This is a genomic window from Acinetobacter proteolyticus (genome assembly GCF_000367945.1).
In the GTDB taxonomy this organism is placed as follows: Bacteria; Pseudomonadota; Gammaproteobacteria; order Pseudomonadales; family Moraxellaceae; genus Acinetobacter; species Acinetobacter proteolyticus.
The window spans coordinates 2,185,090-2,242,760 of record NZ_KB849179.1 but is presented as its reverse complement, the minus strand read 5'-3'; the positions used below and the strand labels follow the sequence as shown (position 1 = coordinate 2,242,760).

Below are 57,671 nucleotides of genomic sequence, written 5' to 3'. Positions count from 1 at the left end.
GGTGTTTATCAAGTTACCCAGAAAAAAGGTGAGCGCTGGAGTGCTGCACGTGGTTATTTGTTTCCTTATATTGGAAAACGACCCAATCTGCATGTGATCACCCAAGCCAAAGTTTCACGCATTGTGATTGAAAATGGCCGTTCAGTAGGTGTTGAGTATAAGCATAAAGGTCAGAGCACAGTCGTTAAAGCCAAGAAGGAAGTGTTGCTATCTGCGGGAGCTTTCCAGTCACCGCATATCTTGATGCTTTCTGGTATTGGTCCACGTCAGGAACTGGAAAAGCACGGCATTCCAGTGCTTAAAGAGCTTGCGGGAGTGGGTGAAAACTTACATGACCACCCAGATTTTATCTTTGCCTATAAAACTAAACTGATGGATGGCACTTTTGGGGTTTCAATGGGGGGCAGCCTGGATCTGTTTAAACAGATTGGTCTGTACCGTAAAGAGCGTCGTGGTCTGCTCACGACGAACTATGCCGAGTGTGGTGGTTTCTTAAAGAGCCGTCCTGAATTGGATAAACCAAATTTGCAATTACACTTTGTGATCGCCGTGGTAGATAACCATGCACGTACCATGCATATGGGACACGGGATTTCATGTCACGTCTGTTTGTTGAATCCACGTGCACGTGGTTCAGTCAAACTCAGTGGTAAAAATGTGGATGATCCATTGCTGATCGACTTTAAATTCCTTGAGGATGAGCAAGATCTTCAGGATATGGTTGATGGTTATAAAGTCACGCAAAAGTTGATGCAGGCACCTGCTTTACAAGACAAAATCAAAGAAGATATGTTCACAGCGAGTGTAAAAACCGATGACGAAATCCGTGAAGTTTTACGGCAACGTGTCGATACGGTGTATCACCCAGTCGGCAGTTGTAAAATGGGTGTGGATGAGATGGCCGTGGTCGATCCTGAGCTGAAAGTGTATGGTGTTGAAGGTTTGCGCGTGGTTGATGCCTCAATTATGCCAACTGTGGTCAATGGTAATACCAATGCACCGACCATTATGATTGCTGAAAAAGCGGTGGACTTAATTCGTCAAACGTGGAAGTAAACTGAAACGATCAGTAATTGGAGCTAAGCTAGCAATGTCTTAGCTCTTTTCATTTTCAGCGTTGTTGCGTGGCGTTTCCAGCATACGTGGAAAGGTGAAGTTATAATTTTCCAGTGCATAGCGAAACAATTGAGCAGGGCGCTTGCCAACAATTTTTTGCTGCCCTGTTTCTTCAACGGCACCTGCTTCCTGCATACGCCGTCTAAATGATTTTTTTTCTAATGTATGACCTAAAATAATTTCATAAATGGTTTGTAATTCGGTCAGGGTAAAAAACTCAGGCATGAGACTGGCGGGTAGAGCGGTGTAACGGGTTTTATTGCCAAGGCGATCATAAGCGAGTTGGAGTAGCTGTTGATGATCAAAGGCTAAATCCAGCTGTAATGCCTGATCGATTGGAAGCCATTGACTATGCTCGGTGGTGTGACTTGCTTGAATTTCAAATTTGTCAAAATCAATCAGGGCAAAATATAAAGCGGTAATCGACCAGCCGCGTGGATCACGATGTTGATTGCCAATGGTTTCGACTTGTTCTAGGTAAGGGGAATGAATCCCTGTTTTTTCAAGCAGTTTACGGTGCGCCGTTGCCATTAAATCTGGATCGGTTTTTAAATTGACAAAGCCACCCGGTAGCGCCCATTTGCCTTTTTCGGGAAAGTTGGAGCGTTGAATCATTAAGACTTGTAATTGACCTTTTGCCACAGAAAAAATTGCCATATCGACTGTAAACAGAGGCGTGTCATAGTCTGTTTTTTGATAGTGGGCAAGGTATTCCTGTTCGGAAGTATAGGTCATTTGGCGTTGTCTCATGGATGAGTGAATCAAGTATAAAGGTTTTTTATAGATTTGAATGAGCTGATGGTACATCCTGAGCGAAGTTCGAAGTAACACTTTGAACTTCGTGCAAGACAGTTAAAGAGGCAGCATCCATGCCGTCTATCAATGTAGCGTAGATGAATTTCAAATTTGAAATGAGTGATCTTGATATCGCTTTAGACCAATCTCTCCCGAATTTGATCAAGTGAGCATTCTCTTAGCAATTGACCATTTTCAAATACCGTTTGCAGTGCGCCCATCTTCTCCTGCTCAAAGCTTTGTTGATCAAATAACTCAAAACCATTCTCAGTCTGTTCAACCCGTAATAGACCTTTGGCTGATTTTTTTACACCTGAATCTGTTACAGGGTCTTTAAACAGTTCACGACCGACGCCATTGACCTGCCCCCAAGTGGCTTTTACAGCAAAACCAAAGCTATCGCGAGTCAAATAGTTATAGGTATAGCTGCCAATTCCAAAAACCAGATTATTGGAAGCAAAGCCTTTGGCTTCCAAACCTTTTAAGATATTTTGGGCACGTTCTAGGGTAATCGAGTCACCATAGATTAAGCCAACCCGCTCATTCAGTACTTTATAGCCTTGCGCTGTTTCGGTACCGCCAAAAATTTCCCATAAACATTGCACCGCACCTTTATAAGCGGGACTATCTCGCTCTGCATCAGGATCGCCACAGATAATTTTCACGGGATCACCTGAGTCGGGGCGAAACACCACTTTGGCGAGTCCGAGAGCATTTGGTTGGCGTTTTAAAATTTCTGCTTTTAGTTCCACACTAAACTCGGTAATCACACGCCAGAAATCCCAAGTATCTGAAACGATACTGACCACACCAGCAGGATAGAGTTCACAGATCAAACGTCTAAAGGTCTCGATTTCACTTTCTTCACTGCCCATACACATCACACTGTGTTCTGTGGCTGGTACTGAAACGCCCACGACACCAGTTGCATTGTAATATTCTTCTGCATAATCAATGGAAGCAACTGAATCGGTACCGATAAAACTGGTTAAGTGACCCACACCTGATTGGGCTGCATCATAGATCCCACTCATCCCGCGGCTACTAAAATCATGGCTTTGAACCGCAACAAAATCTAAAGGCGCACCTGTTTTTTCTGCATATTGAGTTAACAAGCGTTTGTATTCATAGGCAATGCTGGCGGTGGTACAGCTTTTCCATAGCTCGGCACTGAGCACAGTTTCAATATAGTTGGTTAACCAAAAGAAATTCGGATCAGTATTGATAATGGTCAATACAGGCACTTTGATATTGACTCGGCTACCTTCTGGCAAGGCTTTAATTTTTAATGGTAAATAGCCGAGGTCGTGCAAGGCTTCGATGTGCTCGACCGGCACCGCACCTTCACCTAAAGCGTTGTCCATACGGCGTTTATAGGCTGCCACCACTTTGGCTTTAGCTTGATTGAAGAAGCCCTCATTCCAAGTTTCAATCAGAAAATGTTTAATAAAGCCTTGCAGACCAAAGAACACAATCTTGTCATCAAAGTCAGGCAGCATTTTGGCTAAACGTGATGAACGCGGGGTAAAGTTGGCATAGACGTATTCAGTTCCCACTGGATACTGACGACGGTGATCTGCTTTATAGAAATCAATTGCATTGAGTGGGTTAATTTTAATACTCATTTTTATCGGCCTCTTGCTTTAAATCTTAATTTTGAAAATTGATGATGTTGAGTTTGCTTGCTTCTGCTTGTGGCAGGCTATTGCTGGTAAAGACCTGATCGACCAAGCCATCAAATACCGAGAGACCTTTGCTAAAAATGCCATGCGTGACATACAAAATAATGTTTTGGCAGTTTAGGCTGCGTAATTGTTTGGCAATCCCAATAAAGGTGGCACCACCATCGCAAATATCATCGGTAATCACGGCTGTTTTTCCTGTCAAATCAGAGCTATCCACCGCCGTTGTGCTAATTTTTCCAGTGCTTGGATCGCGTTTCTTTTCACAGTGAATCACTTCAATGGCCTGTTGGCGTTGCGGATTAATACCGTTTGCAATCGCTTGGGTGCGTTGTGTTGCACCTGCATCAGGGCAGATCAATACCGTATTGTCGGCGCTTAAAATCTGCATCAATGCAGGGCTTTGCTGGATAATCTCAATCGGTTCGATATTGATCACCGTTTGGAAGCTGGTATTTTTGCGTAACAACTCAAGGGTCACTGGGCTATGACAATCCCACACCACAATTTTCTGACGCTGTCCTGCAAATTTTTCACTATTGCTATTCAATAACTTGGTCATTAAATCCAGTGAGAAGGCCTGACCTTGTGCACAGATACGGTCTTGACGTGCATAGGGAAAATAAGGGATTTCTACGGAAAGGTGAGTGCCTTGTTCAAGTAACACATTTTCCAGTAATAGATAATCCATCACATCTGCGCTGTTCTGTAGAGAGGCTTTGATCTGAGTGTCAGCTGTTAATTGGTTTAATAACTCAGGTTGTAGTTGAATATGACGTTCACCACCTGAAAACTGCAAAAACTCGATGGGAACATTCGCTTGAGCTGTCATAAGTTGAATCGCCATTTTTAACTTCTCTTTTATAGTGGCTTAAAGCCAGTAAATATATATTGGCATAAGGACACTATTAAATGCAAGGTTTATATTTGATCGTTTTAATAAAAATAGGGAAGTTATTTAGAAAAATAGATACATCTATTTGAAGTTAAAAGAGAATATTTTTTAAACTTTTTTTAATCATTGGGACCATTCTCAAATGGATCAGCTGCTGACTTTATTGCTGCGATATATTGATGTTTAGGTCATAGTTTTTGACAATTATCCTTGTCAGGATTGAGTCATGTATTGTTTGCTTGGTGCAGCAACGGATCGACGTGCTGAAGGTGAACAATGGGAATAAAACAAAAAGGAAAGCATTCGATGAAATCTCTGATTTGCCATAACGCTGAATTAAAACTGGAAGACAGCCTTCAATTGGTTCCTGCAAAGGGGCAAGTCTTACTTGAAGTGGTACGTTGCGGTATCTGTGGTTCTGATTTGCACATGCAACATCACTGCGATCACATGCATGATTTGGCAGCGCGAGTCGGCTTTAATGGGGTAGCAAAGTCCTCGGATAAACTGGTGTTTGGTCATGAGTTCTGTGGCAAAGTCTTGGACTACGGCCCAAAAACACGGCGTAAATTGAAAGCCGATACTTTGGTTTGTGCCATGCCCTTGTTAAATGTCGATCCGCAAGGTTATATGCCGACCGGACTGTCACCGAGTGCTTCAGGTGGTTATGCAGAACAGGTCTTGGTGCAATCCAGTCTGATGTTTGAAGTGCCGAATGGTCTAGATGCAGACAGTGCCGCACTGACTGAGCCGATGGCGGTTGCCTTACATGCGGTGCGTCGTAGTCGAATCAAAAAAAATGAGCCGGCAATTGTGATTGGCTGTGGTCCCGTTGGTTTGGGTGTGATTATTATGCTCAAGGCAGCAGGCGTCAAAACCGTGGTTGCCAGTGACTTCTCACCGAACCGTCGTCGCTTAGCCGAGCAGTGTGGCGCAGATATCTTGATTGATCCTAAACAGCAATCGCCATTTAGCAGTTGGAAAGAGCTTGGCTTATTAGGTAATGTCTCTGAAGCGATTAATATGGGGATGGGGATTTTTGACAAGGTTCAGACTTACTCATTACCTTGGGTGAATGCCATGCGTGTCGGGGATAAACTTGGGTTATTGCCAAAACGTCCGGTGATTTTTGAGTGCGTGGGTGTGGCTGGGATTATGCAGCAGATCTTGGAAGGTGCACCGCTGTTCTCACGTATTGTCGGAGTGGGGGTCTGTATGCAAAGCGACAAGATTGAACCTGCCTTGGCGATTAATAAGGAATTGGAAATCCAGTATGTATTGGGTTATACACCGCTTGAGTTCCGTGACACGCTACATATGATTGCAGAAGGCAAAGTGGATTGTTCGCCATTGATTACAGGTGTTGTCGGTTTGGAAGGGGTGAGTAATGCCTTTGAGGCGTTGCGTGATCCAGAGCAACATGCCAAGATTCTGATTGATCCAAAACGTGCAGGTTCAACGATTGAACTGATCAAGCCTTAATATCCAAGATCCTAAAAAGCCGCTTTCAATCAAGCGGCTTTTTTATGTCAGATGATGCCATCTGGCTTGGGTTAGAAACTTTTAGTCAATGACAGGGTCACAGTTGAATCAATCGGATTGGAGACTTTGGCGTTGGGATTGCCATTGCTGTATTGCTGATAAAAACCGTCTTTATCCCATGCTTTGCTATAGGTCAAGCTGCTGGAAAGATTGTAGGGTAGTTCTTTGTTGACGGCAAAACTGGCATCTTGAAAGCTGGCTGCAGAAAAGTTTTTAATGCGTTGATTACCATAATGCGCATCGACCGACCAACCTTGCGTAATCGGTTGGTGCCAATTAACATCCAAATACCCCGAACCACGTGAATGCTTATTGTTACCGACGCCTAAGGTATCCGAATTATTGCCGAAATAATCTTGGGTATAGGTAATCGCATATTTAACGCTAAGCGGCCCATAGCTAATCTCAGGGATAATTTCCCCATAATCAAAACGGGTATTGCCGGTATCCGCAGTGGTTTTTGCCCCTGGATAATAGTAATAGGCAACTTTGGTGCCGACAGTTAAATCGCCAAAACTGCGGCTATAGCCGGTATACACATCCCATTCGACCGAGGCATCCCGAATAAAATGATCACTCACCGTGGATGCCCAAGTCCCTGCATAAAAACCACTGGCATGGTTGTAATCCAGTCCACCTTGTAAGGCTGGTTTGCCCCAAGTTTGTTGAAAACCGCGAGAAACGTATTGGCTAGCCGCAGTGATATTGGCAGAGTAGGGTGAGGTGGTTTCAGTGGCGTGGGTGCTTTGAAAATAAAAAGCTAAAGGTGCAATTAAAAATAAGGTTTTTTTCATCATTTCTCCCTGAATGAAGTGAAACCCGAAGTCAAGCTTCGGGTATCCCCTAAAGGAATTTCTTGCTTATTGTATTGGACGTAATGGCGCTTGACGTACAGGTGCTGTACCCGCTTTGTAATAAGCCGCTTCAGAACGAGAGAGTTTTTGACCACGGATTTTGTCGGCAATTTTTTCTGCGATCATAATCGTGGTGGCATTCAAGTTACCTGTAATGATCAATGGCATGATGGACGCATCGACCACACGCAAGCCTTGTACGCCGTGAACGCGACCTTGACCATCGACTACAGCCATCTCATCTTCGCCCATCTTACAACTGCATGATGGGTGAAATGCTGTTTCGGCATGGCTGCGGACGAATTCATCCAGTTCTGCATCGGTCTGGATATGTTTACCCGGACTGATTTCTTCACCACGATACGGATCAAGTGCAGGTTGCGCCATGATTTCACGGGTGATACGAATCGCATCACGGAATTCACGCCAGTCTTGTTCTGTTGACATGTAGTTGAACAGAATACTTGGATGCTCAAACGGATCTTTTGATTTCAGCTTAATGCGACCACGTGACGGTGAGCGCATTGAACCGACATGCGCTTGGAAGCCATGCTCTTTTACTGCATTACTACCGTTGTAGTTAATCGCAACAGGCAAGAAGTGATATTGGATATTCGGCCAGTCAAACTCTTCCGAGCTACGAATAAAACCACCCGCTTCGAACTGGTTGCTTGCACCCACACCTGTGCCATTGAATAACCATTCAGCACCGATTGCAGGCTGGTTATACCATTGCAGTGCAGGGTAGAGTGATACAGGCTGTTTACATTGGTATTGTAAATACATTTCCAGATGGTCTTGCAGGTTCTCACCCACACCCGGTAAGTCATGTACAACATCAATATCCATCGATTTCAGGAAGTTGCTTTCACCCACACCTGAGCGTTGCAGGATTTGTGGCGATGCAATTGCACCTGCACAGAGCAAGACTTCACGTTTCGCTTGTGCCTGTTTCATATTGGCTTTGTCTGCGCCAATAATATATTCCACACCCACCGCCTGTTTTTGATTAAACAAGATTTTATTGGTGGTGGCATGGGTGATGATGGTTAAATTCGGACGACCTTTGGCTAGATCCAGATAACCACGGGCAGTACTTGAGCGACGACCTTTTGGGGTCACAGTACGGTCCATTGGACCAAAGCCTTCTTGTTGATAACCATTTAAGTCATCGGTACGTGGATAACCTGCCTGTACGCCTGCTTCAACCATGGCATGGAACAAGACATTGTTGCCATTTTTAGGGGTTGCGACGGATACAGGACCTTGGTCACCGTGGTAGTCATTACCACCGATATCACGGGTTTCGGCTTTTTTGTAATACGGCAAGCAATCTGCATAGGTCCAGTCTTCCAGACCTTTCATGGTTGCCCACTGATCCAGATCCATGGCATTACCACGGATATAACACATGCCATTAATCAATGAAGAACCACCTAAGCCCTTACCACGACCACATTCCATACGGCGATTGTTCATGTGGGGTTCAGGATCGGTTTCATAGGCCCAGTTATAGCGACGACCTTGTAAAGGAAAGGCCAAAGCGGCTGGCATTTGAGTACGGAAATCTAAACGGTAGTCTGGGCCACCGGCTTCCAATAATAAAACAGTCACGTCTTTGTCTTCAGTCAGACGTGTTGCGAGTACATTTCCGGCAGATCCTGCGCCAATGATAATGTAGTCATATGCTTGAGTATTCATCGTTATCCCTTTTCTATTCTTGAGGATGCCGATGCAATCATGGGATTGCTCGGCATTGAGGATTAATTTTGAGGGTGAAAGCTGAGGGCATTAGAAAATGCTGTGATACTCACCTAACTCAACTTGAACGGATTTGATACGGGTGTAATGACCCAAAGTGGTTAAGCCATTTTCACGGCCAACACCAGATTGCTTGTAGCCACCCACTGGCATTTCCGCAGGCGATTCGCCCCAGGTATTGATCCAGCAGATACCTGCTTCAAGTTGATGAATCATGCGATGCGCTTTGCTGATGTCTTGGGTCACCACACCTGCGGCTAAGCCAAAGGTGGTGTCATTGGCACGACGGATCACTTCTTCCTCAGTTTCATAGCTGAGAATACTCATCACTGGGCCAAAGATTTCTTCTTGCACAATCGCCATATCATCTTGGCAGTGGCTGAATACCGTCGGGAGAACATAAGCTCCTTTGGCTAAGTCACCTTCTGTGGCACGACCACCACCAATCAATAGTTTTGCACCTTGCTGTTTGCCTGACTCAATGAAAGACAATACTTTTTCCATATGTGGGAAACTGGTGAGAGGACCGAAATTGGTTTGCTCAGCCATCGGATCACCGATACGAATCCGTTTGACCCGTTCTACAACCGCTGCTTCAAAATCAGCCAGCATGGCTTTTGGTACAAATACGCGGGTACCGTTGGTACACACTTGACCAGAACTAAAGAAGTTGGCCATCACTGCGATATCCGCAGCACGGTCAAGGTTGGCATCATCACAAATAATCAGCGGTGATTTACCACCCAGCTCCATGGTGACTTCTTTCAAGGTTGAACCCGCAGCACTGGCCATCACTTTTTTGCCAGTTTCGACACCACCGGTGAACGAGATTTTTTCAATCACAGGATGTTCGGTTAACCATTGACCGATGTCACGACCCGCACCTTGCACCACGTTAAACACGCCGTCTGGTACGCCCGCCTCAGTATAGATTTCAGCCAGTTTAAATGCAGTCAGTGGGGTAGTTTCGCTTGGTTTGAAAATCATGGCATTACCTGCTGCTAGGGCAGGCGCAGATTTCCACATTGCGATTTGGATTGGATAGTTCCAGGCACCGATACCAGCCACCACACCAAGTGGTTCACGACGGGTATAGAAGAAGCTGGATTCACGCAGTGGCACTTGCTCGCCTTGAATCGCGGTTGCAAGACCTGCATAGTATTCAAGTACATCGGCACCGGTCACGATATCGACGGTTGAGGTTTCGCTGTAGGCCTTACCGGTATCGAGAGTTTCGAGTTGGGCAAGTTCATCATTACGTTCACGTAGGATATCAACCGCACGGCGCAGGATGCGTGAACGCTCCATCGCGGTCATGGCAGCCCAGACTTTCTGGCCTTGTTGTGCGCTTTGAACAGCCGCTTCAATGTCTTGTTGTGAGGCTTGTTGAAGTGTTGCGATCACTTCACCATTGGCAGGGTTAATGCTGTTAAATGTTTGACCACTGGTTGCTGCGACATAACGTCCGTGGATATATAACTGGTGAACTTGTGCATCACTCATTCTGTTTCTCCTGCAAAGGTTTGTTCGCAAATTGCAATTGCGTTTTTACATAATCGTAAGCAATGGAACGTGCCAACTGGCTGTCAAACTCATCATGACTGCTTAAACTGCCACGTAACCATAATCCGTCAATCAAAGCCGCCAATCCGCGAGCGGCAATGCTGGCCTGTTGTTTATCATCCACCAACATGAGGAAATAATGTTTCAGGTTGGAGTACAGGCGTTGATCATTAATTCGTTGTAAACGTCCAAGTTCGGGAAGGTGCATACTTGCCGACCAGAAGTCTAACCAGACTCGCATGGCTTGTTTGTTGACCTGACTGATATCGAAGTTGGAATCAATAATGGCTTTGATCTGGCTTTCTGGATGCGCATCTGCTTCGGTTTTGTATTGGTCAGTTTTTTGACGCAAAACGTTGAGCATTTCTTGCATACAGGTATTGATTAAGCCCTGTTTGTCACCAAAATAGTGACTCACGATACCGGTCGATAGTTCGGCCTTTTTTGCAATCTGTGCAATGGTGGTATTGGATAACCCCACTTCAGAAATTACATAAAATGCGGCGTTAATAATCTCTTCACGTCGCACATGCTCTGGTTTTACTCTACGCTTTGTCATGCTTATCCATTTAAAGCCCTGCCAAGGTGCTTTTTATTCAACATTTCTCGATGTAGAGCATCATAACATTTTTTTATCATACTTTTTATTGATTGAACGTTCAATCAATAAAAAGTATAATCTGTAAAAATCAATGAATTTTTGATTGAAAAGATCAGCGTTAAAGTAATAAATCAAAGATTCTTATGGATAAGAAGCTAAGTGTTAAATCGCACTTATCACATTATTTTTTAAGAAAAAAGCACCAATTGCAAGGAGCAAGAACATGGTGTCAAACAGTCATGAAGGGTCCCCATCTGAACCTATACGTTTAAATTTGTTTGTTTTTTGGAGCTCCGCAGTCAGTATCGGCATTTTTGGCCTATTGTTTGTGTTGTTTCCACAGCGCAGCCAGTTCTGGTTAACCTATATACAAGGGCAGGCCAATCAATTGTTTGGTTGGTACTACATGCTGGTGATTGTGGTTTGTTTAGGTTTTGTTGCTTGGCTGGCTTTTTCACGGGTTGGGCAGATTCCTTTAGGCAAAGATGACGATAAACCTGAGTTTGGCTATCTGGCTTGGGTCTCGATGCTGTTTTCAGCAGGGATCGGGATTGCACTGTTGTATTACGGTGTAGCTGAACCCGTTGACCATTTTATTCGACCACCAGAAGGTCAGGGCGGCACCATACAAGCTGCACGTGATGCCATGATGTATAGCTTTTTACATTGGGGCATTCATGGTTGGGTGTTGTATGCCTTGTTGGGTGTGACACTCGGTTATTTTGCCTTCCGTCGAGATTTACCGTTGGCCTTGCGTTCTGCACTGTATCCGATCTTTGGCGAACGGATTCATGGCTTGATCGGTGACTTTGTCGATGGTTTCGGGATTTTAGCCACAGTCATTTCTCTGGTCACTAATTTGGGCATTGGAGCCTTGGTACTGGTCTCAGGTTTGCATTATCTTCTTCCAGAAATTCCAAACAATCAAACCACGCTGATTACGGTGGTATTGCTGATGATGTCAGTGGCGACCATCACCACTGTGGTCGGGATTGAAAAAGGTCTGGCGTGGTTGTCGCGTATTAATCTACGTTTACTCTATGCTTTATTGCTATTCGTGTTCCTGACAGGTCCAACCAATCATTTGCTCAATGGATTAGTACAGAACGTGGGCGATTATCTGGATCATTTTCTGGCAAAAAGCTTTGATATGTACCTCTACAATGCCAAAGCAGGTGAGTGGTTAGGTTCATGGACAGTGTTCTATTGGGCATGGTGGATTGCATGGGCGCCATTCGTGGGTATGTTCATTGCGCGTATTTCTAAAGGCCGTACCATTCGCGAAGTGGTGTTGGGTGTCTGCCTGATTCCACTTGGTTTTACGCTGGCTTGGATCTCGATTTTTGGCAACACCGCAATCTATTTTATTCTGGAACAGAAGCAAAAAATCCTCGGTGACTTGGTGCTGACTGACCCTGCTTTGTCCTTATTTAAGCTTCTCGAATTTTTACCGTTCAATCCCTATATTGCTGGGATTGTTGTTGTGATTTGTTTCGTATTGTTTTTGACCCCTGTGGGTTCTGGTACACTCATGATCGCAAATCTGTCCTCGAAAGGGGGTAGCAATGAAAGTGATTCGCCGATTTGGTTAAGAATTTTCTGGTCTGTGGTGATTACCATCGTCAGTATTGGTCTACTGTTGGCAGGGAGTTTCCACTCCATGCAAAGTGCCGTAGTGCTGTGTGGTTTACCATTCTCCGTTATTATTTTGCTGTATATGTTTGGCCTCGCCAAAGCACTAAAACAGGATCAGTTTCGTCCTACACCGCCGCAAGTGATAACGCAGGACACTCAGTCATCACAAGCTATAACTGAAAAATCAGAAACATTGTAATTCGGGTAAATGACTTTTATTTTTCATTTTTTATTCAGACATGTCTTTTCATTGAATCAAAGGTGGAAAGACGTCGATGAATATTTTCTTTTTGTTCTCTAACTCCCTGAGGATTGTATGGCAACAGATAATCCAAGAGCGGTTGATGATTCTACATTAGCGAATAAAGACCATTTAAATCGTGTGGTCTTTTATGTTTCAGCTCTACTTATTTTAACATTTGCACTGGTTACGATTTTTTTTAATGACTTTGCCAACCACTTACTCAATGTGGTGCTGGCTTGGGTCAGTGATAAATTTAGCTGGTATTACTTGCTGGCAGCAACGCTGTATTTGATCTTCGTGATCTTTATTGCCTGCTCGCGTTATGGTGATATCAAACTGGGTCCGAAGCACTCCAAACCTGAGTTTAGCCTGTTGAGTTGGTCGGCCATGCTGTTTGCAGCAGGGATCGGCACGGACTTAATGTTCTTCTCGGTGGCAGAGCCGCTGTCTCATTATATGAATCCTCCTGTGGGCGAAGGCCAGACCTATGAAGCGGCCCGTCAGGGCATGGTTTGGACCCTGTTCCACTATGGTTTAACTGGTTGGGGCATGTATGCACTGGTCGGGATGGCCTTGGGTTATTTTAGTTATCGCTATAACCTACCTCTGACCATTCGTTCTGCTTTATATCCAATCTTTGGTAATAAAATTGATGGGCCGATTGGGCATACCGTCGACACAGCCGCAGTCATTGGTACGATCTTTGGTATCGCGACCACCTGTGGTATTGCGGTGGTGCAGATCAATTATGGTTTGCATGTGCTGTTTGATGTACCTGAAAACCTATGGATTCAGATCGCACTGATTGGTCTTGCTGTGATCGTGACCATTATTTCGGTGACGGCAGGGGTCAATAAAGGCATTAAGGTTTTATCCGAAATCAATATTTATGCCGCGATTGGCTTGATGTTGTTCGTCCTGTTCCTCGGCAATACCGAATTCTTGCTCAATGCCTTGGTGCAAAACTTTGGTGACTATATCAGTCGTTTCCCGAGTTTGGCCTTGGAAAGCTTTGCCTTTGACCGACCAAAAGACTGGATGAACAGTTGGACCTTGTTCTTCTGGGCATGGTGGGTCGCATGGTCGCCCTTTGTAGGGCTATTCTTGGCACGTATTTCGCGTGGTCGTACCATTCGTGAATTTGTCTGCGGCACCTTGATCATTCCTTTATTGTTCACGATTACGTGGTTGTCTATTTTCGGAAATAGTGCTTTATATAACGTGATTTTTGAAGGCAATACGGCACTGGCACAAACCGTTCTGACTGATCCTGCACATGGTTTTTATGACTTGTTGGCGCAATATCCGGGCTTTGCCTTTATTGCAGGTATCGCCACCATTACCGGTCTATTGTTTTATGTGACGTCTGCCGATTCAGGCGCGCTGGTACTGGGTAACTTTACCACCAAGTTTTCTAATGTCGATAATGATGCACCACGTTGGCTCCGAATCTTCTGGGCAACTGCGATTGGCTTGCTTACCGTGGCGATGCTGATGGCCAATGGGATTACCGCACTGCAAAGTGCCACCGTAATCATGGGCTTGCCGTTTAGTTTTGTGATGCTGTTGGTGATGGCGGGCTTATATAAATCCTTACGCTTAGAGGACTATCGTAAAGCCAGTCGTAGCCTGAATGCTGCACCTGTGGTTGGAAACGTCGACATCTTAAACTGGAAACAGCGTCTGTCGCGTGTAATGCATCATCCAGGCAGTAGTGAAACTCAGCGCATGCTCGATAGCGTGTGTAAACCTGCAGTGCAAACCGTGGCGGATGAGTTGGTGAAGCGTGGCATGAATGTCGAAGTGACGCAGGGCGAAGTCGAAGAAAGCGAAAGCCTGTATCATCTTGATCTCACCATTTACATTGAAGAAGAACATAACTTCGTGTACCAGATCTGGCCAGTACGTTATATTGCGCCGACCTTCAGTGAGCGTGGTAAACGCGGCAAGCAGTTCTATTACCGTCTGGAAACCTTCTTGTATGAAGGCTCTCAGGACAATGACTTAGTTGGATATACCAAAGAACAGGTGATTAATGACATCTTGGATAAGTACGAACGTCATATGACTTTCTTGCATATCAATCGCATTAGTCCTGGCAACCGTCCTTTGTATCCCGATTCACAAGACTAATTGTTGCAACAAAAAAACCTCACGTCATGTGAGGTTTTTTTTATGGATTGACTTATAAAGCGCCGTGTTGCTGCCATGTTTCACCCGTTTCATAAGGGGCATAGTGGCTTTTCAGTTCGTGCAAGGATTGAGTCTGATAGATCGCAAAAATGATCATAATTAAAAACAGGCTGATCAGCTTAATGGCACGTTTATTTTTATATTCGCCTGAATAGAGATAGAAAATACAATAGAAGGCAATCATCAGATAGGTACAAAACAGCGAGTTAAACACTAGATAGACCAGCAATACGGCAGTGATGGCCAAGGCAATTCGATTTTTTAAGATATTTGGACGCAAGCTGAGTACGTTCAGGATCAATAGACCCAAAGAGGTCCAGAACAGATAGGCATGACCGCCAATCACCACAATATAGGTCGATTGCAGCCACAGCAGGACCAGCCATACAAAGACGGAAAAAATAATAAATTTAGAGAGGCCTGAAGACGTGGGCAAAGTGTGTTTCATATGATGTTGGTTTTTTAAATAGCGGTTTGTTGGGGGGTTAAAAACGAAACTTCAATAAATCTTTGGTTTTGATCTTGGTCAGTAGTACACAGAACAAAGACAGTGAACCACCAATCAACATTGCTGGCACCACGCTGAAAAAGCGTGTCATCACACTGGACTGCAATGCGCCCAGCTCATTACTAGACGTCACAAAGATGCCATTAATGGCAGCGACACGTCCAAGCATGTCTTTGGGTGGAATCAATTGCAGTATGGTTTGACGAATTATTATGTTGATGCTGTCACATGCCCCCATAATAATGAGAACTGCGATGGAAAAATAGAGGTGTCTGGTAACAGCAAATAACAAGGTACACAGACCAAAGCCAGTGACTGCAATCAGCATCATCTGCCACGGTCTGGATTTGGGTGGATAACGCACCAAGATTAGCATCATGATCAAGCCACCAAATGCAGGCGCGGCGCGTAATAGACCAAAACCATCGGCACCGACATGCAAAATATCTTGGGCAAAAATGGGCAGCAGTGCGATGATGCCACCAAAGAAAACAGAGCCGAGATCGAGAAACATGGCCCAAAAAATAATTTTGGTTTTAAAAATAAATTGCAGTGCTTGTTTTAGACTTTGAGTCACTGACTCCGTTTGGATTTGCGGGAAATCGCGTTGCTGCAAGCGCCACAATGCCATACTGCCAGCAAGAAAAAGCGCCACAATCACGGCAAAGGTAATATCCAAATTGAGATGAGCCAACAGAAAACCGCCAACTACGGGTGCAAGTATGCCGCAAGCTTGCCAGCACATACTGGTCCATGTCGCTGCATTGGTATACAGATGCTCGGGTACAACAAAAGGACGTAAGGAGTTAAAGCAGGGGCTGTAAATACCGCGAATACAGCCAAATAAAAACAGAATACTGAAGGTCGCAATCAGCAGGACATTGGCACTGAACATCTGGGTGTTATACAGATCAAAGCAGATCCATAAGCCAACCGACAGGGGAATGGCTAGGCTAAAACTGATTTGTAAAATACGCTGCCGATTAAAGCGGTCAGCAATATAACCGCCCCATAAAGACAGGGCGAGGAAAGGCAAGAAATCCATGATCCCGACCAAGCCGAGAATGAGCGGATTCTTGGTGATTTGATAGAGATGAAAGGCCACCAGTACTTCTTGAATCAGCACCGCAAAAGTCAGGCAGCATTGATTGAGGGTCAATAACTTAAAGTCACGACTGGCAAATGCAGCAAAAGCAGAATGAGGTACAGCAGAAGACATAAGGCGTAGATTTAAAACATACAAATAAAGAAAAAGGGAAGAGCTGAAACTCCTCCCTTTTTGATGTGCTTAGCGTTACTTATTGAGCAACAGCTTCAGCTTTTTCAACTTTCTTGGCAGGAACCAAGTTTGCTGGAGTCGTATAGTTCAAGCCTAAAGTTGAACTTGAGTACTGACGGATTTGATCTAACAACGCTGGATCGGTTGAAAGGTCTTTACCATAAGAACGCACGATTTCATGCAACTTGCCATTCCATTCACCTTTGGTCTGCTCAGGGAAGGCTTTTTCAAGCAAGTTGAGCATGATGTAAGGTGAAGTAGACGCACCCGGAGAAGCACCTAACAATGCCGTTACAGACTTGTCCTTAGATGCAAAGATTTCTGTACCGAATTGCAATTTTGCAGGTTTACCCGGCTCTTTTTTGATGATCTGAACGCGTTGACCACCTTGTTGTAAATGCCAGTCTTTTGGATCAGCTTCAGGGTAGTATTTTTTCAACTCATTGAAACGATCTGCATCAGACATTAACACTTGGCTGACCAGATACTGAACAAGATCAGCATTTTGTAAACCAATAGCAGCCATTGGCAACACGTTGTTTTTGTTGGTCGATGCAAGCAAATCAAGTTGTGAACCGTTTTTCAGGAACTTGTTTGAATACGTTGCGAATGGGCCAAACAACACATATTTTTTACCGTCGATATAACGGGTATCGATATGTGGCACAGACATCGGAGGCGCACCAAGATCAGCACGACCATAGACTTTCGCTGTGTGTTTTGCTGTTACTGCTGGGTTGTCCGTTACAAGGAACTCACCGCCCACAGGGAAGCCAGCATATTGTTGTGCTTCTGGTAAGCCAGTCATTTGCAATAATTTAATTGCAGCACCGCCTGCACCAATAAACACAAAACGTGTTTTGACATGATCGACTTTGCCAGATTTCAAATCTTTGAAAGCCACAGACCAGGTGTTGTCGTCATTCTTGCTGATACCCGTCACTTCAGTTGAAGTGCTGAGTTTGAAGTTTGGACTCTTTTCAAGGTTGCCAATCAACTGGGTCGTGATTGCACCGTAGTTCACGTCAGAACCAACGTCCATACGAGTTGCAGCCACTTTTTGTTGAGGGTCGCGACCGTCCATGACTAAAGGCGCCCACTTCTGAATTTCAGCAGGGTCTTCACTCAATTTCATGCCCGCGAATAACGGATTTTGAACCATGGCAGCATAACGCTTTTCCATGAAGTTCACGTTATCGCCCCACACAAATGCAATGTGCGGTACTGGATTAATGAAAGTGTTTGGTGTTTGTAATACACCTTGTTTCACTTGGTATGCCCAGAACTGCTTGGCAATTTCAAACTGGCCAGCCACGTTCACAGCTTTAGAAACGTCCATTTTACCGTCTTTTTCTTCGGTATAGTTCATTTCCATAAAGCCTGAGTGACCTGTACCCGCATTGTTAAAGCCGTTTGAACTTTCTTGTGCAACTGCATCAAGACGTTCATACATGCGGATGTTCCAGTCAGGTTGTAATTCGTTGAGGTAAGTACCCAACGTGGCACTCATGATTCCACCACCGATCAGTACGACATCGACAGTAGGTTCATTGTTGGTGGTTTTAATTGCCTTAGACGCAACTGGTCTAAAAAGAAAGGCAATTGCAATAATAATTAGTACCACGATCAGTACTAATAAATATTTCCAAAATTTTTTCATTCAATTTACCTTAAAAATTAAATGACGCTCTATATGACAAAGCATATAGAGAGAAAGAATTTAAATGATGATACAGGCGCAATAAAGGCACATCAGTATGGCAAGGGATCGCCTTCGCACTGATGATAAAGAAGTTAGTTCATGAATTTTACTTTAATTTAGACGGTATTTTGGTTGAACTAATGTTTCAAAATGTACAAATCAAGCCAACTTTGATGATTTATTGTGTGAAAGTTGTAGAAAGTTCTAGTAAATCTTGGACTTATGGTTTAGAGAGATGAGTCACATTTTAACCGAATTAATGCATAAAAAATCAGTTTTGCTAAAAAATCAAACTGCGACAAGCGTTTAACTTGCTGCTAGCCGAATAGATGCAGCAATCAAATCCACCATCTCGCTCTGACATTGAGGTTGTGACTGCAGGATGGATTCAAGCTAGAAATCCCAATTGATTTTCGGTCTAGTCTTAGGGAATGGGGCAGAAAAATAAACCGTCATGAATGACGGTTTATTTTTTATTGGCGTATTTAAATTTACCACTTATGACTATAAGACACTTTCAGGGTGATGCCATTGGCGAGCAAATGACTGGTATTGTTGCTGTTTCTCATCAGTTGGCTATATAGCGGGTAATATTGTTTGTTAAACATATTTTCGATACCAATGGTCACGCTGTCTTTCTTGTTCAGCGCAAAGCTACTGAGTAAATCAGCGGTGGTATAAGATTTGACATCATAACGTCCAAAGCTATTTACACCATTGAGACGGTAGTCTTCTGCACCAAAATAAGTGGCTTGAATGCGGTTGGTCCACGTATCGGTTGGACTATAAGAAATATAGCCTGTGACTTTTAGCGGTGGGATACGATAACCGGTCATATCTTGCTCGGTATGGGTATTTTGAGGGGTTTCGCGTCCTTTCATCCACGTTACACTTCCACCAGCACCCCAAATTTTATCATCTTCAAGATAATCAAGTGTTGCTTCAACACCGGTCACTTTTTCCTTGGTTCGGGTAAGCACCAGTCCATTATTAAAGGATTGCACACCGCCCAAATCAGAAGTGGAGTGGAACACCGCTAAACTAGAACTAAAATTATTAAAATGACCATTCCAGCCCAGTTCATAATTATCCACTTTTACTGGTTCTAAGAAGGAAGAGCCTAAATCAAAACCTGCCCCAGCATTACGGATGATGACACCGACATCGGGGAGTTGGAAGCCTTGATTAAATGAGGCATAAATCGAGTGTTGGTCGTTTGCTGCAAAAGTTAGATTGGCATTGTAAAGCCACGCGTCTGCTTTGACTTTACCACCTTGAACCGTATAAGGATTGGCTTTGCCGAGTTGAGACAAGGGAATAAAGCTGTCAATTTTGGCATAACTGTCTTCATAACGTGTGCCGACTTCTGCTGACCATTGGTCATTGAAACGGTGCTTCAATTGCGCAAATCCACCGATACTTTGCGTGGTGAGCTCAGGTAAATAAATCAGTTTGCCATTTTTGACAAATTCCAGACCACCTGATTGGTCATAAATTTGCGGGTCGAAGGTATCTAAGGGCATTTCACTTTTTTCACGGCTGAAATCACCGCCCCAAACCAGTGAAGTGTCGCCTAAAAATTCAAGCGGTGTATTCACGGTTAAACGGCTGCCCAGCACATTATTTTCTTGATAGACCTGATCGACTTGCCCGCCACGGGTCGCGACTTTACGCGCATCAAAGGGTGCAAAGCGGGTAAAAAAGTCCCGATAATACAATTGCGCATCAACTTTATTACCGAAGAAATCTTGATGGCTATAGGTCAAATTGTAGATCTGATTTTCGTTTTTATTTTGGTCTTTTAACTTGAGCCCCTTGATTGCTTTCGCAGGGACAGTTCCTGCAGGCAGTTGCGCCACACTTGGATCGGAGGCATAGTCTGAGTCTTGTTCAGCATTATAATAATTTGCTGCAAACTGAAGATATTGATTGTCATCCAGATGATAGCCAAGTTTAGTCCCGATGCTATAGGCATCTGCATCAAACAGATCACCTTGACTTGGTTCAGGCGCAACCCGTCTGCCACGCGCATCGTATGGACTGCCAATCCGTTGATACCCAAAGTCTAAGGCATAGTCGAAGTTATTCAGGCTGCCAGAAAAATATTGATGGATGTCGCCACTTAAGGCATCGGAACGAAAATTGGTTAGGCCAGATTGCAGTCCAATCACTGTTTTCGCACTCGGTTCGCCGCCAGCCGCTTTGGTTGTAATCGAAATGGTTCCACCAGCTGCGCCACTGCCATAGATGGCATTACTGCCTCGGATCACTTCGATGCTGCTAATACTTTCGGGATCAATCGCAGAAAGACCTCTTGAGGTATCTCGGGTCAAATTCATGGGTACACCATCGACCAAGATCAACGCATTACGGCCACGTAAAGTTTGTCCATAATCAGTAATGGTACGACTTGAATCCGATAAGCCTGGAACGATTTTGGCGAGAACGGTCGCAATATTGCCAGAAGATGCATTTTTTAATAGCTCAATCTGTGTTTCATCGAGCTTGGTGACTTGTTTGGCTGAGGAAGACAATTCATCTGCACGAGAAGCGGTAATGCTAATGGTCGGAAGCACTTCCGAGGATTTATCTGGATTGGTCACCTCTGTTGGCGTTACTGCAAAAGATGAATTTGAAAATAAAATAAATCCACCAAAAGATAACAGGGGAATGAGCGGTCTGGCTGCTTTTTTTCGATTAAATACACGGTCTTTTTTCATCTTATGTCCCTTGATCTCAGCCTGAGATTGCTTTTAAATTGGCCTGAATTATAGTTGAGAATGATAGCTATTTACAGCCTGAACAATAAATAAATTCAGTTTGTTATGTGCAGTATTCTGCTTCGTCAGCGCTGTGATTTTGTATGGCTATTCAGTGGATTTTGACCATATTGCGTGTAGAGATGTATCTGATGGCATCGATCCATCTTAGCTCTCGATTCTCTTGGCATTGCCCATCCGAAAATGTGGCTTGCAGCGCTGATGCTGAATCATTTTCATCTCAGCAAATTTCTAAACATGAATTTCATTCATTTTAGACTTAGATTAAATCATTTTTATTCATCTCTTGATTACGGTATAAATCACTCTATACAGAAATTCAGATTTATCTCAGAAATTAGGGTGGCGGATTAAAATGAGTAGCGCATTTAATTTTACGATCAAGAGTATTCGTTTTGATGAGAACTATTACCCATCAGAAAATACCCGTATTACAACCAACTTTGCCAATTTGGCTCGTGGTCAAAGCCGCCAAGAAAATCTGCGTAATACCCTAAAAATGATCGACAATCGTTTCAATACCTTGGCGCATTGGGATAATCCAGAAGGGGATCGTTATGCGGTCGAGCTTGAGATTATTTCTGTTGAGATGAAGGTTGAAGCGGGCACTGATAGCAATGCATTGCCTTTGATTGAAATTTTAAAAACCAATATTGTCGATAAAAAAACCAATGAACGGATTGAAGGTATTGTGGGCAATAACTTCTCTTCTTATGTACGTGATTATGATTTCAGTGTGCTATTGCTTGAGCATAATAAAAACCAGTCTGGATTTAGCACACCAGAGAACTTCGGCGACTTACATGGCAACTTGTTTAAGAGCTTTATTGAGTCAGAGACTTACAAGGCAAACTTTAAAAAACCGCCTGTGATCTGCCTCAGTGTTTCCAGCAGCAAGGTCTATCAACGTACTGAAAACCAACATCCAGTATTGGGGACGGAATATCTGCAAGATGAATATTCATTAACGGATGAGTATTTCCAGAAAATGGGCTTAAAAGTGCGTTATTTCATGCCGCCAAATAGTGTTGCGCCGTTGGCCTTCTACTTCTCTGGTGATTTGTTGGCGGATTACAGCAATCTAGAATTGATCAGCACCATCAGCACCATGGAAAGCTTCCAGAAGATTTACCGTCCTGAAATTTACAATGCCAATTCAGTGGCAGGCAAATCGTATCAACCAAGTTTGAGCAACCAAGATTATTCACTGACGCGCATTGTATATGACCGAGAAGAACGTAGTCGTTTGGCGATTGAGCAAGGCAAATTTGTTGAAGAACAATTTATCAAACCTTATCAAAACATTCTGGAACAGTGGTCTGCCAGTTATACAGCACAAAGCAACTCGCAAAAAAGTTACGCGCACTAATTTATTGAAAATATAAGGTTATTGATGATGAAAAGATTATTACCAACGTCGACTGCGGGTAGCTTACCGAAACCGTCTTGGCTGGCAGAGCCTGAAAAGCTTTGGTCACCGTGGAAACTACAAGAGCAGGGTTTGATTGAAGGTAAACAGGATGCACTGCGTTTGTCTTTGCATGAACAGCAAGTGGCAGGGATTGATATTGTCAGTGATGGCGAGCAAACCCGTCAGCACTTTGTGACGACATTTATTGAGCATCTTACCGGTGTCGATTTTGAGAAACGTGAAACGGTGCGTATTCGTAATCGTTATGATGCCAGTGTTCCGACTGTAGTTGGTGCGGTATCGCGTCAAAAGCCTGTTTTTGTTGAAGATGCCAAGTTCTTACGTCAGCAAACCAATCAACCAATCAAATGGGCGTTGCCAGGCCCAATGACCATGATTGATACGCTGTATGATGCACATTATAAAAGTCGTGAAAAATTGGCGTGGGAATTTGCCAAAATCCTGAATGAAGAAGCCAAAGAGTTAGAAGCGGCGGGCGTGGATATTATCCAATTCGATGAACCTGCTTTTAACGTGTTCTTTGATGAAGTAAATGACTGGGGTGTGGCGACTTTAGAGCGTGCGCTTGAAGGTTTGAAATGTGAAACGGCGGTGCACATTTGCTATGGTTACGGCATCAAAGCCAATACCGACTGGAAAAAGACCCTTGGTTCAGAATGGCGTCAATATGAAGAGGCTTTTCCAAAGTTACAGCAATCAAAACTTGATATCATCTCACTGGAATGTCACAACTCGCGTGTGCCGATGGATCTGATTGAATTGATTCGCGGTAAAAAGGTGATGGTGGGTGCGATTGACGTGGCGAGCAATACGGTTGAAACGCCAGAAGAAGTAGCCGATACCTTACGTAAAGCACTTCAGTTTGTCGATGCAGATAAGCTCTATCCATCAACCAACTGTGGTATGGCACCTTTGGCGCGTGATGTTGCACGTGGCAAGCTGAATGCTTTAAGTGCAGGTGCGGAAATTATTCGTCAAGAACTGCAAGGCTAAAATGCACTGATGTTATGAGGTAGAAAGGGCGAGTATGTGCGCCCTTGATACCACCGCAAAGCTCGGGTTTAATTGAGGTATAAAGTGATGGTTGAAGCAACAGATTTTAGAGATGCAATGTCTTTACTCACCAGTGCGGTTAGTGTGATTACCACCACAGGCATGTCTGGTCGTTTTGGCTTTACTGCATCTGCTGTATGTAGCGTCACTGATACGCCTCCGACATTATTGGTGTGTATGAATCGGGCATCGAGTTCGCATGTGCATTTCGTTGACAATAAAATCTTAAGTGTGAATGTGTTAAGTGCAGATCATCAACATATTTCGAAAGCCTTTTCGTCTAAGTTAAGTCCAGAAGAACGTTTTAAACATGGTACTTGGTCAGCGTTGGAAACAGGTGCGCCGGTTTTGGATGATGCCTTGGTGAATTTCGATTGCGAGATTGATCAGATTCAGGAAGTGGGAACGCATACGATTTTTATTTGTCGTATTGTGGCAGTTCAACAAAGTGGGCATGATCAAAGTTTGGTATATTTTAATCGTGCTTATCACCAAGTGGGGCAAACTGAAGTCGCTTAAAGCAGGATGCTTTAAGCCGATTGGCTGATTATTAAAATACATTTATATCATAATTTAAAAATAATAAATAATTTAATCAATTGAAAAATAATAATAAAATTACTTTGGCCCAAAGTGTAAGATTGACACCCTTAAACTCACCGCTTATTCTTTAAGCGCTGGCCTACATCGCCAGCCGGTTTTGACAGACCGTTTCCTAAGTGCATTGAAAAACCTCGTTTTTTTGATGTAGACTCGTTCGTCCCCCTTTTGTAGCGGTAGGGCGAAAGGGGGACGCCTTCGGGCGTGCTGATTCTTAGGTTCAGTCTGTCAACCCTCTTTCTCCCTGCCACCATAATCTTTATGTCTTGGCAGTATTCCGAATTTTGTAGGAGTTGGCCATGCACTGTATTTTTATTCTTCTTCATTAGTCTTTGACGCCGTTTGATTGCCTTTAGGCTTTTCAAGCGCTGCTTTGTCACAACTAAAAATCATATCAACAATAAAACTTGAGATGCGCTCAGGCCGTCTTAGCGGGTCTTTGCATGCCTTTTTTGCTTATTGCAGCATAAATGGCCGCTTGATCGGGTTATGCAACAACAAAAAATTATTCAATCATGGAAATGATATGCCACCTTTTGCTTTGACTTATCGTGCTTTAAAAGTCTTGGATACCTCGCAAACGCTGTTTAACCAAGATGGCTTTCATCATGTTGGGGTCGACCTGATTATTGATGCGTCACAAATTGCCAAAGGCACGTTTTATAAATACTTTCACTCCAAAGAGCATTTGGTTGAAATGACGCTGAGCTTGCAGAGAACGGCACTCAAGAAAGAAGTCCGCTCAATTCTGTATGCCAATAAAAATCTATCGGGGCGTGAAAGGCTGAAACGGATTTTCTTTCTGCATGCCGATCTAGAAGGGATGTACCATCTATTATTTAGAGCAGTTTTTGAAATTAAAGCACGTTATCCAAAGGCATATGAGATCGTGGTGGAGTACCGAAACTGGTTGATTCGTGAAATTTATATGTTGTTGGCAAGGACGGATATCCATGCTGCCAAAGCAGATGCACAGATGTTTTTGTTTGTGGTGGACGGGGCAATGGTACAGTTGTTGAGTGGGAATAAAGTGGATAAAGGGAAGTTGTTGGAAGGGTGGTTAGTGGGGGTGGGGTAGGAGGAAGCTGGTGGTAATCTGTTTCTATTATGCGGATGGTATTGTATGCTGAAGTTGTATTTTAAAGCCCAGCAGGTCAGTTAATTAAAAAAATTTGGGAATTTTAATTTCATTATACTTTTATATAACTAGTATGGCTTTTTAATAAATGATGAAATAGGAGTTATTTCTAAATATAGTTTTATTTTTAAAATTTTGCTAAAAAACCTTATAATAAATAAGATCTTGTTTTGAAGTGAATCTATTCTATAATATAACTGCAACTATAACTCTATAGTGCTAATTGTGGTAGATATTAAATATTGATAGAAATAAATTTCAGTGAATTTATCGACTTAAAGGGGCTAGTATGGGGACTCAGACGCTAATTCAATTTGGTTTTGATGTTTATTATGAGATGTCATTAGATGAAGTAGTACAGGCATTGAAATTTTGTCCCCTTAAGTATGAGATAAAGCAATTAGATACTCATAATTTCTTTTTCACAGTTGAAGATGCTGAACAAAAAAAAGTAATTCTTAATTTTCTTAGTGATTACAAATTACGTCAAGAGCTAAGTCAAAAAATCAGTCTTCAACAGAAATCTTTTGTAGATGCAATCATCATGGCGAGTATTAGTAAATAAAATGCTTTTTAAAAATGTTGAATTATTACCATTTAATTTTAAACGAATGGAAAATGAGAAATATCTCATAACTAGTGTGACGGGGGATTTTGAGTTTATTTCTAGAGAAAATTTTAAAAAAATAATTGCTAAAGATGAATCTTTAGATATGGCTCTTTATCTGAACTTGAAATCTAAATTCTTCCTGATGAGTCAAAATGCTATTGGTTCAAAACGAGCTTTAATTTCAAGGTTACATGCAAAAAAATCAACAATTTTAGAAGGAACTTCACTCCATATTATTGTTGTGACGATTCAATGTATGCACTCATGTTCTTACTGCCAAGTCAGTCGTCAACATGCAGGAGATGAGTTCACTATTTCCAGAAAAAATTTACTCTTGGCGTGTGATACCATCTTTGAAAGTACATCAGATACTTTAACAGTTGAATTCCAAGGGGGAGATCCTTTAATCAAATATGATTTAGTAAAACTTGCGATTGACTACATTACTAAAAAAAATAATGAGCACAATAGATCTATTCGTTTTGTAGTAACTACAACATTGCACCAATTAACCTCTGAAATGTGCTTATTTTTCAAAGAACATCAAGTGGTATTGTCTACAAGTATCGACGGTCTTGCAGACTTGCATAATAAAAATAGACCGATTGCTAATCGAGATGCTTATGAAAGAACTATTACAGGCTTAGAGCTAGCTCGTAAAGAATTAGGTCAAGACTCGGTTTCTGCATTAATGACTACTACACGTAAAAGCTTGGATTATCCTAATGAAATTGTGGATGCATATGTTAAATTAGGATTTAAGGATATTTTTATCCGTAGTTTGAGTGATTATGGATTTGCAAAGAAAAACTCAAAGCGACTTGCACCAACTCACGCTGAGTTCTTAGATTTTTATGAGAAAGCATTGGAGCGTGTTATCCATTGGAATGATAAAGGATATGAACTAATAGAAGTTCATTCCGCAATCTTATTAAACAAAATCCTTTCTCCATTTGACCACGGTTATATTGATCTCCAGAGTCCATCAGGCGCAGGACTGGGGTGTATTGTTTATAACTATGATGGATACGTATATCCTAGTGATGAATCTCGTATGCTAAAAGAAACAGGGGATATTTCTTTACGTTTAGGTAGAATTGGTGAGCCTTTATCTGAATTGTTAAGCTCTGATCTACAAAGAAATATCATTACTTCGAGTTTGAATTTCAATGATCCAAGTTGTAGTCAATGTGCTTATCTACCGTATTGTGGGCCTGATCCAATTAGTGCTTATAACGAATTTAGAACGATGACTCCACCTACCCATTTAACTAGTCATTGTAAGCGTTACATGGGTTTGTTCGATTTGATATTTAATAAGTACCAAAATTCTGAAAAGTTTAGAAAGTTAGCAAACCAGTGGGCCTTTAGTAAGTAGATAAGATGAGAAAAATAAAGCTAGACTCAGTCACAAAACATACTCCACAAATCTTTAGGGTACTTAGTCTTGATAATTTGGATGTAGAGTGGTTACCTAATCAATCTATTCTAGTGCCAGTTACTAATGTCCAGGAAGTCGAGATTTTTGATCGATATATTCAGGCAGGATTAGACAATCTTTATTCAATTTATAGTCCAGACTTGCTTGATAAGGTTGGTGCAAACAATCTCTTTATTCCAGAACAACAAGTACTAAAATCAAATGATGTGGTTACTATTGACCCATATAAAAAGAATCTAAGTGTACTTTTGAGAGCAAGTGATACTCATCATACTTTATTTTTAACCAACAGATGCAATAACTACTGCATCATGTGCTCTCAACCACCAACTAAGCATGATGATTCATGGTTGGTACGACAAGCATTAGAAATTATTGATCATCTTAGCTATGAACCGATGAATATTGGCTTAACGGGTGGTGAGCCATTACTACTAGATACACAGTTAAGATTAATCATCGATACTATTCATAATAAATTTCCTTCAATCGTAATTGATGTACTAACGAATGGTCGCTTGTTTAGTAATCCTAAGATAGCGGAATCAGTGTTATCTAATCTTGAAACGAAAGTGAATTGGCTTATCCCACTATATGGTCATGCAGATCTCTTACATGATTTTGTAGTGCAGCAACATTCGGCTTTTGAAGAAACATTAGAAGGTCTTTATGTCCTCCAGCATTACGAACAACCGATACAATTAAGAATTGTTTTGGTTAAGCCTGTATTAGAGAAATTAATTGATCTCTGTACTTATATACGAACCAACCTTCCATTTGTGAATGAGGTCGCTCTGATTGGCTGTGAACCTATAGGTTTTGCATTGGCTAATAAAGAATTGAGTCAAGTTGATATCAAAGAGTGGTGGGAAGAACTGATAATTGCAATAAATGTATTGGTAAACTCAAAAATCCGTTTAGTACTAATGAATATTCCTTTGTGTTGCTTACCTGAATCTTTATGGGAATTTTCTGCTAAAAGTATTTCAGATTGGAAAAATACTTATGATAAAGTTTGTGAAAATTGTGATGTAAAGAAAAAATGTTGTGGTTTATTTACTTGGTATCAAAATGGCTGGGCACCATCTGCTCTGAATCCTATAAAACTTGTTGATAAACAAGGTTAAACGCTTGCATAATATAAAATTTTAATAACAATATATTTTTTAGTGGGGTGGTGTTTGAGTAAATTTATAAAATCATTAGCTGTTTTTGCTGCATCGGCACCAGTTATTAATAATAAAGCAGCCGCAGCAATTAATACTAATGTGGATTCTTATGAAAATTTAGAACCAGTTTCTATACGTCCTTTAAATTATGAATATGAAAACATGTTTGCAGGTCATAGAAGTCATTCAAGCCATAGAAGTCATTCAAGTCATTACTCTGGCTCGGGATATTCAGGTTATTCCAGTTCAAGAACACCTGTTTATTCTGTACCAAGCTATACTCCACCGAGTTATTCAAGCTCGAACTCAACTAGTTCTTCAGGTACATCCTCATCTTCAAATAGAAATAGTTCGAATATAACTGTAAAAACTTACTCAAATGTTCCAACTAAAACAGATACTCCAGTTAATAATTATTATGGAACTAACTTAAATACGAGTGCACCCTCATCATCAGAAGATCCAATCTTAATGCAGGTTATGCAGATCAAGCGGGTACAAGTAGCCTTGTTACAATTAGGATACTATTCTGGGAAAATTGATGGTGATCTAGGTAAAAATACACGTAAAGCTATTGCTAACTACCAAGTTGATAAAAACCTATCAATTAATGGTCGGATGACAACTGAGCTTTTGAACAGCTTGGGAATTTCTGCAGTTAATTATTATGAATAGTAATGCAAAATATTTTATAATTTATCTCTTAATAGGTCTCTAATTAAATTATTTTTGTGAAACTTTTTGTTTAGCTGAGCTCTTAGTAGAAAGTTTTTGTATGATTTTTCTAAAAAATATATTCTTATATTAAAGCAATCGAAATGTGCATGTGAAAGTGAGTAAATAGTACATCTTTCTGAAAGTATTAAACAAAAAGATTTTTGATTTTCACAAATATTATCCATTGTAATAGAGATTTCTCTATCAGATTTTTCAATAATGAGATATATAGCGTAATTTTTTAATAATTCTTGTAAGGATTCTTGATTTATTTGGTATTTAGTTAGTTGTTCAATGTAAGGTATTTTAAGCTGTGGATTTTGGGTGCAAATATTGGCAATATTTCCAATTCTATGATTGCCATCGCTATTACTAACCATTAGACCTTTGTGCCAGCTTCTTTTAATAAATCCAGACACTCCATTTAATTTCCCATCCTTATTGAAACACTCTTTTAGATGTTTTACTTCAGTTTTATGTATGTGTTCATCCCCTGAATTTGAAATAGTTGCCAATTTCCACCAGTTAACTAAATCACAAGCTTGAGTAAAGTTGAAGTGTTTGGCGCTTTTACCTCCACATATATACTTAACTTCCGAAAGATCTAATTCACATTGACTTATTGTTTCCTTGTGAATCAATCTTTTTAATATGTCACGAAATTTTTTTATAGTTAGTGAATCTGATTTATAGGTTTCAAATATATGATTCCAAGTTTTATCCTGTTCGACTTGAGATAAGTCATCCAAATTTAAAAGAGAGCCACTATGTCCATGATTGTCATTTAGCCAATAATTAGTACAAAAAAGTAAATTTTCTTGATATTTATTAATAATTGTCTTGCTGAACATTTGGTGAAATTCCAGTTATGGTCATCAAACCTACTTTAAATGTATTTAAATTAATATTTTGAGTAGGGTTGATTCTATTTTTATTGGGTTAATTTTGAGATGTAAAATATCTTTTTGATTAGCCATTTAAAATGTAGAAAACGACTTTAAGGCTCAAAGCTAGATTAAAAAGATGATATAAAAAAGGGCTGCCATTGGTAGCCCTTTTTTAACTGCGTATTTATTCTATTGACTTACCAGCTTAACGCACCACCAGTTTGGTAATCCGTTACACGCGTTTCAAAGAAGTTCTTCTCTTTACGCAAGTCCATCATCTCAGACATCCAGCCAAACGGGTTGGTTACACCAGCAAACTGCTCAGGTAAACCAAGTTGTGCTAAACGACGGTTACAGATGAACTTCAAGTATTCTTCCATCATGCTTGCATTCATACCCAATACACCACGTGGCATGGTGTCACGCGCATATTCGATCTCAAGCATGGTGCCCTCAAGAATCATTTGAATCACTTCTTCTTGGAACTCAGCCGTCCACAAATGTGGGTTCTCGATCTTGATCTGGTTGATCATGTCGATACCGAAGTTCAAGTGCATAGACTCATCACGCAAAATGTACTGGAACTGCTCAGCAACACCATTCATCTTGTTACGACGACCCATACTCAAGATTTGAGTAAAGCCACAGTAGAAGAAGATCCCTTCAAGAACGCAATAGAACGCGATCAAGTTACGCAATAAACGTTGGTCGTTTTCAGGCGTACCAGTGTTGAACGTCGGATCACTTAAAGATTGAGTATACTTCAAGCCCCACGATGCTTTACGCGCAACACTTGGAATCTCGCGGTACATGTTGAAGACTTCGCCTTCGTCCATACCCAAAGATTCGATACAGTATTGATAAGCATGGGTGTGAATCGCTTCTTCAAACGCTTGACGCAAGATGTACTGACGGCATTCAGGGTTAGTAATATGACGGTAGATCGCCAATACCAAGTTGTTTGCAACCAATGAGTCCGCAGTCGAGAAGAAACCCAAAGAACGCATGATGATGGTACGCTCATCTTCAGTTAAGCCATTTTCAGACTTCCAAAGCGCGATATCATGGTTCATGTTGACTTCTTGTGGCATCCAGTGGTTTGCACACCCGTCAAGATACTTCTGCCAAGCCCACTCATATTTAAACGGAACAAGCTGGTTTAAGTCTGCGCGACAGTTGATCATCGCTTTATCATCAACCTGTACACGCTGTGCACCCATCTCAAGCTCTTCCAAGCCCGGTGCAGCATCTAGGTGTTCTAAGGCAGCAGATGCTCGTGCCAACGAATCGGTTGGATTTGTTGATCGCACGGAATTGGTTCCAGCGGGTTGTGCAGCTGCCACGCGCGGCGATGATTGCTCTGAATCAGATACCACTTGCGTATTAACCGTTTTTTGCGTGTCGATGGGCGCAGACTTGTGTTCAGGTGCAGTCGGTTTTTGCGAATCATCTTCAAAATCGTCCCAACTAAGGATAGACATATCAATTCTCTCTTCGTTGCTTTATATCTTTTATTTAGACATCTCAAGCAAGGAGATGCCCTACTATACGCTCAATTTGTGTAAGCAAAATTAAGTTTTATTGATTGAGTTTTAAAAAGTGACCAATGGACACTGACAATCCCTAAGACTTATTTTGATTACGCTGTTGTCTACGTATTTTAAAAAATGCGTAAACGAGGGGGATATAAAACACTAGAAAGGCACAAATCAGAACAATCACACCAAATTGATAATTATGACTGAGATGGAACATGATCGATGCCTCTATAGAAACCTCTCTTGCGACGCTTTAGTCGCTCATCACCTCTCCTAAAAGGAGAGGGAATTTATGCAGAGAGGAATAAAATTACTGACAAGCTTCGCAGTCTGGATTGTCAATTGAACACGCCATTGGCACTGGTGCTGCTGTCGTGAAACCATCTTCTTCAACCGCAGTTTCAGGTTTCTTCTCAGCCACAACTGCTGCTGTTGCTGCAACTACAGGCGCTTCAACTGATGCTGGTTTAACTGCATTCAGTGCACCCGTATTGATGGTTGATTTCTCAGCCGATGTTGCACCTAAAGCTCGGAGGTAATATGTGGTTTTAAGACCACGTAACCATGCCATCTTATAGGTGATGTCAAGTTTTTTACCATTCGCGCCAGCGATGTAAAGGTTCAATGACTGTGCTTGGTCGATCCATTTTTGACGACGTGACGCAGCATCAACGATCCAGCGAGTATCCACTTCAAATGCAGTCGCGAAGATTGCTTTTAATTCTTCAGGAATACGCGCAATCTTTTGCACTGAACCTTCGAAGTGTTTCAGGTCATTGACCATTACCGTATCCCAAAGACCACGTTCTTTTAATGCACGAACAAGGTAAGGGTTGATCACGGTGAATTCACCAGAAAGGTTCGATTTCACATACAAGTTCTGGAATGTTGGCTCAATCGATTGAGACACGCCACAAATGTTAGAGATGGTTGCAGTCGGTGCAATTGCCATCACATTTGAGTTACGCATACCGTCTTTTTGAACTTTAGTACGTAATGCATCCCAGTCTAAACGTTGAGTACGATCCACTTCGAACATGCGCTCTGGACGTGATTTTGCAACGATTTCTAAAGAGTCGATTGGCAAGATCCCTTGATCCCACAATGAACCTTTGAATGTTGAATAAGCACCACGTTCAAGCGCAAGGTTGCTTGAGGTTTCGATTGCGTAGTAGCTGATCACTTCCATTGATTCATCGGCGAAATCAACCGCTGCATCTGAACCATAAGCAAGATTCATTTCATACAATGCATCTTGGAAGCCCATGATTCCCATACCGACAGGGCGGTGCTTCAAGTTTGAGTTCTTCGCTTGTGGCACGGCATAGTAGTTAATGTCGATCACGTTATCGAGCATACGCACCGCAGTTTTCACTGTACGCGCAAGTTTCTCACGATCTAATACGCCACCTTGAACGTGTTGTACAAGGTTGATCGAACCTAAGTTACACACCGCGATTTCATCTTGGTTGGTGTTCAGCGTGATTTCTGTACACAAGTTCGAAGAGTGAACCACGCCCACGTGTTGTTGTGGTGAACGTAAGTTACATACGTCTTTGAATGTGATCCACGGGTGACCAGTTTCGAACAACATCGAAAGCATTTTGCGCCATAAGTCTTTGGCACGGACTTTCTTATGCAGCATGTTTTCTTGTTTTGCGACTGCTTCGTAGTGCGCATAACGCTCAGCAAATTCAGCACCAGTTAAATCATGCAGGTCTGGTGTTTCAGAAGGGGTGAACAAGGTCCATTCAGCATCTTCAAATACACGTTGCATGAACAAGTCAGGCACCCAGTTCGCTGTGTTCATGTCGTGGGTACGACGACGGTCATCACCAGTGTTTTTACGTAGCTCTAGGAATTCTTCAACATCCAAGTGCCAAGTTTCAAGGTATGCACACACTGCACCTTTACGCTTACCACCTTGGTTTACCGCAACGGCTGTATCGTTGGCAACTTTAAGGAATGGAACCACACCTTGAGATTTACCGTTGGTGCCTTTGATATATGAGTTCAAGGCACGAACTGGTGTCCAGTCATTACCTAAACCGCCTGCCCATTTAGACAACATTGCGTTATCACGCATTGCGCCATAAATGTCGTACAGGTCATCACCGATGGTGGTCAAGTAACAGCTTGATAATTGCGGACGCAAAGTACCTGAGTTAAATAGGGTTGGTGTAGACGCCATGTAGTCGAAGCTAGACAATAAGTCATAGAATTCGATTGCACGGTCTTCTTTATTTTCTTCGTTAAGTGCCAGACCCATCGACACACGCATAAAGAATAATTGGGGTAATTCAAAACGCACGCCATTTGAATGGATAAAGTAACGGTCAAATAAAGTTTGTAGACCTAAGTAAGTAAACTGGTTTGAGCGTTCTGGTTTGATCGCAGCAGCCAATTTAGCAAGGTCAAAGTTCAACAAGTCTTCAGAAAGCAGGTCAAGCTCGATCCCTTTCTTTAAGAAAGTTTCTAAAGCATCGCCTTCCAAGGTTTCTGCAGGCAGACCCAAGAACTCTAAACCTGTGCTGACCAATTCGCTACTGAGTAAACGTGCAGTCACATAGGTATAGTTTGGCTCTTGTTCGATACGGGTACGCGTTGCCATCATCATGGTGGTCGCGATATCGCTTTCTTTTACGCCGTTGTATAGGTTCTTTACGGTTTCATCAAGGATGGCTTGAACATCAATCCCTTCTAGACCTTCACTTGCAGTTTCAATCGTTGCGGTAAGCGCATCCAAATCCAACGGTTGGAGCTGACCATTGGCATCTGTAATTTGTAGGGTCGGGTGATGGTTCGCACCAGTTTGCTGACGAGCACTTGCGCGTTGGTCACGATAAATCACATAGGCACGCGCAACTTTTTGCTCGCCTGTGCGCATCAATGCCAATTCAACTTGGTCTTGAATTTCTTCGATATGAATCGTGCCACCAGAAGGCAAACGACGATTAAATGTGTTCATAACCATTTCTGTCAGTTGCGTGATACGGTCATGGATACGACTTGAATCAGTACCTTGTTGACCTTCAACTGCTAAAAATGCTTTCCCAATCGCAACAGAAATTTTCTCGGCATTAAATGTCGCAATCTCACCGGTGCGCTTAATGACCTGAAGTTGGCCAGGAGTAGAAGTGATGATGCTCATGTCAGCATAGCTCCATTATCATCTATTTTTATGTTCATTGACCGTTTGAATCGAGCAAAAAGTATGCCACGATGTTTGAGGGATAAACACAATACTTAGTGGTTAAAGTTTATTTTCAACACAAGATACGGGATTTTTTGGAGTAGATCAATCCTTGACATTTTACTAATTTTTTTTTCATGTCTTAACTGCTGAAATCACAGTCACATAGCATATCAAAGCCGTTAAAAAAGGCTTATAGATAACTCTGTGGATAACTCAAAAAACAGACACTTAAATTGTTTTGGGCGAATAAAGAAACAAATTGTTTAACATTGGCACAAAATCTATACTAAATATTCATCCTGTCGGAAAATGCATATATTTCTGAAAAAGATATTAAAATTCATAATTTTAATAAAAAGATAACAAAACAGGGTAAGCGTGTATCAGTTTGGTGAACGGCTACTTGTTTACAATGTAAACGTGTGTATATTGCAAAACATAAACCAATGTATCTATCAGATTTTTATAGATGGATTCACTCAGATTTTAGGGGCAACAAATGAGCCAAGAAGAAAAGTTACCGAAGATTTTAATCGTAGAAGATGATGAACGCTTAGCACGTTTAACACAAGAGTATTTGATTCGTAACGGTTTAGAAGTTGGAGTCGAAACTGATGGTAACCGTGCAATCCGTCGCATTATCAGCGAGCAACCCGATCTTGTGGTGCTGGATGTTATGTTACCGGGTGCAGATGGTCTGACCGTTTGTCGTGAAGTACGTCCACATTATCATCAACCGATTTTGATGCTCACTGCACGTACTGAAGATATGGATCAGGTGCTTGGTTTAGAAATGGGTGCAGATGACTATGTTGCTAAACCTGTTCAGCCACGTGTGTTATTAGCGCGTATCCGTGCTCTATTACGTCGCACTGACAAAACAGTAGAAGACGAAGTGGCACAGCGTATCGAATTTGATGATTTGGTGATTGATAACGGTGGTCGTTCAGTGACTTTAAATGGTGAGTTGGTTGACTTCACCAGCGCTGAATATGATCTGTTATGGTTATTGGCATCGAATGCGGGTCGTATCCTGTCTCGTGAAGATATCTTCGAGCGTTTACGTGGTATCGAATACGATGGTCAGGACCGTTCGATTGACGTGCGTATTTCCCGTATCCGTCCAAAAATCGGGGATGACCCAGAAAATCCAAAACGTATTAAAACAGTACGTAGTAAAGGTTATTTATTCGTTAAAGAAACCAACGGTATCTAAATTCTCTAAGGCCTCCTGATCACAGGGGGCTTTTCCCTTGATAGAGGGGCCTTAGGCAGTGTGACTGTTCAGGGGAGATATTAACTAGATTGGAATTATTTACCCTATGGTAAGTCGAGTACTGAAAAACAGCATATTCTTGCGTATTTATGCTGGTTTGGTGGTTTTGGTTGTTGTGGTTGCCGCATTTTGTTATTTGTTGGTGCAGATCATTAACTATCAACGCGCGCAAGAATATCGTGAATCTCTTACTGATGGTATTTCCTATGTCATTAGTGAAGGGGTGTCTCGTCAGCCAGAAAAGCAACAAAAGTTAGATTGGATTTCCGATGCTTCTGATTTGCTGGAATTGCCGATCTATTATGTGGATGCAGAACGGGTCGAACTATCGCGTACCGAGAAAAAGCGTATTGCTGAGCAAAAGTCAGTGGTTCGTTACGATGCCAATAATGGCATTGGCTATATCATTATCGGTCTGAAAGACGATCCTAAGCATTACCTCTATATTAAAGTCGATAAAATTGGCGAACGCCAAATGAAAGCGCTACCGATCTTTGTACTGGATTATTTGATTTTTTATCCGGGGCAGGAGCGTGAGTATTTAGACAAAATCAAAAAGCACTTCTATTATCCAATTGAAATTGCAGATATTAAAGATATCAATCTGGATTCGGAACAAATTGGGCGTTTGCGCCAAGATCAAAGCGTGTTGTTGTATAAAGACAGTGCTACGGTACGCGGTACCACCATTTCCATTGTTTCGCCAATGCCGAATCATTCTGCACAAGTGCTGGTTTTAGGGCCTGTGCCGATGTTCAATTGGATGCCATTCCAGCTTTCCGCTGGCATTACCTTATTTAGCTTATTCCTGTTGAGTTTGGGTGTTTATGGTTTGATTCTGCCGCTTGAGCGTAAAATCCGTCAGGTGCGTTATGCCTTAAACAAAATGAAGTCTGGTGATTTGTCCTTGCGAGTTCCGATTGAGGGCAGCGATGAAATGGCGAATTTGGCCTCCAGTTATAACAACATGTCGGATCATATTCAGCGTCTGATCGAGGCACAGCGTGAATTGATGCGTGCGGTGTCGCATGAGCTCAGAACCCCTGTAGCGCGGATTCGCTTCGGTATGGAAATGCTGGCAGAAGAAGACGACTATAATTATCGTATTCAGCAGGTCGACATGATCGATAAGGATATTGAAGCCCTCAATACCTTGATTGATGAGATCATGACCTATGCCAAGTTGGAGCAGGGCACGCCTTCTTTAGATTTCGAAGACATTGTCTTGGTTGAAGTGCTTGATCAAGTGGCAATGGAAACTGAAGCGCTGAAGACGCAAAAAGAAATTGAATTGATTGCCCCACCTTTGGCTTTAAAAGTGGATGCGGAACGCCGTTATCTACACCGTGTGGTGCAGAATCTGGTGGGTAATGCGGTCCGTTATTGTGATCATAAAGTGCGTATCAGCGGTGGAATTCGTGCCGATGGTAATGCCTATGTCTGCGTTGAAGATGACGGACCGGGGATTCCTGAGCAGGAGCGTAGTCGTATTTTTGAAGCCTTTGCCCGTTTAGATGACAGCCGTACCCGTGCTTCGGGTGGTTATGGCCTAGGTCTGTCGATTGTCAGTCGGATTGCCTACTGGTTTGGTGGTACCATTCAAGTGGATCAGAGTCCAAACTTGGGTGGCGCGCGCTTTATCATGATCTGGCCTGCTAAGCGTTATAAGCAAGTCATTAAAAAATAAACTATGAACAAGGAATGATACTCATCATTCCTTTTTATGTAGAGCAATAAAAAAGCCAAAGCGCAATGCTTTGGCTAAATCAGGGTTTTAAATGACCTTGTTTTATCGCTGTTTACTCATGAACAGATGGATCGGGTTCAATCAATGGTTTTCCTGAGCGAAGACCTTGCAAAGCATCTGCATTGAAGTCGATCAGCAGTGCATTGTTCTTAATATCGATTTTATAGCCTTTGATTAGCGCTTGATCTCCATTTAATGTTTCGACTTTATAGCTGTCCGCAATATTCAGAATACTTTCTAAGTTGGTGGTTGTAGCGGCAAAATCCTCTCTAAATACTTCGTAAATGTCTCTTAAATCAAAAATCGCATTATCAGCATCTGGATGTTTTCGAACATAACTTTCTATATGACGCATCAGCAGTTGTGAAAAAAAGAAATAATCCGAGTCGTGTGTGTATTCTAGATGCATGTTTTTCTCCTTTTGTGCTCATTCTAGAATACTCATCTATTCGCGCTGCTGTGTATAAAGATAATTAAAGTATTTAGCTGAATTGCAACATATTATGTCGAAATGACAACTTGGTTGCGGCCCTGTCGTTTGGCTTGGTAGAGCGCATCATCGGCCTGTTTGAATAATTGCTCAATCGAGTGCTGATTTTCAGGCTCACAAATACAGATACCGATACTGATCTGGATCGAAAAGCTCAGCTGTGCTGCATATTCAATCGGGGTTTGACTGATTTGCAGACGAATGTTTTCCGCACACAGATAGGCGGCATCAGCATCGGTATTGGTCATAAAGATGGCAAATTCTTCACCGCCTAAACGGCCCAGCAAATCTTGCGGCCTGAGTAGGCTCTGAATGGTGTGTACACAGCTTTGTAAAGCACGATCACCCATCTGGTGTCCATAACTGTCATTTACCTGTTTAAAGTGATCAATATCGAGCATCAGAAAAGCAGTCGTTTGACCGGTGTGGGTTGCCTGTTGTTGGAATAGTTGCACCGATTGCAGAAATTGGCGTCGGGTCAGGCTTGAGGTTAGTTCGTCATGGGCGATGGTGTGTTGCAGCTCTTGGATCAGCTTGGACCGCACCATATTGATACTGGAAACCGTGAGCGGGGCAATGGTCATCATAATCAGCCCAAGGCGGATTGAGATAGCATTATTTAAAAACTGCTCGGGGTAAAGCAGGAGATAGTTTTGCGAGACATGATAGATCACGAAGCCGCAGCTGATCGAGGTAATAATTGCTACTGAAAAATGGCGATAACTCAAAGCACACCAAATCAGGGCGGCAATCGGATACAGCAGTGAACCGGGACCTGTATCGTAGTAGCCAATTGCAATCGAAAAAAACACGGCAAACAAGGGTAAGCTTTCTTGCACAGTCTGGGTTTTAAATTCTTTGAGCTGCTGTTTAAACTCGGCGAAATGCGGCGCACTGATCATTGCAGGGAGCAGTAACAAGGCATTTTGGATTTCAGCGGTAAACCAATAGCCAAAATCAGTCCAGAATGAACCGAGCGCGAATTTGGTGTTGAATAAGGGCAGGGTCAGTGCTGCAAATGACGAACTGGCCAAAGCGCCGATACAGCAGAAGCTGAATAGAAAGAGATAAAAATAACCATGATGCAGTGAACGGATATAGGCATTAAATTTGATATACAACGCCAGTGTGGTGATGACATAGAGTAGGTTTGCTGAGGTTAGACAAATATTGAGTAGAAACGGCGTATCTTGTGAGGTATCGGCAAGTAGATAACCCACGATTGCCCCAATAAAACTGATTGGGTGCCGAGTTTGTGGAAAGCGAATTAGGAGTCCCAGTAGTACTGAGTTGGCAGGCCAAAAAGAGACGAGAAAAGTAAGATGTCGGGTGGCGATGCCGAGTAGGCAGCACAGTAGAATCACCCCCGCAAAGAGTAAAAATAATTGTAACAGCGAGCGTGGTTTTAATGCTGCATGAGCTTGGGGCATTCTGACACGGTTCTATGGGGAGATAAGGTCGCTATTATATAAATTCTGCTTAAATTTTCATCATAAATTTGTATCAATGCAATGATTTAGTTCGTGCTGCAATAAATTGGGGCAGTGGTTCAAAACACGAATGTTTTTTAATGCTCAAATAAAGAAAAAAATGATCAACATTCTGTTCTTGATTAGATAATTCGATTTTTAGGGGTGAATTAACCGTGATCTTGGATATATCCGTAAATTTAAGGACAAAATCATCCGAAAGACTAAAGCGCTTCAACTAGCATGAGAAATTAGAAATCAGGTACAATTGGCGGGATTAATTTTGTGTTTGGTGTATTTGAAGGCCAATACATACATTCTTTGTTAAAAATAGGCCTGCCAGGAGTTATCCCCGCATGAGTGCCATTACTCCATACGAATGGGCAATAATTGCCTTCGTGATCGGCGTTACATTTCTTTGCGTTTTTATGCTGACAGTTCCCTTACTCCTCGGGGGTAAAGCATGGGGACGTGCAAAGCAAGAGCAGTTTGAATCAGGTGTAGTTGGTGCGGGCGGTGCTCGTATCCGCTTGTCAGCCAAGTTCTATTTAGTTGCAATTTTCTTTGTGGTTTTCGATCTAGAAGCCCTCTATCTCTACGCTTGGGCAACTTCAGTTCGTGAAGTTGGTTGGGTAGGTTTTGCAACGGCTGCCGTGTTTATTTTGGTTTTATTGATTGGTTTGATTTATGAGCTTTCTACTGGCGCACTTAACTGGGCACCTTCAGATCGTCGTAAAGCAGCTGGTGTGAAGACCAAAATCGGTTCGCCAAATATGAACATTGCTGACATTACGCGATTCAATAACATTGAAGAGTTAGTTGTCGATCCTACTGGTCATATTCCAGCACAGTCTTCTGGTCGTGTTAAATCTAAAACACCGACTACATCATTACTTAAAAAGGAGTAAGTCGGGATGAAATATACTTTAACCCGTGCGAATCCGGATGCCGATCAATATCCATTACAAGATCGTCAAATCGTCACTGATCCACTTGAGGAAGAAGTGAATAAAAGTGTGATGATGACACGTCTTGAGGATGTGTTGCATACAGCAGTGAACTGGGGGCGTAAAAACTCTTTGTGGCCATTTAACTTTGGTACATCATGCTGCTACGTCGAATATGCAACCACATTAACAGGTGTGCATGACTTGTCTCGTTTTGGTGCCGAGGTTATTCGTGCTTCACCACGTCAAGCCGATTTGATGATTGTTGCAGGGACATGCTTTGTCAAAATGGCGCCTGTAATTCAACGTTTGTATGAACAAATGCTTGAGCCGAAATGGGTCATTTCAATGGGTGCTTGTGCTAACTCAGGTGGTATGTACGACATCTATTCAGTGGTTCAAGGCGTAGACAAAATTATTCCTGTTGATGTGTACATCCCAGGTTGTCCGCCGCGTCCAGAAGCATTAATCCAAGCATTGATGTTATTGCAAGACCAAATTCAACTTGAGCGCCGTCCACTTTCAGCGGTTATTGGTGATGATCTTCAGCCTGTGTATAAGCCAAAGATGATGCCAGAACGTGACCGTAAAAATGCGGAACGTATTGCGGTGAAAAACCTACGCTCTATGGATGACATTAAATAATTTTAACGATGAGTTTTTGACATATTCCATGATGAATATGGTCGTCGGGAAAATTGACAAAATTTGTATTAAATAGGAAGCCAAGCCAATGGCTGAAACTGACATTGCTATGCCAGAATCAACTCCAGTTGATTCACGCCCAGCATTTGCAATCGTAGAAGAGCTCAAAACCAAGTTTGGTGAGAACTTCTATGTGCAGGCGACTTTTGAAGAGTTTCCAACAGTCTGGGTTGAGCGCGCACGCGTGCAAGAAGTCCTTATGTTCCTCCGTAAAGTGGAACGTCCTTATGTGATGTTGTTTGACTTGTCAGCAGTCGATGAGCGTTTACGTGTTCACCGTGACGGTTTGCCAGCATCTGACTTTACTGTGTTCTATCACTTGTTATCGCTTGAGCGTAATAGTGATATTCGTATTAAAGTTGCATTGAATGAAAATGATTTAAGCATCCCAACCGCAACCAATATTTGGCCAAATGCCAACTGGTACGAGCGTGAAGCTTACGATATGTTTGGTATTGATTTCGCTGGGCATCCAATGCTCCGTCGTATCTTGTTGCCAACCTATTGGGAAGGTCATCCGTTACGTAAAGAATATTCTGCCCGTGCGACAGAATATACCCCGTATATGCAAGACCAAGCGAAGCAAGATTTCGAACAAGAACACTTACGCTTTGTCCCAGAAGACTGGGGTCTAAAACGCGGTAATGATGACGAAGACTTCATGTTCCTGAACTTGGGTCCTAACCATCCATCTGCGCACGGTGCGTTCCGTGTGGTATTACAGTTGGACGGTGAAGAAGTCAAAGACTGTGTGCCGGATATCGGTTATCACCACCGTGGTGTGGAAAAGATGGCTGAACGTCAAACCTGGCATTCATTCATTCCGTATACCGATCGTGTTGACTACCTCGGAGGTTGTGCGCAAAACATGCCATATGTAATGGCGGTTGAGCAGCTTGCTGGTATTAAAGTCCCAGAGCGTGCACAAGTCATTCGTGTGATGTTGAACGAATTATTCCGTATCAATAACCACTTGTTGTTCTGTGGTACCGCGATTCAGGATGCGGGTGGTATGACCCCTGTATTCTATATGTTCGCAGACCGTCAGAAAGTCTATGACATCGTTGAAGCGATCACCGGTTACCGTATGCACCCAGCATGGTTCCGTATCGGTGGTACCGCGCATGACCTTCCAAATAACTGGCAAAAGCTGGTGAAAGAATTGTTGGAATGGATGCCGAAACGTTTGAACGAGTACTACACTGCAGCGCTTAAAAACTCAGTCTTTATCGGTCGTACCCGCAATGTTGCGCAATACGATGCGAAATCTGCGTTGGCTTGGGGTGTGACGGGTACAGGTTTACGTGCAACGGGTATTGATTTTGATGTGCGTAAATATCGTCCATACAGTGGTTATGAAAACTTCGACTTTGATATTCCAGTGGAATACGAAGGCGATGCCTATGCACGTGTCTTGGTTCACTTCCGTGAAATCACTGAATCATTGAAAATCATTCAGCAGTGCTTGGATAACATGCCTTCTGGTCCATATAAAGCGGATCATCCATTGGCAGTTCCACCACCGAAAGATAAGACATTACAAGATATTGAAACCTTGATTACGCACTTCCTAAGCGTCTCTTGGGGTCCTGTAATGCCAGCGGGCGAGTCATCATTTATGACTGAAGTTGTGAAGGGTGCGAGTACCTATTATCTCACTTCTGATAAATCAACCATGAGCTATCGTACCCGTATTCGTACACCAACGTTCACGCATTTACAGCAAATGCCTTCAGTGATTAATGGCAGTTTGGTTTCTGACTTGATCATTTATTTGGCGACTATTGACGTAGTAATGGCTGACGTGGATCGCTAGGGGTAAACGATTATGATGATTTTGACTGATAAAAAACCACGTGTGAATGTTGAAGGGATTTTGACTGCGGACGAAATTCATGACATTGAACATCACCTTGGTCACTACCCGTACCCACGTGCAGCCTCTTTGGATGCTTTGAAGTGTGTACAGCGCCGTAATGGTTGGGTGGATGATGCACAAATGAATGCGATTGCACAGTTGTTGAGTATGAGTGTGGCGGATCTGGAAGGTGTAGCGACGTTCTATAACCGTATCTACCGTCAACCAGTTGGTCGCCACGTGATTCTATTGTGTGACTCAATTGCATGCTTCTTGATGGGTGCAGAAACTTTGGCAGAAGCGTTCCAGCGCGAGTTGGGTATCCAGTATGGACAAACCACAGCAGATGGTCGTTTTACCTTGCTCCCAATTTGCTGTTTAGGCAACTGCGATAAAGGTCCAACTTTAATGATTGATGAAGATACTCACGGTCTTGTGGATGTGTCATCAGTTAAACAGTTATTGGAGAAGTATGTATGAATACTGAACCAAAACCAATTTATGGCGACGGTAACCCAGAAACGCATCCATTGACTTGGCGTTTGAGCAAGCAAGAGTTTGTGCGGGCGGCAGATGAGTATGAAGCACTGGAAGGTTATGCTGGCTTTAAAAAAGCATTGAGCATGCCGCCAAAAGACGTGCTTGAAGTCATTAAAGCTGCGACGGTTAAAGGTCGTGGTGGTGCAGGTTTCCCAGCGGGAATTAAATGGTCATTGATGGCACCAAATGATGGTGGTCCACGTTATTTGATCTGTAATGCTGATGAAATGGAACCAGGCACCTTTAAAGACCGTTTGTTGATGGAAAAACTTCCTCATCAATTGATCGAAGGCATGCTGATTGCAGGTTATACCTTAGAAGCGACTCAAGGTTATATCTTCATCCGTGGCGAATATGTCGAAGCGGCTCAATACTTAAATGAAGCATTAGAGCAAATCCGTGCCAAAGGTTACTTGGGTGACAACATCCTTGGAACAGGCTGGAACTTTGAGATGCATGTTCACACTGGCGCAGGTCGTTATATCTGTGGTGAAGAAACTGCCTTGATCAACTCGCTCGAAGGTCGCCGTGCCAATCCGCGTACTAAACCACCATTCCCGCAAGTTGCAGGGGCATGGGGTCGTCCAACGATTGTCAACAACGTTGAAACTTATAATAACTTGCCAGCGATCATGTTGCGTGGCCCAGAGTGGTATATCAATCTGTCTGCGGGTAAGTCGAAAGATCCTGGCACCAAGATTTATGGGGCATCAGGCAAAGTGAAATTCCCGGGTCTTTGGGAACTTCCATTCGGTACAACTGCGCGTGAAGTAATTGAAGAACACGCGGGTGGTATGCGTGATGGCTTAACTTTGAAAGCTTGGTTACCGGGTGGTGCATCAACGGACTTCTTGGCCGCTGAACACATTGATTTGCCAATGGATTCTGAAACGATCATGAAAGCAGGTTCTCGTTTAGGAACATGTCTACTCATGGTGGTGGATGAAACCCAATGTATGGTCTCTGCGACACGTAACTTAGAAGAATTCTTCGCGCGTGAATCATGTGGTTTCTGTACACCATGTCGTGATGGTTTACCTTGGGCAGTGAAAGCGCTTAAAGCACTGGAAACAGGCGAAGGTAAGAAAGAAGATATCGATCATTTACAAGAACTGACGCGTAAATTATGGATTGGTAAAACTTTCTGTGCTCACGCACCGGGTGCGATGGAGCCGCTTATGGGCGCACTTAAATATTTCCGTAACGAGTTTGAAGCTAAGGTTAAAACCCATGCTCCAGCTCTAGACGTAGAACAAGCTTAAGGAATTCGACTATGGCTACAATTCATGTCGATGGAAAATCGTATGAAGTCAACGGCTCAGAAAACTTGCTACAAGCATGTCTCAGCCTTGGCATCGACATCCCGTATTTTTGTTGGCACCCATCCTTAGGTTCTGTTGGTTCTTGTCGTCAATGTGCGGTGACTCAGTATGCAAATCCTGAGGACACACGTGGACGCTTGGTGATGTCATGTATGACACCCGCTGCCGACAATACCTATATTTCGATTGAAGACAAAGAAGCAACGGATTTCCGTGCGTCGATCGTTGAATTCTTGATGACTAATCACCCACATGACTGTCCAGTCTGTGAAGAGGGTGGTCACTGTCATTTACAAGATATGACCGTGATGACTCAGCACGATCGTCGTCGCTATCGCTTTACCAAACGTACTCACTATAACCAAGAGTTGGGTTCGTTTATTGCGCATGAGATGAACCGTTGTATCGCGTGCTACCGTTGTGTGCGTTACTACAAAGACTATGCTGGCGGTACCGATTTTGGTGTCTATGCCAATGCATCACGTGTTTACTTCGGTCGTCCAGAATCAGGTACTTTAGAATCTGAATTCTCAGGTAACTTGACTGAAGTGTGTCCAACGGGTGTATTTACCGACAAGACCCATTCAGCACGCTATAACCGTAAATGGGACATGCAATATGCGCCAAGCGTATGTTTCGGCTGTTCTTCAGGTTGTAACATCTCTCCGGGTGAGCGTTATGGTGAAATCCGTCGCGTTGAAAACCGTTTCAATGGTTCAGTCAACCAATACTTCCTTTGCGATAAAGGTCGTTTCGGTACTGGCTATGTGAATCGTGAAGACCGCCCACGCCAACCGCAGTTCCGTAATGGTGAAACTGTTGCGACCGTGACTGTTGATCAGGCGCTTGATCAAGTGATTACGAAGCTTCAAGGTAAAAAAGTGTTAGGTATTGGTTCTCCACGCGCGAGCTTGGAATCAAACTATGCACTGCGTGAATTGGTTGGACAAGATAACTACTCAACAGGGATGTCTCAAAAAGAGCAGAACTTGGTTGAGTTAGCTGCTTCAATCATGCAAACACAGGGTATTTACAACCCGAACATGCGTGAAATTGAAAGCTATGATGCGGTGTTGATCTTGGGTGAAGACTTAACTCAAACTGCGCCACGTATGGCCTTGTCTGTGCGTCAAGCGGCGAAAAACAAAGCCAAAGAAATGGCTGCTGCAACACGTACACCAGACTGGTTGGCTGAACCTGTACAACGTATCGGTCAAGATGCAAAATCACCAATCTATATCCTTGCTGCAACACAAACGCGTTTAGCGGATGTGGCAACAGGTGAAGTGGTTGCATCACCAAATGATATCGCACGTTTAGGTTTTGCAGTTGCTGCTGCGGTGAAAGGCGAAGCTTTGACTGGTTTAGCGGATGATGCCAAAGCATTTGCACAAACTATTGCAGATACCTTGAAAGCGGCGAAAAAGCCATTGATTATCTCGGGCACCAGCTTACAAGATCCAGCGATTATGGAAGCTGCTGCACAAGTTGCGCAGAACCTCGGTGCAAATGCAGGCTTGTCATTGACTGTTCCTGAAGTGAACTCAATGGGCTTGGCATTGTTTGGTGGCTTAAGCCTAGAACAAGCGTTTGCGCAAGATTTTGATGCTGTGGTTGTGGTTGAAAATGACTTAACCCGTCGTTTACCTGCTGCACAAGTGAAAGCTGCACTGGATAAAGCTGAAACTGTGATCGTACTCGATCATAGCGAAACTGAAACCTTGAAACTTGCAGATATCGTACTATCAGCAGCAAGCTTTGCCGAAGGCGATGGTACTGTGGTCAGCCAAGAAGGCCGTGCACAACGTTTCTATCAAGTGTATGACCCAAGCTACTACAAGCCTGAATACGCGATCAAAGAATCATGGCGCTGGTTACATGCCGTTGAGACAGGTCTTAAAGGCAAAGCAGTCGATTGGACATTGTTGGATGATGTGATTGAAGACATCGTGAAAAATGTTCCTGTGCTTGCTGCAATTGAAGAGGTTGCGCCAGATGCAGGCTATCGTATCCACGGTTTGAAAATTGCACGTGAACCACGTCGTTACTCAGGTCGTACCGCAATGCGTGCGCCATTATCGATTCACGAACCAAAACAGCCGACCGATCCAGATTCAGCATTAACATTCTCGATGGAAGGTTATGTGGGGAATCAAACGGCATCTTCATTAGTACCTTTCGCATGGTCTGCGGGGTGGAACTCACCACAAGCTTGGAACAAATACCAAGATGAAGTGGGTGGTCACTTAAAAGGTGGTGATTCAGGTATCCGTCTATTCGATCGTTTAGCTAAACGTCCTGCACGTAGCTATGTGGCGCCAACTGCTGTGGTGGTGAACCCTGAAAGCTTCCGTCTTGTACCAATGCACCATATCTTTGGTTCTGGCGAATTCACCATTAAAACACCTGCGATGGAATCTCGTATTCCTGAAGCAATGTTTGCGGTGGGTGAACAAGATGCAACTCGCTTAAATGTTCAAGATGGTCAACGTATTACCGTGCAAGCGGGCGAAACCAGCATTAGCTTACCTGTACAGGTGATTGAATATTTACCAACAGGCTATATTGGTTATCCAATTGGTCTAGCACCAACAGTTTCATTGGCAGAGCCTGTGTCTGTGGCGGTAGGAGTGTAATTCATGAATCAAGAAATTATACGTCAAACGCCACTTTGGGCTGAGAACTGGCCAATCGCTTATTCAGTGATTCAGGCGATTGTGATCTTGCTGGTGGTGGTTTTGGTTGCGGCTTTGATGTCATTTATTGAGCGTCGTCTCTTGGCATTATGGCAAGACCGTTACGGTCCAAACCGTGTGGGTCCTGGTGGTATGTTCCAGATTGTTGCTGACATGCTCAAAATCATGTTCAAAGAAGACTGGACACCAAAGTTTGCGGATAAGCTGACTTTCCGTTTAGCACCAGCCGTTGCGATGGCAACTGCGGTACTTTCGTTTATGGTCATTCCAGTAAGTCCGACACTGGGCGTTGCGGATATGAGTATCGGCCTATTGTTCTTTATGGCAATGGCAGGTATTGCAGTTTATGCCGTGTTATTTGGTGGTTGGGCATCGAACAACAAATATTCATTACTCGGTGGTCTTCGTTCTGCTGCGCAAACCATTTCTTATGAAGTGTTCTTGGGGATCTCGTTGATGGGTGTGGTTGCAATTGCAGGCTCATTCAACATGCGTGAAATCGTTGAAGCACAACGTGATATGTGGTTCATCATTCCTCAATTCTTAGGTTTCTTGATCTTTGTGGTTGCGGGTGTTGCAGTTACGCATCGTCATCCATTTGACCAACCAGAAGCTGAGCAAGAATTGGCCGAAGGTTACCACGTTGAATACGGTGGGATGAAGTGGGGGATGTTCTTCGTTGCGGAATACGTCAACGTGGTACTGATCTCGGCTTTAATCGTGACTTTATTCTTCGGCGGATGGCTTGCACCCTTCAACTTAGAAATTCCATTTGTTCCACCATTATTCTGGTTCGTGATTAAAACAGCATTCTTTGTAATGATGTTTGTCTTGGCGCGTGGTTCGTTAATGCGTCCTCGTTATGACCAAGTGATGAACTTTGGTTGGAAAGTTTGTTTGCCATTGGCGTTGGTCAACTTGTTAGTGACTGGTGCTGTGATTCTGATGAATCAGGCCTAGGACAGCAGGGAGTACAAAATGTATAAAATTCTAGCTGGCTTTGGATCGATTGTACGTTCGTTGTGGATGGTGTTCAGCCATGTTACACGTAAACGTGACACGATTTTATATCCAGAAGTACCAGGTGAACAAATTGCACCTCCACGCTACCGTGGTCGTATTGTATTAACGCGCGATCCAGATGGTGAAGAGCGTTGTGTAGCATGTAACCTATGTGCGGTTGCTTGTCCAGTGGGCTGTATTTCATTGCAGAAAGCGGAAAAAGAAGATGGACGTTGGTATCCAGAATTTTTCCGTATTAACTTCTCACGCTGCATTTTCTGCGGTATGTGTGAAGAAGCATGCCCAACGACTGCCATTCAGATGACACCAGATTTCGAACTCGGTGAATATGTACGTCAAGACTTGGTCTATGAGAAAGAAAACTTACTCATCTCTGGACCGGGTAAATATCCTGACTACAACTTCTACCGTGTCACTGGTATGGCTGTAAGCGGTAAAGAAAAAGGTCAAGCACAGAAAGAAAGTGCACCAGTTGATGTACGGAGCTTATTACCATGATGTGGCCATTTTATTTGATGGCACTTGTGGCCATCGTTTCAACGGTTCGTGTTGTGACTAACACGAATCCGGTGCATGCACTGTTAAGTTTGATCGTTTCTCTTCTAGCGGTTGCTGGTATTTTCATGATCGTGGGTGCGCCGTTCGCGGCTGCTCTTGAGATCATCGTTTATGCCGGTGCCATTATGGTCTTGTTCGTATTCGTTGTGATGATGCTGAATCTTGGGCAAGAAACCATTGAACAAGAACGTAAATGGTTGAGTTCAGACGCTTGGGCTTTTCCTGCACTGATGAGCTTTTTATTGGGCTTGATCTTGGTGTGGATGCTGGGTGGTGAATACACCACAATTTCTGCACCAATGGGGACAGAAGTTGTTGGCCCAAAAGCAGTCGGTCAAGCGCTATTTACTCACTATCTATTATTGGTAGAAGTTGCCGCGATGTTATTGCTTGCAGCACTGGTTGCAGCATTCCACTTAGGCAAACGTGAACCAGGTGCAGAAGAGGATAAAGAATAATGGGACACATCCCTTTAGAACATGGTTTGATCGTTGCAACCATCCTTTTTGCACTGGGTTTTTACGGTGTAATGGTGCGACGCAACCTTTTATTTATGCTAATGAGCCTTGAAGTGATGATGAATGCTGCGGCATTGGCATTCGTGTTAGCGGGTAGCGTTTGGGCGCAGCCAGATGGACAGATCATGTTCATCCTGATTCTGACGCTTGCTGCAGCAGAGGCATGTATCGGTCTTGCGATCGTCCTTCAGTTTTATCATCGCTTCCATCATTTGGATGTGGATGCTGCTAGTGAGATGCGCGGATGAGTACATTATATTTAACCGTTTTATTCCCGCTCATTGGTTTTATCCTCTTGGCGGCAGGGCGTAATAAACTGTCTGAAAACGTGGCAGCCATTATTGGTGTCGGTTCAGTGGGTTTATCTGCATTGTTTGCTTTAATTGCCGGCCTTGCATTTACCAGCAGTGGCGAAACCGTTTTTGTTCAACATTTATGGACATGGTTCAGTGTTGGCGGTTTTGAGCCAGGTATCAGCTTGCACCTTGATGGTTTGTCATTATTGATGACAGGTATGATCACGGGTGTTGGTTTCCTGATTCACATCTTCGCATCTTGGTATATGCGTGGTGAAGAAGATTACGCACGTTTCTTCTCTTATTTCAACCTGTTCGTTGCCAGCATGTTGTTGTTGGTACTCGGCGATAACTTGGCGTTATTGTTCTTGGGTTGGGAAGGCGTAGGTCTGTGTTCTTATCTGTTAATTGGTTTCTACTACTCAAACCCTGCAAATGGTTGGGCAGCAATCAAGGCATTCACCGTAACACGTGTGGGTGACGTATTCTTACTCATCGCATTGTTCTTGCTCTATCAACAGTTTGGTACTTTGAATACACAGTACATTGTTGAAAATGCAGCGACTGTGATGACGCAAAGTTCATCATTGTCGATCTGGACAGCATTGATGTTGTTCTTGGGTGCAGCAGGTAAATCAGCGCAAATTCCATTACAAACTTGGTTAGCCGATGCGATGGCTGGTCCTACACCAGTATCTGCATTGATCCACGCCGCAACAATGGTGACAGCAGGTGTTTACCTATGCTGCCGTATGTTCTCAGTGATGGAAATGGCGCCAGAAGTGATGCAATTCATTTCGATTACGGGTGCAGTGACCTTGCTGGTGGCTGGTTTTGCCGCATTGGTGCAAACCGATATCAAACGTATCTTGGCTTACTCAACCATGAGTCAGCTCGGTTATATGTTTATGGCAGTCGGTGCTGAAGCATACCAAGCTGGTTTATTCCACATGTTGGCTCACGCATTCTTCAAAGCGTTATTGTTCCTTTCTTCAGGCGCCGTAATTCTTGCATGTCATCACGAACAGAATATTTTCAAAATGGGTGGATTACGTAAAAAGATTCCATTCGTATTCTGGTGTTTCGTCATTGGTGGTGGCGCCTTAGCCGCACTTCCAATCGTGACCGTTGGCTTCTTCTCTAAAGATGCGATCTTGGGTGCAGTCTATGCACAGTCAACTATTGCAAATCTTCCGCTTTACCATACCTTGTACTGGGTCGGTGTTGCGGGTGCATTCTTAACGTCTATCTATACTTTCCGTTTAATCTGGATGGTATTCTTCGGCGAAGAGAAAACCCATGCACATGCCATTCATGGTGTGACTTACTGGGCGCCGCTTGCCATCCTTGCAACCTTATCGACTGGTATTGGTTACTTCCTGCAAGCGCCTGTTGCAAAATTATTGACTGCGGCAAGCATTCCAAGTTTTGTCGTTCCTGAAAGTTTAGAAGCGGCTGTTGCACATGCTGAACACTTAGCAAGTGGTGTTGCCCTTGTTGGTTTGGCTGTGGGTATCTTCTTGTTTGCCTTTGCGTATGGTGCAGTAAAATCTTTTGCTCAGACTTCTTTGGGTTCAGGTTTAGCGCATATCTGCCGTACAGCATTTGGTTTTGATGCCTTGTATAACATCGTATTTGTAAAACCTTATTTATTGATTGCGAAAATTTTAGGTCGTGATCCAGTTGACGGTTTATGGTTAGTGCTCCCTGCCATTGTGAAGGGCGGCAATAGCTTTACCAGTTCGCGTCAAACCGGTTCATTACGTGAATACGCATCAAGTATGTCACTCGGTGTAGTGGTGTTATTGATGATCTTGATCGTGATTCAGGTTGTGGGGAAATAAAATGGAAAACAATTTAATTTTACCCGCACTGATTTTAGTTCCTTTCATTGCTGGTTTTATTTGTTGGTTGGTTGATAAATACGACCAACATTTACCGCGTTGGATTGCCTTGATTGGTATGCTCATTACCTTTGGTTTGGGCATTGCACTTTGGCAAAGTGGTACATTTAGCTACGAGTTGGGTGGTAAAGTCCCGACTTGGGCGGCTGAATTTCATCTTCCTTGGATTCAGACTCTAGGCATTAGCATTCACTTAGCGGTGGATGGTTTATCTCTGCTTATGGTGCTGTTGACTGCATTACTGGGTGTACTTGCAGTGGGCTGTTCATGGGGTGAGATCCAAAAGAACGTAGGTTTCTTCCATTTAAACCTCCTGTGGAGTTTAGGTGGGGTCATCGGTGTATTCTTGGCAATTGACTTATTTCTGTTCTTCTTCTTCTGGGAGATGATGCTTGTACCAATCTACTTCCTGATTGCGTTATGGGGTCATAAAGGCTCGAATGGTCGTTCACGTGTTTACGCTGCAACTAAGTTCTTCCTCTATACACAAATCGCGGGTTTGATCATGTTGATCGGTATCTTAGGCTTAGTGGTCTATGGATACATGATGACAGGTATGATCGGCTTCGATTACAACTACCTCTTGGCCGTTGCGAACCACTTACCACCTGAAGTTGCTTACGCATTCATGCTGTGTTTCTTCATTGGTTTTGCGGTGAAATTACCTGTTTTCCCATTACACGGTTGGTTACCTGATGCGCATGCGCAGGCACCAACAGCGGGTTCTGTGGATTTAGCGGGTATTTTGATTAAGACAGCAGCGTACGGTTTGCTTCGTTTCGTGATTCCTTTCTTCCCGGCAGCTTCAGCGCAGTTCGCTGATATTGCCATTATTTTGGGCTTGATTGGTATTTTCTACGGTGCGTTCCTTGCGTACCAGCAAACAGACATGAAACGTTTACTTGCGTATACGTCGATTTCACACATGGGTTTCATCTTACTTGCAATTTATGCAGGTAATATCCTGACCTTCCAAGGCTTAATGATCATGATGTTGGCACATGGCTTGTCATCTGCGGCATTGTTCATTATGTCAGGTCAAGTCTATGAGCGTGTTCATACGCGTGACTTGCGCTTGATGGGCGGCTTACGTGGTCAACTGCAATACTTGCCATTCTTCTTGATGTTCTTTGTTGCAGCGCTTGTAGGTGTACCAGGTTTAGGTAACTTTATTGGTGAATTCCTGATCCTGATGGGTTCATTCAAAGCCTATCCAGCTTTCACCATTATTGCTGCGGTGAGCTTGGTATTTGCAGGTCTTTATGGTTTGATCTTGATTCACAAAGCGTTATTTGGTGAACCGAATCCAGAACAAAAGCAGCACTACAAAACACCATTGAAAGATCTATCTGCTCGTGAAGTGAGTATTTTGATGGTCTGTGCGATCGGTTTGCTTTGGTTAGGTCTTTACCCGCAAACCTTCTTGGATATGTCTCATTCAAGCATGCAGTGGTTGGTAAATAGTTATATGCCAGTACAAGAAGTTGTTGAAACTGTTCAACAGGCTGCAACTCAACTTGAACATGTGGAGATGCAATAAACCATGAACTTCACAATTTCTTTTTCTGAACTGATGCCTTTAGCGCCTGTGATGATTGTGGCTTTGACCGCAATCGCCGTGATGTTGCTGACTGCAATTAAACGTAATCACAACCTTATTGCGACAACTTCGGTTGTCGGTTTAAACCTTGCTGCGATTTATATTGGATACACCATGTTTAGCGGGCACTTTGTGCCAGTCAACGTGATGGGCATGTTTATGGTTGATCCATTTACCATGCTGTATCAATTCCTGATTCTGATTGCAGCCTTGGCGTGTTGTACTTTGTCTCATGCTTATATCGAGACCTATAAAGAAAACCGCGAAGAACTGTACATCTTGTTACTGTGTTCAGTGACAGGTGCAATGTTATTGGTTGCAAGCTCGCACTATGCGGCATTCTTCATCAGTTTAGAATTGATGTCGATTCCTGTGTACGGCATGTTGGCTTATACCTATCAACGTGGTCAGTCTTTGGAAGCAGGGATTAAATACCTGGTACTTTCAGCAACGGCCTCTGCTATGTTGCTTATGGGTATGGCGTATATCTATGCGTATACAGGTTCATTGTCATTCTATGACTCTGTACAAGCTTTGTTTACTGCAATCAAACAACCGATGGTGTTATTGGGCTTAGGCTTAATTATCTTTGCAGTTGCGTTCAAACTTTCACTTGCGCCATTCCATAAATGGACGCCAGATGTGTATGCCGGTGCACCAGCACCAATGGCGACCTTCTTGGCAACGGCTGCGAAAGTGGCAACGATTGGTTTGTTTGTACGTTACTTACTGACGTCTGGTGCAATTTTAGTTGAATCATTAGTCACGATTTTAACCATCATCGCAGTATTATCGATTGTGGTCGGTAACTTACTTGCAGTACGTCAAGTCAACTTGAAACGTATTTTGGGTTATTCATCGATTGCACATTTTGGTTATTTACTGATTGCATTGATCAGCATGACTTATGCAAGCCTTGGCAGCGTAACGGTGTATGTGATCACTTATGTGCTCACCACAATCGGTGCGTTCGGTGCAGTGGCATTAATGTCGAGCCCATATAACAACGTGGATGAAGCTCAAAGTCTTGCGGACTACCGTGGTCTGTTCTGGCGCCGTCCGATCTTGACTGCAACATTAACCGTGATGATGTTGTCTTTAGCCGGTATTCCATTAACTGCAGGCTTTATTGGTAAGTTCCTTGTGGTTATGGCTGCGGTAACAACACAACACTGGTTCTTGGCTGCGATGATCGTGGTGGGTAGTGGTATCGGTTTGTATTACTACTTACGTGTGATGGTGGTGATGTATATGACCCCACCAGACGTACCTCGTATTGATGCGGATGCGCATTGGGGGAGCAAAGTTGGTGGTCTGATGGTGCTTGCTGCTGCGTTATTGGTTTTCGTATTGGGTGTATACCCAGATCCAATGATTAACTTGGCATTGAAGTCAGAGATCCTTTCTCCATTGCACTTTATGTTGTCTCAACAACAGTAATCGTCGGATTTGTACAAAAAAGCCTCCAAAATTGGGGGCTTTTTTATTGATGAGTAAAAAAACACTTTATAATAGAACGAGATTAACATTACCTAGGTACTCACTCGTGTCGATTCAAGAAATTCGTCATCCGCTTATTCGCCATAAACTTGGTTTGCTACGTCGCTCTGACATTAGTACCAAGAACTTTCGTGAATTAGCGCAAGAAGTCACGATGTTACTGACTTATGAAGCAACAAAGGATCTTCCTGTTGTTGATCATGAAATTGATGGGTGGGCAGGGAAAGTCTCAACTCAACGTATCGCAGGGAAGAAAATCACCATCGTACCCATCTTACGTGCTGGTATCGGGATGCTCGAAGGCGTTCTTAGTCTGATTCCAAGTGCTAAAGTCAGCGTCTTGGGTCTGGAACGTGATGAAGCGACTTTAGAAGTGCGCACTTACTACAAAAAGTTAGTGCCTGATGTTGCCAATCGTTTAGCCATGATCATTGATCCAATGCTGGCAACGGGGAACTCTTTAATCGCAGCGATTGACGTATTGAAAGCAAGCGGCTGTAAAGATATTCGTGTCATGATTCTGGTTGCTGCACCAGAAGGTATTGCCAAAGTTGAAGCTGCACATCCAGATGTCCGTATTTATACTGCATCGGTTGACCAGGGCCTGAATGCAGAAGGCTATATTGTTCCTGGTCTGGGTGATGCAGGTGACAAGATTTTTGGTAGTGTGCAAAAAGACTAATTTTGTCATACCCATAAAAAGAGACTTGATCCAGTCGTAGAACCTTTCAGGGTGGATTGAAAGTCTCTTTTTTATTTCGATATACTGTAATGATTGCATTGAGAACATAGGATAAATGTCATGGCACAAGAGTTCTATCAAGGAAAAATTAAGCAATATAATCCTGATAAAGGATTTGGTTTTATTGCAACATCTGAAGGCGATATCTTTTTTCATATTTCAGATTTTCCTGCGGCAGAAGGCGAGCCGAAAAGAAATGAAAAAGTGAAATTCGTGGCACTTGAGAATGATGGGAAGTTTAAAGCAACGAAAATTGAGCGTGTTGATGCAAATCCTGCTAAAACCAAGAAGACCAAAATCGCCAATCACAATAAGTCGATTACGACTGAACTGTTGTCAAATTTTCGACGTTAATTGTATTGATTGATATTTTTCAATATTGGGATTTAGTTTATGTGCATGATAAAAGAGGCTTTTTAGCCTCTTTTTCATTCTATAAGTTTTAATTTTATTGCCTCTTGATTGGACAATCGTAGCTAACCAGTTTTTCAACTGAGTCTGAAGGGGGATAAGTATTTCATCAGTTATTGAGTCAAAAATGAATTATATGGATTCTCATCATAAGATTTTAGATATTTAATAAATAATAGTTATTATTTTATTAATGATTTTTATTATCATTTGTAAATTTGTCTTATATACTGTGGTCAAATTTTTATCGGGGTTTGATCACGTGAAAAAGAATATCTTGTTTTTATCTCTCATTGCTTTGCCAATGTTTGCACTTGCAGATGACAGCACAGTTTTACCTACCATTTCCGTAAAAGCAGATTCACAAGAAACGGATGCTACAGGCAAACTTAAAAAAGATGCTAGCTTAGGAATTCTAGGTGAGAAAGCGGTATTGAATACACCATTTAGTATCCAGTCTTATACCGAGCAAGCGATTAAAGATAAACAAGCCGACTCTATTGCGGGTATCCTTAAAAATGACCCAAGTATTCGTAGCACCACCAACAGTGGTCATTTAAACGAAAACTTTATGATTCGTGGTTTTCCTGTGACTTGGGAAGATGCCAATATCAATGGTTCTTATGGCATGTCACCGAGTGGTCGTACTCCGACTGATATTTTAAGTTCTGCCAGTGTATTAAAAGGGCCGAATGCATTGATTGCAGGAATGGCACCAGGCGGTAGTGTTGGTGGTGTGGTGATGGCAACCACCAAACGTGCCGATCGAGATTTGACCCAAGTTTCAGCCATGTATGAAGATGGGGGCTATTACAAATCAGGTTTTGATGTGGCGCGCCGTTTTGGTGAAAACAAGGAGTTCGGTGCACGCGTCAGTGCGACTTATGGACAAGGTGAACATATTGTTGATGGCCTAGAAGATAAAAATACCGCAGCAGTTTTGGCACTCGACTATACCACTGATCAAGCTAAAATTAACTTTGATGCCTACACCACACGCGATAGTCGTGAGGGTGGTTCACCAGCCATGATCTCCTTTTCAACGTTGAAACGTGTTTTAGCTGCGCCAGATGGAAAATTGAATTATTTTCCACATTTAGAAGGCATGCAAAGTGCCAATTATGTGGGACTATCCGGG

At 42.9% G+C, this 57,671-nt stretch carries 47 protein-coding genes (2 of these 47 only partly in view); 30 read left to right on the top strand and 17 right to left on the bottom strand.

Annotated features, from left to right (window positions below):
* A protein-coding gene (locus F993_RS06665; protein ID WP_004655506.1) for a GMC family oxidoreductase crosses the window boundary here: on the top strand, positions 1 to 1,056 show its 3' portion. The gene continues 549 nt to the left of window position 1, outside the view; only the last 1,056 of its 1,605 coding nucleotides appear in the window; the start codon falls outside the window, past its left edge; it ends in the stop codon at positions 1,054 to 1,056.
* Positions 1,057 to 1,095: 39 nt separating this feature from the next.
* Here the strand turns inward: F993_RS06665 and ntrR are convergent, their stop codons facing one another.
* The 3 genes from ntrR to F993_RS06680 all read right to left on the bottom strand — a co-directional run bounded on the left by ntrR (position 1,096) and on the right by F993_RS06680 (position 4,440).
* Complete coding sequence (gene ntrR / locus F993_RS06670) at positions 1,096 to 1,851, bottom strand: ADPR responsive transcriptional repressor NtrR (protein WP_004655504.1); 756 nt, start codon at positions 1,849 to 1,851, stop codon at positions 1,096 to 1,098.
* 197 nt (positions 1,852 to 2,048) lie between these two features.
* The gene (locus F993_RS06675) at positions 2,049 to 3,536 is read right to left on the bottom strand and encodes a nicotinate phosphoribosyltransferase (protein WP_004655502.1); all 1,488 of its coding nucleotides are present in this window, start codon (positions 3,534 to 3,536) and stop codon (positions 2,049 to 2,051) included.
* Positions 3,537 to 3,561: 25 nt separating this feature from the next.
* Positions 3,562 to 4,440: a phosphoribosyltransferase family protein gene (locus F993_RS06680; RefSeq protein WP_004655499.1), complete on the bottom strand. Its 879-nt coding sequence runs from the start codon at positions 4,438 to 4,440 to the stop codon at positions 3,562 to 3,564.
* 354 nt (positions 4,441 to 4,794) lie between these two features.
* Here F993_RS06680 and F993_RS06685 point away from each other — a divergent pair, with 354 nt between their 5' ends.
* Complete coding sequence (locus F993_RS06685; protein ID WP_004655497.1) at positions 4,795 to 5,970, top strand: zinc-binding dehydrogenase; 1,176 nt, start codon at positions 4,795 to 4,797, stop codon at positions 5,968 to 5,970.
* Between the two features lie 71 nt (positions 5,971 to 6,041).
* Here F993_RS06685 and F993_RS06690 read toward each other — a convergent pair whose 3' ends face one another.
* From F993_RS06690 to betI, 4 genes are all read right to left on the bottom strand, one after another.
* Complete coding sequence (locus F993_RS06690; protein ID WP_004655495.1) at positions 6,042 to 6,824, bottom strand: TorF family putative porin; 783 nt, start codon at positions 6,822 to 6,824, stop codon at positions 6,042 to 6,044.
* 66 nt (positions 6,825 to 6,890) lie between these two features.
* Entirely contained in the window at positions 6,891 to 8,585 is a 1,695-nt protein-coding gene (gene betA, locus F993_RS06695) for a choline dehydrogenase (RefSeq protein ID WP_004655494.1), read from the bottom strand.
* A gap of 90 nt (positions 8,586 to 8,675) precedes the next feature.
* Positions 8,676 to 10,148, bottom strand: coding sequence for a betaine-aldehyde dehydrogenase (gene betB / locus F993_RS06700; RefSeq protein ID WP_004655492.1), 1,473 nt, complete (start codon positions 10,146 to 10,148; stop codon positions 8,676 to 8,678).
* The gene (gene betI, locus F993_RS06705; protein ID WP_004655490.1) at positions 10,141 to 10,767 is read right to left on the bottom strand and encodes a transcriptional regulator BetI; all 627 of its coding nucleotides are present in this window, start codon (positions 10,765 to 10,767) and stop codon (positions 10,141 to 10,143) included. Before betI ends, betB begins: the two co-directional genes overlap by 8 nt.
* Before the next feature lie 265 nt (positions 10,768 to 11,032).
* On the opposite strand from betI, the gene F993_RS06710 reads away from it, so the two are divergent.
* A complete protein-coding gene (locus F993_RS06710) occupies positions 11,033 to 12,643 on the top strand; it encodes a BCCT family transporter (RefSeq protein WP_004655486.1) in 1,611 nt (536 codons plus the stop codon).
* A 117-nt stretch (positions 12,644 to 12,760) separates the two neighbouring features.
* Positions 12,761 to 14,821: a choline transporter gene (locus F993_RS06715; RefSeq protein ID WP_004655484.1), complete on the top strand. Its 2,061-nt coding sequence runs from the start codon at positions 12,761 to 12,763 to the stop codon at positions 14,819 to 14,821.
* 52 nt (positions 14,822 to 14,873) lie between these two features.
* On the opposite strand, the gene F993_RS06720 is transcribed toward F993_RS06715, so the two are convergent.
* From F993_RS06720 to F993_RS06735, 4 genes are all read right to left on the bottom strand, one after another.
* Entirely contained in the window at positions 14,874 to 15,329 is a 456-nt protein-coding gene (locus F993_RS06720; protein WP_004655483.1) for a hypothetical protein, read from the bottom strand.
* A 37-nt stretch (positions 15,330 to 15,366) separates the two neighbouring features.
* Positions 15,367 to 16,608: an MFS transporter gene (locus F993_RS06725; protein WP_004655482.1), complete on the bottom strand. Its 1,242-nt coding sequence runs from the start codon at positions 16,606 to 16,608 to the stop codon at positions 15,367 to 15,369.
* Between the two features lie 79 nt (positions 16,609 to 16,687).
* The gene (gene mqo / locus F993_RS06730; RefSeq protein ID WP_004655481.1) at positions 16,688 to 18,328 is read right to left on the bottom strand and encodes a malate dehydrogenase (quinone); all 1,641 of its coding nucleotides are present in this window, start codon (positions 18,326 to 18,328) and stop codon (positions 16,688 to 16,690) included.
* A 533-nt stretch (positions 18,329 to 18,861) separates the two neighbouring features.
* Positions 18,862 to 21,090 carry a TonB-dependent receptor gene (locus tag F993_RS06735; protein ID WP_004655480.1) on the bottom strand — a complete coding sequence of 743 codons (2,229 nt, stop codon included), beginning with the start codon at positions 21,088 to 21,090 and terminating at the stop codon, positions 18,862 to 18,864.
* Between the two features lie 415 nt (positions 21,091 to 21,505).
* On the opposite strand from F993_RS06735, the gene F993_RS06740 reads away from it, so the two are divergent.
* The 8 genes from F993_RS06740 (at position 21,506) to hxsA (ending at position 29,268) form a co-directional block, all read left to right on the top strand.
* Positions 21,506 to 22,519, top strand: coding sequence for a DUF1852 domain-containing protein (locus F993_RS06740; protein WP_004655479.1), 1,014 nt, complete (start codon positions 21,506 to 21,508; stop codon positions 22,517 to 22,519).
* Positions 22,520 to 22,546: 27 nt separating this feature from the next.
* Positions 22,547 to 23,575, top strand: coding sequence for a methionine synthase (locus tag F993_RS06745; protein ID WP_032812745.1), 1,029 nt, complete (start codon positions 22,547 to 22,549; stop codon positions 23,573 to 23,575).
* An 87-nt stretch (positions 23,576 to 23,662) separates the two neighbouring features.
* Positions 23,663 to 24,154 (top strand): flavin reductase, encoded by a 492-nt coding sequence (locus F993_RS06750; RefSeq protein ID WP_004655476.1) that lies wholly within the window; start codon positions 23,663 to 23,665, stop codon positions 24,152 to 24,154.
* 607 nt (positions 24,155 to 24,761) lie between these two features.
* Positions 24,762 to 25,313 (top strand): TetR/AcrR family transcriptional regulator, encoded by a 552-nt coding sequence (locus tag F993_RS06755; protein WP_004655474.1) that lies wholly within the window; start codon positions 24,762 to 24,764, stop codon positions 25,311 to 25,313.
* Between the two features lie 349 nt (positions 25,314 to 25,662).
* On the top strand, positions 25,663 to 25,938 hold the full coding sequence (locus F993_RS06760) for a hypothetical protein (protein WP_004655472.1): 276 nt from the start codon (positions 25,663 to 25,665) through the stop codon (positions 25,936 to 25,938).
* Positions 25,907 to 27,361: a His-Xaa-Ser system radical SAM maturase HxsB gene (gene hxsB, locus F993_RS06765; RefSeq protein WP_228254118.1), complete on the top strand. Its 1,455-nt coding sequence runs from the start codon at positions 25,907 to 25,909 to the stop codon at positions 27,359 to 27,361. Before F993_RS06760 ends, hxsB begins: the two co-directional genes overlap by 32 nt.
* Positions 27,362 to 27,366: 5 nt before the next feature.
* On the top strand, positions 27,367 to 28,551 hold the full coding sequence (gene hxsC, locus F993_RS06770; protein WP_004655467.1) for a His-Xaa-Ser system radical SAM maturase HxsC: 1,185 nt from the start codon (positions 27,367 to 27,369) through the stop codon (positions 28,549 to 28,551).
* Between the two features lie 54 nt (positions 28,552 to 28,605).
* Positions 28,606 to 29,268 carry a His-Xaa-Ser repeat protein HxsA gene (gene hxsA / locus F993_RS06775; RefSeq protein WP_032812515.1) on the top strand — a complete coding sequence of 221 codons (663 nt, stop codon included), beginning with the start codon at positions 28,606 to 28,608 and terminating at the stop codon, positions 29,266 to 29,268.
* 14 nt (positions 29,269 to 29,282) lie between these two features.
* On the opposite strand, the gene F993_RS06780 is transcribed toward hxsA, so the two are convergent.
* The 4 genes from F993_RS06780 to F993_RS06790 all read right to left on the bottom strand — a co-directional run bounded on the left by F993_RS06780 (position 29,283) and on the right by F993_RS06790 (position 34,886).
* A complete protein-coding gene (locus tag F993_RS06780) occupies positions 29,283 to 30,161 on the bottom strand; it encodes a DUF6685 family protein (protein WP_004655463.1) in 879 nt (292 codons plus the stop codon).
* A 233-nt stretch (positions 30,162 to 30,394) separates the two neighbouring features.
* Complete coding sequence (locus tag F993_RS06785; protein ID WP_004655461.1) at positions 30,395 to 31,678, bottom strand: ribonucleotide-diphosphate reductase subunit beta; 1,284 nt, start codon at positions 31,676 to 31,678, stop codon at positions 30,395 to 30,397.
* Positions 31,679 to 31,820: 142 nt separating this feature from the next.
* Positions 31,821 to 31,952 (bottom strand): hypothetical protein, encoded by a 132-nt coding sequence (locus F993_RS20205; protein ID WP_004655460.1) that lies wholly within the window; start codon positions 31,950 to 31,952, stop codon positions 31,821 to 31,823.
* Positions 31,953 to 32,045: 93 nt separating this feature from the next.
* Positions 32,046 to 34,886, bottom strand: a complete 2,841-nt coding sequence (locus tag F993_RS06790; protein ID WP_004655459.1) for a ribonucleoside-diphosphate reductase subunit alpha — start codon at positions 34,884 to 34,886, stop codon at positions 32,046 to 32,048.
* A gap of 544 nt (positions 34,887 to 35,430) precedes the next feature.
* Here F993_RS06790 and bfmR point away from each other — a divergent pair.
* Together bfmR and bfmS are read left to right on the top strand one after the other, a co-directional pair.
* On the top strand, positions 35,431 to 36,147 hold the full coding sequence (gene bfmR, locus F993_RS06795) for a response regulator transcription factor BfmR (protein WP_004655457.1): 717 nt from the start codon (positions 35,431 to 35,433) through the stop codon (positions 36,145 to 36,147).
* Between the two features lie 106 nt (positions 36,148 to 36,253).
* Positions 36,254 to 37,894: a sensor histidine kinase BfmS gene (gene bfmS, locus F993_RS06800; protein ID WP_004655456.1), complete on the top strand. Its 1,641-nt coding sequence runs from the start codon at positions 36,254 to 36,256 to the stop codon at positions 37,892 to 37,894.
* Between the two features lie 112 nt (positions 37,895 to 38,006).
* Here the strand turns inward: bfmS and F993_RS06805 are convergent, their stop codons facing one another.
* Together F993_RS06805 and F993_RS06810 are read right to left on the bottom strand one after the other, a co-directional pair.
* A complete protein-coding gene (locus tag F993_RS06805; protein ID WP_004655454.1) occupies positions 38,007 to 38,363 on the bottom strand; it encodes a hypothetical protein in 357 nt (118 codons plus the stop codon).
* Positions 38,364 to 38,455: 92 nt separating this feature from the next.
* A complete protein-coding gene (locus F993_RS06810) occupies positions 38,456 to 39,874 on the bottom strand; it encodes a GGDEF domain-containing protein (protein ID WP_004655452.1) in 1,419 nt (472 codons plus the stop codon).
* A 395-nt stretch (positions 39,875 to 40,269) separates the two neighbouring features.
* Between F993_RS06810 and ndhC the strand changes: the two genes are divergently transcribed.
* From ndhC to F993_RS06890, 16 genes are all read left to right on the top strand, one after another.
* On the top strand, positions 40,270 to 40,821 hold the full coding sequence (ndhC, locus tag F993_RS06815; protein ID WP_004655451.1) for an NADH-quinone oxidoreductase subunit A: 552 nt from the start codon (positions 40,270 to 40,272) through the stop codon (positions 40,819 to 40,821).
* 6 nt (positions 40,822 to 40,827) lie between these two features.
* Entirely contained in the window at positions 40,828 to 41,505 is a 678-nt protein-coding gene (locus tag F993_RS06820; protein WP_004655450.1) for a NuoB/complex I 20 kDa subunit family protein, read from the top strand.
* Positions 41,506 to 41,593: 88 nt separating this feature from the next.
* A complete protein-coding gene (gene nuoC / locus F993_RS06825; protein WP_004655448.1) occupies positions 41,594 to 43,381 on the top strand; it encodes an NADH-quinone oxidoreductase subunit C/D in 1,788 nt (595 codons plus the stop codon).
* 12 nt (positions 43,382 to 43,393) lie between these two features.
* Positions 43,394 to 43,903, top strand: a complete 510-nt coding sequence (gene nuoE / locus F993_RS06830) for an NADH-quinone oxidoreductase subunit NuoE (RefSeq protein WP_004655446.1) — start codon at positions 43,394 to 43,396, stop codon at positions 43,901 to 43,903.
* Positions 43,900 to 45,225 carry an NADH-quinone oxidoreductase subunit NuoF gene (nuoF, locus tag F993_RS06835; RefSeq protein WP_004655444.1) on the top strand — a complete coding sequence of 442 codons (1,326 nt, stop codon included), beginning with the start codon at positions 43,900 to 43,902 and terminating at the stop codon, positions 45,223 to 45,225. The genes nuoE and nuoF overlap by 4 nt, the downstream gene beginning before the upstream one ends.
* A gap of 11 nt (positions 45,226 to 45,236) precedes the next feature.
* Positions 45,237 to 47,921, top strand: coding sequence for an NADH-quinone oxidoreductase subunit NuoG (nuoG, locus tag F993_RS06840; protein WP_004655442.1), 2,685 nt, complete (start codon positions 45,237 to 45,239; stop codon positions 47,919 to 47,921).
* A 3-nt stretch (positions 47,922 to 47,924) separates the two neighbouring features.
* The gene (nuoH, locus tag F993_RS06845; RefSeq protein ID WP_004655440.1) at positions 47,925 to 48,941 is read left to right on the top strand and encodes an NADH-quinone oxidoreductase subunit NuoH; all 1,017 of its coding nucleotides are present in this window, start codon (positions 47,925 to 47,927) and stop codon (positions 48,939 to 48,941) included.
* 18 nt (positions 48,942 to 48,959) lie between these two features.
* Positions 48,960 to 49,502 (top strand): NADH-quinone oxidoreductase subunit NuoI, encoded by a 543-nt coding sequence (gene nuoI / locus F993_RS06850; protein WP_004655439.1) that lies wholly within the window; start codon positions 48,960 to 48,962, stop codon positions 49,500 to 49,502.
* Positions 49,502 to 50,020 (top strand): NADH-quinone oxidoreductase subunit J, encoded by a 519-nt coding sequence (gene nuoJ, locus F993_RS06855; RefSeq protein ID WP_171066065.1) that lies wholly within the window; start codon positions 49,502 to 49,504, stop codon positions 50,018 to 50,020. Before nuoI ends, nuoJ begins: the two co-directional genes overlap by 1 nt.
* The gene (gene nuoK / locus F993_RS06860; protein ID WP_004655436.1) at positions 50,020 to 50,328 is read left to right on the top strand and encodes an NADH-quinone oxidoreductase subunit NuoK; all 309 of its coding nucleotides are present in this window, start codon (positions 50,020 to 50,022) and stop codon (positions 50,326 to 50,328) included. Before nuoJ ends, nuoK begins: the two co-directional genes overlap by 1 nt.
* Complete coding sequence (gene nuoL, locus F993_RS06865) at positions 50,325 to 52,220, top strand: NADH-quinone oxidoreductase subunit L (RefSeq protein ID WP_004655435.1); 1,896 nt, start codon at positions 50,325 to 50,327, stop codon at positions 52,218 to 52,220. The genes nuoK and nuoL overlap by 4 nt, the downstream gene beginning before the upstream one ends.
* A 1-nt stretch (position 52,221) precedes the next feature.
* Positions 52,222 to 53,820, top strand: coding sequence for an NADH-quinone oxidoreductase subunit M (gene nuoM / locus F993_RS06870; protein ID WP_004655434.1), 1,599 nt, complete (start codon positions 52,222 to 52,224; stop codon positions 53,818 to 53,820).
* A gap of 3 nt (positions 53,821 to 53,823) precedes the next feature.
* The gene (gene nuoN / locus F993_RS06875) at positions 53,824 to 55,320 is read left to right on the top strand and encodes an NADH-quinone oxidoreductase subunit NuoN (protein WP_004655432.1); all 1,497 of its coding nucleotides are present in this window, start codon (positions 53,824 to 53,826) and stop codon (positions 55,318 to 55,320) included.
* Positions 55,321 to 55,426: 106 nt separating this feature from the next.
* Positions 55,427 to 56,062, top strand: a complete 636-nt coding sequence (gene upp, locus F993_RS06880) for a uracil phosphoribosyltransferase (RefSeq protein WP_004655430.1) — start codon at positions 55,427 to 55,429, stop codon at positions 56,060 to 56,062.
* 120 nt (positions 56,063 to 56,182) lie between these two features.
* A complete protein-coding gene (locus F993_RS06885) occupies positions 56,183 to 56,476 on the top strand; it encodes a cold shock domain-containing protein (protein ID WP_004655429.1) in 294 nt (97 codons plus the stop codon).
* Between the two features lie 250 nt (positions 56,477 to 56,726).
* Positions 56,727 to 57,671, top strand: the 5' portion of a protein-coding gene (locus F993_RS06890) for a TonB-dependent receptor (RefSeq protein ID WP_004655427.1). The gene runs 1,296 nt beyond the window's last position; 945 of the gene's 2,241 nt are visible here — the first part of the coding sequence; it begins with the start codon at positions 56,727 to 56,729; its stop codon lies beyond the right edge, outside the window.

Bases quoted from the DNA above. Each gene is read 5' to 3' on its own strand.
- ntrR (WP_004655504.1), bottom strand. From the start codon at position 1,851: ATGACCTATACTTCCGAACAGGAATACCTTGCCCACTATCAAAAAACA.
- F993_RS06675 (WP_004655502.1), bottom strand. From the start codon at position 3,536: ATGAGTATTAAAATTAACCCACTCAATGCAATTGATTTCTATAAAGCA.
- F993_RS06680 (WP_004655499.1), bottom strand. From the start codon at position 4,440: ATGGCGATTCAACTTATGACAGCTCAAGCGAATGTTCCCATCGAGTTT.
- F993_RS06685 (WP_004655497.1), top strand. From the start codon at position 4,795: ATGAAATCTCTGATTTGCCATAACGCTGAATTAAAACTGGAAGACAGC.
- F993_RS06690 (WP_004655495.1), bottom strand. From the start codon at position 6,824: ATGAAAAAAACCTTATTTTTAATTGCACCTTTAGCTTTTTATTTTCAA.
- betA (WP_004655494.1), bottom strand. From the start codon at position 8,585: ATGAATACTCAAGCATATGACTACATTATCATTGGCGCAGGATCTGCC.
- betB (WP_004655492.1), bottom strand. From the start codon at position 10,148: ATGAGTGATGCACAAGTTCACCAGTTATATATCCACGGACGTTATGTC.
- betI (WP_004655490.1), bottom strand. From the start codon at position 10,767: ATGACAAAGCGTAGAGTAAAACCAGAGCATGTGCGACGTGAAGAGATT.
- F993_RS06710 (WP_004655486.1), top strand. From the start codon at position 11,033: ATGGTGTCAAACAGTCATGAAGGGTCCCCATCTGAACCTATACGTTTA.
- F993_RS06715 (WP_004655484.1), top strand. From the start codon at position 12,761: ATGGCAACAGATAATCCAAGAGCGGTTGATGATTCTACATTAGCGAAT.
- F993_RS06720 (WP_004655483.1), bottom strand. From the start codon at position 15,329: ATGAAACACACTTTGCCCACGTCTTCAGGCCTCTCTAAATTTATTATT.
- F993_RS06725 (WP_004655482.1), bottom strand. From the start codon at position 16,608: ATGTCTTCTGCTGTACCTCATTCTGCTTTTGCTGCATTTGCCAGTCGT.
- mqo (WP_004655481.1), bottom strand. From the start codon at position 18,328: ATGAAAAAATTTTGGAAATATTTATTAGTACTGATCGTGGTACTAATT.
- F993_RS06735 (WP_004655480.1), bottom strand. From the start codon at position 21,090: ATGAAAAAAGACCGTGTATTTAATCGAAAAAAAGCAGCCAGACCGCTC.
- F993_RS06740 (WP_004655479.1), top strand. From the start codon at position 21,506: ATGAGTAGCGCATTTAATTTTACGATCAAGAGTATTCGTTTTGATGAG.
- F993_RS06745 (WP_032812745.1), top strand. From the start codon at position 22,547: ATGAAAAGATTATTACCAACGTCGACTGCGGGTAGCTTACCGAAACCG.
- F993_RS06750 (WP_004655476.1), top strand. From the start codon at position 23,663: ATGGTTGAAGCAACAGATTTTAGAGATGCAATGTCTTTACTCACCAGT.
- F993_RS06755 (WP_004655474.1), top strand. From the start codon at position 24,762: ATGCCACCTTTTGCTTTGACTTATCGTGCTTTAAAAGTCTTGGATACC.
- F993_RS06760 (WP_004655472.1), top strand. From the start codon at position 25,663: ATGGGGACTCAGACGCTAATTCAATTTGGTTTTGATGTTTATTATGAG.
- hxsB (WP_228254118.1), top strand. From the start codon at position 25,907: ATGCAATCATCATGGCGAGTATTAGTAAATAAAATGCTTTTTAAAAAT.
- hxsC (WP_004655467.1), top strand. From the start codon at position 27,367: ATGAGAAAAATAAAGCTAGACTCAGTCACAAAACATACTCCACAAATC.
- F993_RS06780 (WP_004655463.1), bottom strand. From the start codon at position 30,161: ATGTTCAGCAAGACAATTATTAATAAATATCAAGAAAATTTACTTTTT.
- F993_RS06785 (WP_004655461.1), bottom strand. From the start codon at position 31,678: ATGTCTATCCTTAGTTGGGACGATTTTGAAGATGATTCGCAAAAACCG.
- F993_RS20205 (WP_004655460.1), bottom strand. From the start codon at position 31,952: ATGTTCCATCTCAGTCATAATTATCAATTTGGTGTGATTGTTCTGATT.
- F993_RS06790 (WP_004655459.1), bottom strand. From the start codon at position 34,886: ATGAGCATCATCACTTCTACTCCTGGCCAACTTCAGGTCATTAAGCGC.
- bfmR (WP_004655457.1), top strand. From the start codon at position 35,431: ATGAGCCAAGAAGAAAAGTTACCGAAGATTTTAATCGTAGAAGATGAT.
- bfmS (WP_004655456.1), top strand. From the start codon at position 36,254: ATGGTAAGTCGAGTACTGAAAAACAGCATATTCTTGCGTATTTATGCT.
- F993_RS06805 (WP_004655454.1), bottom strand. From the start codon at position 38,363: ATGCATCTAGAATACACACACGACTCGGATTATTTCTTTTTTTCACAA.
- F993_RS06810 (WP_004655452.1), bottom strand. From the start codon at position 39,874: ATGCCCCAAGCTCATGCAGCATTAAAACCACGCTCGCTGTTACAATTA.
- ndhC (WP_004655451.1), top strand. From the start codon at position 40,270: ATGAGTGCCATTACTCCATACGAATGGGCAATAATTGCCTTCGTGATC.
- F993_RS06820 (WP_004655450.1), top strand. From the start codon at position 40,828: ATGAAATATACTTTAACCCGTGCGAATCCGGATGCCGATCAATATCCA.
- nuoC (WP_004655448.1), top strand. From the start codon at position 41,594: ATGGCTGAAACTGACATTGCTATGCCAGAATCAACTCCAGTTGATTCA.
- nuoE (WP_004655446.1), top strand. From the start codon at position 43,394: ATGATGATTTTGACTGATAAAAAACCACGTGTGAATGTTGAAGGGATT.
- nuoF (WP_004655444.1), top strand. From the start codon at position 43,900: ATGAATACTGAACCAAAACCAATTTATGGCGACGGTAACCCAGAAACG.
- nuoG (WP_004655442.1), top strand. From the start codon at position 45,237: ATGGCTACAATTCATGTCGATGGAAAATCGTATGAAGTCAACGGCTCA.
- nuoH (WP_004655440.1), top strand. From the start codon at position 47,925: ATGAATCAAGAAATTATACGTCAAACGCCACTTTGGGCTGAGAACTGG.
- nuoI (WP_004655439.1), top strand. From the start codon at position 48,960: ATGTATAAAATTCTAGCTGGCTTTGGATCGATTGTACGTTCGTTGTGG.
- nuoJ (WP_171066065.1), top strand. From the start codon at position 49,502: ATGTGGCCATTTTATTTGATGGCACTTGTGGCCATCGTTTCAACGGTT.
- nuoK (WP_004655436.1), top strand. From the start codon at position 50,020: ATGGGACACATCCCTTTAGAACATGGTTTGATCGTTGCAACCATCCTT.
- nuoL (WP_004655435.1), top strand. From the start codon at position 50,325: ATGAGTACATTATATTTAACCGTTTTATTCCCGCTCATTGGTTTTATC.
- nuoM (WP_004655434.1), top strand. From the start codon at position 52,222: ATGGAAAACAATTTAATTTTACCCGCACTGATTTTAGTTCCTTTCATT.
- nuoN (WP_004655432.1), top strand. From the start codon at position 53,824: ATGAACTTCACAATTTCTTTTTCTGAACTGATGCCTTTAGCGCCTGTG.
- F993_RS06885 (WP_004655429.1), top strand. From the start codon at position 56,183: ATGGCACAAGAGTTCTATCAAGGAAAAATTAAGCAATATAATCCTGAT.